The 57,671-nt window shown below is 47.3% G+C and carries 47 protein-coding genes, 10 tRNA genes, 3 rRNA genes and 1 other RNA gene (2 of these 61 running past the window's edge); 4 read left to right on the top strand and 57 right to left on the bottom strand.

What is annotated here, in order from left to right; genetic code table 11:
- Positions 1–290, bottom strand: the beginning of a protein-coding gene (locus MHI48_RS00850) for a lipopolysaccharide assembly protein LapB (protein ID WP_076329606.1). The gene continues 1,444 nt to the left of window position 1, outside the view; only the first 290 of its 1,734 coding nucleotides appear in the window; its start codon is at positions 288–290; the stop codon falls past the left edge of the window.
- A gap of 434 nt (positions 291–724) precedes the next feature.
- Between MHI48_RS00850 and MHI48_RS00845 the strand changes: the two genes are divergently transcribed.
- On the top strand, positions 725–1,177 hold the full coding sequence (locus tag MHI48_RS00845) for a hypothetical protein (protein WP_076329605.1): 453 nt from the start codon (positions 725–727) through the stop codon (positions 1,175–1,177).
- Between the two features lie 146 nt (positions 1,178–1,323).
- On the opposite strand, the gene MHI48_RS00840 is transcribed toward MHI48_RS00845, so the two are convergent.
- From MHI48_RS00840 to rpoE, 49 genes are all read right to left on the bottom strand, one after another.
- Positions 1,324–3,075: a hypothetical protein gene (locus MHI48_RS00840; protein ID WP_405142742.1), complete on the bottom strand. Its 1,752-nt coding sequence runs from the start codon at positions 3,073–3,075 to the stop codon at positions 1,324–1,326.
- A gap of 255 nt (positions 3,076–3,330) precedes the next feature.
- Positions 3,331–4,281 carry a sugar phosphate isomerase/epimerase gene (locus tag MHI48_RS00835; RefSeq protein WP_036674754.1) on the bottom strand — a complete coding sequence of 317 codons (951 nt, stop codon included), beginning with the start codon at positions 4,279–4,281 and terminating at the stop codon, positions 3,331–3,333.
- 49 nt (positions 4,282–4,330) lie between these two features.
- Positions 4,331–5,203 (bottom strand): carbohydrate ABC transporter permease, encoded by an 873-nt coding sequence (locus MHI48_RS00830; protein ID WP_036616194.1) that lies wholly within the window; start codon positions 5,201–5,203, stop codon positions 4,331–4,333.
- Between the two features lie 70 nt (positions 5,204–5,273).
- Entirely contained in the window at positions 5,274–6,173 is a 900-nt protein-coding gene (locus MHI48_RS00825; RefSeq protein ID WP_036616191.1) for a sugar ABC transporter permease, read from the bottom strand.
- A 116-nt stretch (positions 6,174–6,289) separates the two neighbouring features.
- A complete protein-coding gene (locus tag MHI48_RS00820; RefSeq protein ID WP_036674794.1) occupies positions 6,290–7,891 on the bottom strand; it encodes an extracellular solute-binding protein in 1,602 nt (533 codons plus the stop codon).
- Positions 7,892–8,337: 446 nt separating this feature from the next.
- Positions 8,338–10,599, bottom strand: coding sequence for a helix-turn-helix domain-containing protein (locus tag MHI48_RS00815; protein ID WP_047841452.1), 2,262 nt, complete (start codon positions 10,597–10,599; stop codon positions 8,338–8,340).
- 254 nt (positions 10,600–10,853) lie between these two features.
- Positions 10,854–11,801, bottom strand: coding sequence for a ribose-phosphate pyrophosphokinase (locus MHI48_RS00810; RefSeq protein ID WP_036616184.1), 948 nt, complete (start codon positions 11,799–11,801; stop codon positions 10,854–10,856).
- A 264-nt stretch (positions 11,802–12,065) separates the two neighbouring features.
- Positions 12,066–12,890, bottom strand: coding sequence for a histidinol-phosphatase HisJ (gene hisJ, locus MHI48_RS00805; protein ID WP_076329603.1), 825 nt, complete (start codon positions 12,888–12,890; stop codon positions 12,066–12,068).
- A gap of 12 nt (positions 12,891–12,902) precedes the next feature.
- A complete protein-coding gene (gene hisIE / locus MHI48_RS00800; protein ID WP_405142737.1) occupies positions 12,903–13,637 on the bottom strand; it encodes a bifunctional phosphoribosyl-AMP cyclohydrolase/phosphoribosyl-ATP diphosphatase HisIE in 735 nt (244 codons plus the stop codon).
- Positions 13,630–14,391: an imidazole glycerol phosphate synthase subunit HisF gene (gene hisF, locus MHI48_RS00795; protein WP_017691268.1), complete on the bottom strand. Its 762-nt coding sequence runs from the start codon at positions 14,389–14,391 to the stop codon at positions 13,630–13,632. The genes hisIE and hisF overlap by 8 nt, the downstream gene beginning before the upstream one ends.
- 30 nt (positions 14,392–14,421) lie before the next feature.
- Positions 14,422–15,156 (bottom strand): 1-(5-phosphoribosyl)-5-[(5-phosphoribosylamino)methylideneamino]imidazole-4-carboxamide isomerase, encoded by a 735-nt coding sequence (gene hisA, locus MHI48_RS00790; RefSeq protein WP_047841450.1) that lies wholly within the window; start codon positions 15,154–15,156, stop codon positions 14,422–14,424.
- A gap of 62 nt (positions 15,157–15,218) precedes the next feature.
- Positions 15,219–15,845, bottom strand: a complete 627-nt coding sequence (hisH, locus tag MHI48_RS00785; RefSeq protein WP_076329601.1) for an imidazole glycerol phosphate synthase subunit HisH — start codon at positions 15,843–15,845, stop codon at positions 15,219–15,221.
- A 3-nt stretch (positions 15,846–15,848) separates the two neighbouring features.
- On the bottom strand, positions 15,849–16,478 hold the full coding sequence (gene hisB / locus MHI48_RS00780; protein ID WP_076329600.1) for an imidazoleglycerol-phosphate dehydratase HisB: 630 nt from the start codon (positions 16,476–16,478) through the stop codon (positions 15,849–15,851).
- Positions 16,471–17,775, bottom strand: a complete 1,305-nt coding sequence (hisD, locus tag MHI48_RS00775) for a histidinol dehydrogenase (protein ID WP_076329599.1) — start codon at positions 17,773–17,775, stop codon at positions 16,471–16,473. The genes hisB and hisD overlap by 8 nt, the downstream gene beginning before the upstream one ends.
- Positions 17,776–17,908: 133 nt before the next feature.
- Positions 17,909–18,568 carry an ATP phosphoribosyltransferase gene (gene hisG / locus MHI48_RS00770; RefSeq protein ID WP_036674770.1) on the bottom strand — a complete coding sequence of 220 codons (660 nt, stop codon included), beginning with the start codon at positions 18,566–18,568 and terminating at the stop codon, positions 17,909–17,911.
- Between the two features lies 1 nt (position 18,569).
- Positions 18,570–19,769, bottom strand: a complete 1,200-nt coding sequence (locus MHI48_RS00765; protein ID WP_076329598.1) for an ATP phosphoribosyltransferase regulatory subunit — start codon at positions 19,767–19,769, stop codon at positions 18,570–18,572.
- Between the two features lie 389 nt (positions 19,770–20,158).
- Positions 20,159–20,701 carry a DapH/DapD/GlmU-related protein gene (locus tag MHI48_RS00760; protein ID WP_036616162.1) on the bottom strand — a complete coding sequence of 181 codons (543 nt, stop codon included), beginning with the start codon at positions 20,699–20,701 and terminating at the stop codon, positions 20,159–20,161.
- Positions 20,698–21,354, bottom strand: coding sequence for a pyrophosphatase PpaX (gene ppaX, locus MHI48_RS00755; RefSeq protein ID WP_076329597.1), 657 nt, complete (start codon positions 21,352–21,354; stop codon positions 20,698–20,700). The genes MHI48_RS00760 and ppaX overlap by 4 nt, the downstream gene beginning before the upstream one ends.
- Before the next feature lie 6 nt (positions 21,355–21,360).
- Positions 21,361–22,386: a prolipoprotein diacylglyceryl transferase gene (gene lgt / locus MHI48_RS00750; RefSeq protein ID WP_076320055.1), complete on the bottom strand. Its 1,026-nt coding sequence runs from the start codon at positions 22,384–22,386 to the stop codon at positions 21,361–21,363.
- A gap of 121 nt (positions 22,387–22,507) precedes the next feature.
- Positions 22,508–23,446 (bottom strand): HPr(Ser) kinase/phosphatase, encoded by a 939-nt coding sequence (gene hprK / locus MHI48_RS00745; RefSeq protein ID WP_017691278.1) that lies wholly within the window; start codon positions 23,444–23,446, stop codon positions 22,508–22,510.
- Positions 23,447–23,864: 418 nt separating this feature from the next.
- Positions 23,865–24,992 (bottom strand): ABC transporter ATP-binding protein, encoded by a 1,128-nt coding sequence (locus tag MHI48_RS00740; RefSeq protein WP_017691279.1) that lies wholly within the window; start codon positions 24,990–24,992, stop codon positions 23,865–23,867.
- 103 nt (positions 24,993–25,095) lie between these two features.
- Complete coding sequence (locus tag MHI48_RS00735) at positions 25,096–26,313, bottom strand: helix-turn-helix domain-containing protein (protein WP_143781510.1); 1,218 nt, start codon at positions 26,311–26,313, stop codon at positions 25,096–25,098.
- A gap of 120 nt (positions 26,314–26,433) precedes the next feature.
- Positions 26,434–26,506, bottom strand: a tRNA-Lys gene (locus MHI48_RS00730).
- A 7-nt stretch (positions 26,507–26,513) separates the two neighbouring features.
- Positions 26,514–26,599, bottom strand: a tRNA-Tyr gene (locus tag MHI48_RS00725).
- Between the two features lie 12 nt (positions 26,600–26,611).
- Positions 26,612–26,684, bottom strand: a tRNA-Phe gene (locus tag MHI48_RS00720).
- A gap of 21 nt (positions 26,685–26,705) precedes the next feature.
- Positions 26,706–26,783, bottom strand: a tRNA-Asp gene (locus MHI48_RS00715).
- Between the two features lie 9 nt (positions 26,784–26,792).
- Positions 26,793–26,868: transfer RNA gene (locus MHI48_RS00710), tRNA-Thr, on the bottom strand.
- A 5-nt stretch (positions 26,869–26,873) separates the two neighbouring features.
- Positions 26,874–26,949 (bottom strand) — tRNA-Val (locus tag MHI48_RS00705).
- A gap of 9 nt (positions 26,950–26,958) precedes the next feature.
- Positions 26,959–27,035 (bottom strand) — tRNA-Met (locus MHI48_RS00700).
- 43 nt (positions 27,036–27,078) lie between these two features.
- Positions 27,079–27,170, bottom strand: a tRNA-Ser gene (locus MHI48_RS00695).
- Positions 27,171–27,251: 81 nt separating this feature from the next.
- Positions 27,252–30,179, bottom strand: a 23S ribosomal RNA gene (locus MHI48_RS00690).
- Between the two features lie 206 nt (positions 30,180–30,385).
- Positions 30,386–30,461 (bottom strand) — tRNA-Ala (locus MHI48_RS00685).
- 22 nt (positions 30,462–30,483) lie between these two features.
- Positions 30,484–30,560 (bottom strand) — tRNA-Ile (locus MHI48_RS00680).
- Between the two features lie 36 nt (positions 30,561–30,596).
- Positions 30,597–30,713: ribosomal RNA gene (gene rrf, locus MHI48_RS00675) — 5S ribosomal RNA — on the bottom strand.
- Between the two features lie 106 nt (positions 30,714–30,819).
- A 16S ribosomal RNA gene (locus tag MHI48_RS00670) occupies positions 30,820–32,372 on the bottom strand.
- The 16S, 23S and 5S rRNA genes sit together here with 10 tRNA genes alongside, the layout of an rRNA operon.
- Positions 32,373–32,719: 347 nt before the next feature.
- Positions 32,720–32,989, bottom strand: coding sequence for a pro-sigmaK processing inhibitor BofA family protein (locus tag MHI48_RS00665; RefSeq protein ID WP_036607241.1), 270 nt, complete (start codon positions 32,987–32,989; stop codon positions 32,720–32,722).
- 34 nt (positions 32,990–33,023) lie between these two features.
- Positions 33,024–33,299: a DUF2508 family protein gene (locus MHI48_RS00660; RefSeq protein ID WP_353884268.1), complete on the bottom strand. Its 276-nt coding sequence runs from the start codon at positions 33,297–33,299 to the stop codon at positions 33,024–33,026.
- A gap of 185 nt (positions 33,300–33,484) precedes the next feature.
- A complete protein-coding gene (gene recR / locus MHI48_RS00655) occupies positions 33,485–34,084 on the bottom strand; it encodes a recombination mediator RecR (RefSeq protein ID WP_036607246.1) in 600 nt (199 codons plus the stop codon).
- 36 nt (positions 34,085–34,120) lie between these two features.
- Positions 34,121–34,432: a YbaB/EbfC family nucleoid-associated protein gene (locus MHI48_RS00650; protein WP_036607248.1), complete on the bottom strand. Its 312-nt coding sequence runs from the start codon at positions 34,430–34,432 to the stop codon at positions 34,121–34,123.
- Between the two features lie 41 nt (positions 34,433–34,473).
- A complete protein-coding gene (dnaX, locus tag MHI48_RS00645) occupies positions 34,474–36,219 on the bottom strand; it encodes a DNA polymerase III subunit gamma/tau (protein ID WP_405142732.1) in 1,746 nt (581 codons plus the stop codon).
- Between the two features lie 174 nt (positions 36,220–36,393).
- An RNA gene (ffs, locus tag MHI48_RS00640) (signal recognition particle sRNA large type) lies at positions 36,394–36,661 on the bottom strand.
- A 139-nt stretch (positions 36,662–36,800) separates the two neighbouring features.
- Positions 36,801–36,998, bottom strand: a complete 198-nt coding sequence (gene rpmE, locus MHI48_RS00635) for a 50S ribosomal protein L31 (RefSeq protein ID WP_036607255.1) — start codon at positions 36,996–36,998, stop codon at positions 36,801–36,803.
- Between the two features lie 102 nt (positions 36,999–37,100).
- Positions 37,101–38,375 carry a radical SAM protein gene (locus MHI48_RS00630; protein WP_036607256.1) on the bottom strand — a complete coding sequence of 425 codons (1,275 nt, stop codon included), beginning with the start codon at positions 38,373–38,375 and terminating at the stop codon, positions 37,101–37,103.
- Positions 38,376–38,471: 96 nt separating this feature from the next.
- Positions 38,472–39,797 (bottom strand): transcription termination factor Rho, encoded by a 1,326-nt coding sequence (gene rho, locus MHI48_RS00625; protein WP_036607258.1) that lies wholly within the window; start codon positions 39,795–39,797, stop codon positions 38,472–38,474.
- Positions 39,798–40,262: 465 nt separating this feature from the next.
- The gene (locus MHI48_RS00620) at positions 40,263–41,516 is read right to left on the bottom strand and encodes a UDP-N-acetylglucosamine 1-carboxyvinyltransferase (protein ID WP_036607261.1); all 1,254 of its coding nucleotides are present in this window, start codon (positions 41,514–41,516) and stop codon (positions 40,263–40,265) included.
- Positions 41,517–41,663: 147 nt separating this feature from the next.
- Positions 41,664–42,518, bottom strand: coding sequence for a class II fructose-1,6-bisphosphate aldolase (gene fba / locus MHI48_RS00615; protein ID WP_036607263.1), 855 nt, complete (start codon positions 42,516–42,518; stop codon positions 41,664–41,666).
- A gap of 260 nt (positions 42,519–42,778) precedes the next feature.
- Positions 42,779–43,165 carry a response regulator gene (locus tag MHI48_RS00610; protein WP_017691292.1) on the bottom strand — a complete coding sequence of 129 codons (387 nt, stop codon included), beginning with the start codon at positions 43,163–43,165 and terminating at the stop codon, positions 42,779–42,781.
- A 228-nt stretch (positions 43,166–43,393) separates the two neighbouring features.
- Positions 43,394–44,998, bottom strand: a complete 1,605-nt coding sequence (locus tag MHI48_RS00605) for a CTP synthase (protein ID WP_036607266.1) — start codon at positions 44,996–44,998, stop codon at positions 43,394–43,396.
- Positions 44,999–45,449: 451 nt separating this feature from the next.
- Positions 45,450–46,019, bottom strand: a complete 570-nt coding sequence (gene rpoE / locus MHI48_RS00600; protein ID WP_047841137.1) for a DNA-directed RNA polymerase subunit delta — start codon at positions 46,017–46,019, stop codon at positions 45,450–45,452.
- A gap of 461 nt (positions 46,020–46,480) precedes the next feature.
- On the opposite strand from rpoE, the gene MHI48_RS00595 reads away from it, so the two are divergent.
- Entirely contained in the window at positions 46,481–47,635 is a 1,155-nt protein-coding gene (locus MHI48_RS00595; protein ID WP_076329944.1) for a S8 family peptidase, read from the top strand.
- Positions 47,636–47,921: 286 nt separating this feature from the next.
- On the opposite strand, the gene argS is transcribed toward MHI48_RS00595, so the two are convergent.
- The 5 genes from argS to MHI48_RS00570 all read right to left on the bottom strand — a co-directional run bounded on the left by argS (position 47,922) and on the right by MHI48_RS00570 (position 53,446).
- Positions 47,922–49,601, bottom strand: a complete 1,680-nt coding sequence (argS, locus tag MHI48_RS00590; protein WP_076329945.1) for an arginine--tRNA ligase — start codon at positions 49,599–49,601, stop codon at positions 47,922–47,924.
- Positions 49,598–50,023 (bottom strand): DUF1934 domain-containing protein, encoded by a 426-nt coding sequence (locus tag MHI48_RS00585; RefSeq protein ID WP_017691299.1) that lies wholly within the window; start codon positions 50,021–50,023, stop codon positions 49,598–49,600. The genes argS and MHI48_RS00585 overlap by 4 nt, the downstream gene beginning before the upstream one ends.
- Before the next feature lie 265 nt (positions 50,024–50,288).
- A complete protein-coding gene (locus MHI48_RS00580; RefSeq protein WP_036667692.1) occupies positions 50,289–50,555 on the bottom strand; it encodes a DUF6171 family protein in 267 nt (88 codons plus the stop codon).
- Between the two features lie 3 nt (positions 50,556–50,558).
- Complete coding sequence (locus tag MHI48_RS00575; protein ID WP_076329946.1) at positions 50,559–52,040, bottom strand: alpha-N-arabinofuranosidase; 1,482 nt, start codon at positions 52,038–52,040, stop codon at positions 50,559–50,561.
- Between the two features lie 218 nt (positions 52,041–52,258).
- Complete coding sequence (locus tag MHI48_RS00570; RefSeq protein WP_076329947.1) at positions 52,259–53,446, bottom strand: hypothetical protein; 1,188 nt, start codon at positions 53,444–53,446, stop codon at positions 52,259–52,261.
- Between the two features lie 628 nt (positions 53,447–54,074).
- Between MHI48_RS00570 and MHI48_RS00565 the strand changes: the two genes are divergently transcribed.
- A complete protein-coding gene (locus tag MHI48_RS00565) occupies positions 54,075–54,206 on the top strand; it encodes a hypothetical protein (RefSeq protein WP_282615758.1) in 132 nt (43 codons plus the stop codon).
- Between the two features lie 308 nt (positions 54,207–54,514).
- On the opposite strand, the gene speB is transcribed toward MHI48_RS00565, so the two are convergent.
- Positions 54,515–55,384 carry an agmatinase gene (gene speB / locus MHI48_RS00560; RefSeq protein ID WP_036607280.1) on the bottom strand — a complete coding sequence of 290 codons (870 nt, stop codon included), beginning with the start codon at positions 55,382–55,384 and terminating at the stop codon, positions 54,515–54,517.
- A 15-nt stretch (positions 55,385–55,399) separates the two neighbouring features.
- Complete coding sequence (gene speE, locus MHI48_RS00555; protein WP_017691306.1) at positions 55,400–56,227, bottom strand: polyamine aminopropyltransferase; 828 nt, start codon at positions 56,225–56,227, stop codon at positions 55,400–55,402.
- A gap of 413 nt (positions 56,228–56,640) precedes the next feature.
- On the opposite strand from speE, the gene MHI48_RS00550 reads away from it, so the two are divergent.
- Positions 56,641–57,671: the beginning of a transglycosylase domain-containing protein gene (locus tag MHI48_RS00550; RefSeq protein ID WP_076329949.1), read on the top strand. Its footprint extends 1,048 nt past the window's final position; only the first 1,031 of its 2,079 coding nucleotides appear in the window; its start codon is at positions 56,641–56,643; the stop codon falls past the right edge of the window.

The raw sequence follows: 57,671 nt of genomic DNA, 5'->3' as shown, positions 1-57,671 counted from the left end.
ATATAAAAATAACATTCCGTCATCGACGGATCTACCACTTCCAGCACGTTAGCCAGAATGGCATTGGAGGCTTCGTAATCCCCCTTCTCCGATAATATACCCGCCATATTACAATGATTTACCGGATTTTCCGGTTCGTATTCAACAGCTTTGCGAAAATATTTTAATGCCTTGTCGACATGATTACGGTCCAGCGAGCGGACAGCTCTTTCAAAGAAGAAAGAAGCATCCAAGTGAATCGGTATAATATTGGCAAGGTGTCCCTCAGCCCGCACTAGCTTGCCCTTCATCTTCCAAGGCACCTCCTCTTTGCATTTCATTCATACTCTTCAGTATACCACATCTTAAGGCCCACTTCTCAATATGTAGTTTCATGTCGTTTATGAAAAAAATGCAAAAGAAGATGATATTCCATTTTGCGGAAACCTATCACCTTGGAGCGTTGTTTATTCAAAGGAAAACCATGTTTACCTAGAGACTCCTACACTCACTTACCATAGGCTCTCTTTGCAGTATTGCATTAGTCTATTCTTGTCGGTTACGCGGCATCTAACTGGATTCGGTCCGGTTATAATAATACGAGTGTAGTCTATGGTATTATTATCCTTATTGTCCTTTTTAGTGGTTTATCTCCATTAAAAATTAAACAACGTATATTAGCTCTGACGGTCAGCCTCTTTTTCGCGTATGTAATAAAAAATAAATATTTTAAGGGGATGTTATATTGAGGATCTCAAAGATAAAACCACTTATATTCATCTTAATATGCTTGTTTGCTTTGAATGGATGTTCAAAAGATATAGAAAACATAGAAAATAAGTTCACATTAGAGGATGTACTGAGCGCGCTCGAGTCTCAAGAACTGGATTTAGTGTCCTTTGGTATAACCGGGTATCCTTTGAAATTAAATGATGTTGTACCTGAGGTGTACTCCGTTGAAGTGCCCGTAGAAGAAGAACCATATAGCCCTGAATTTATACATTTTTATATTTTCAATTCTGAAAAGGATCGCATCAACGGGACAAAAGACTTCAATAAACACATGGAAAGCGCCCAATTTACAACATTCCCTTTTCTATATGAGAAAGGAAATGTTTTTATTGTTTACTGGAGCAAAACCAAAGATGATCCTCTGTTCACTAAACCAATCGAAACTGCGTTAGAGCAACTGAAATGATCATAGTTCATACATTACTGGACTGAGCTGGACAGTGGGAATATCATTTTAGAACGTTAATTGCAGTCATTCGTCGTTCGTAAAAAAAGAAGACCGAGCATTTGGGCTCGGTCTTCTAACTATTATGGCTTAAATATCTAATAAATCTAGATCTTCGACGCCATCGAAGGAGAAAGTGAAATTTGAAGGGTTTTATCAAACGGCGTCATGAAATTGACCAGCACAACCTTACACTTGTCCGGCAGTTTTGCCTCACGTACCGTTGCCGCCAGATGACCCAGTTCGCCCCCGGTGATCTCCAGCCAGTCTTCTCCGCAGGTATAGCGTAATGTACCGCCTTTCCACAAATAGTGACCCTCACTCGTTTCAATCGCGTCCTCACAGGTCAGCTCACCTTCGCTTCCGAATACAAAGGATAACTGCATCATAATGTCCTCCGGTTCCTGTCCAGATAGATGCATGTTCCATCCGTTTTCCGTTGGCTGTAATTCTGCTCCTACACGGAATGTCTGCTCATGAGTAAGCTGACGACTCTGATGAGGTAACAAATACCATGGACTTATATCTGATGCAGCCGATTCTGGAAGCAGGTTCGCAGGGATTGGGCCGTAATAACCTTTTTTCTGCTCACCAGTTAGTCGATAGCCTTCGGACAGCCTCGTCATTTGCTGCATAGGTACATACCCTGGATTAAAGTAAGAGGCCAGTTGCACAGCCAGCAGGCGCACCTTGCCATGACGAAGCGCGAAGAAAGAAGGAACTTCTGTCATCACAGTCACACTTGTAGCACCATCCCGAATTCGGGCTACCGGAGCACCAAAATCCGTATGCATCCGACTGTGCGAAATACGACCGTGATGCCCTACTGCGTCCATCTGCTCCAGATATTCTCCCCGTACAAAATGTTCATTCAGCATGACCTCATACTGTTCCGGTAATGCATCACGTGTGTCATTGGTCTGTTGAAGCTCCGGCTCAAGCATTAATCGAATGAGCGTATTCACCGAACATACTCCCGGATCTGTCAATGTATCTCCAGCCCAGGCTGCCATACCGGCTAAGAGTGGATCACCGTCCAGCCGAGCCAAAATGGCATAAGGCAGATAATAAGGTGACAGATCATGAACACTGCCCAGATCCTGTCGTCCTGAATAGTCCGTAACAATTTCACCCGTAGGATGGACAAGATACACCATCATGCGGAGATTAAGCCTCACTGGTTCCAGCAGTTCAGGACGATTGAGCAGGCGCGCAGCATGAACTAACATGATGTCGCTAACTGCGCTGTATATCCCATTGCTCCGTTCTGTCCACTCCCCATCAGGTGTAATATCCATGCCTTCATCCATCCACTGCTCTGCGCGCTGCACAGCTTCCTCCAGATCAAATATTTCATGCAGGAAACCAAGCGCCGCGCATAGCACCCAGCGATGATTGGGCGTATGACAACCTCCCGTAAGCATGGTTGGGATTGTCCGTTCCAGAAACAGCCTCATATTGTTCAATACAGGTTGAAGCGGCTCCCATTCTTGCTGCTGAAGAAGCTGATACAACTGTGAATACCCTACAACGACAAATGCAGTATCTGGAGGGGAATGGTAATTGGTCCAGCCAGGCGATATTGAACCGTCTTCATGCTGGAAGCGGAGTACAAATTCCGTAGCTAACAGCAGTCGATTTAACAACGATTCATCCCGGTAATAGATAGAGTCCGGATTGGAGAGCGCAGCTCCCCAGTAACACATATCCGTGGGCGTTCCAGTCGTATGGTTGACCCAGGCAACACCTGTGAAGGGATCAATTGTCCCTCCATAGTAACGGCTTTCCGGGTCAAGCATCTGCCGGGATATGCCTCTTTCTACCGCTCTGTCATTACTGTCCACCAGTTGTTTGTACATGTGCAGTCCCCTCCATACCAATGCATTCTCCCGATGTGCGGAGTATGTTGCTTCAGTGCCTTCAATTCAGACCGGAAGCCTACTCATACCGCCCGTAGGTGAGTTCATTTTTCTCGTCAGTATATATCATATTTCTACATAAGTCGCTAGAAAATCTGTGCTTGTTTTACTACATATTTATGGGTCTCCGTCACTGAGAAAACATTCGTTAAACACATGCTGTGAACATGCAAACTGTTTCCCACATCACCGCGCCTACTCTGTCACTCCAAGCTTCTTCATTAGCAAGTCATGACTCTCATGAATCTCTTCTGCCTTACAGGCAGACTTCAACTCATACACCTTCACCTGTGCCCGGCGAATCATCGGCAGATAGGCATCATAGAAGTTCATATCCTTACTGTGTACATACGGGCACCAGTGATCCGAGAGACCAAGTGTCTCATGGATATGGACCCCTACGATATCATCCATCAGGCCTTGCATTTCTCCCACACTGTCATAAAGGCCCATTCGGTCCATCATGATGGCATGACCTGTATCGTACCAGATACCAACCGGAGCTCCTTTGAGGGCCGTGATGATGGTCTTGGCTTCGGCAAGGGTAGGAATCTGTTGTGGTCGGGATCTCGTCTCGATACCAAAACGAACATCCAGACCTTTAGCTGCCGCCCGATTGCATACCTCATCCAGACTGGCGATAATTTTCTCCACATACCCTGAACTGAGGGCTTCCCGCCGCTCCATCAATTCAGCCCATTTGCTCCGATACTTCGGTGAATCCGGGCCTTCCTCGTTATAGATCTTTCCAAGGTCTTTGCTGATATCCTCAGGAAAAGGTACTTCTCCCGGGTGTACAACAACAGCTTCTCCCCCATAACGTTGGGCATATTCAGCCGACTCTACCAGCAGTTCGATTGCCCGCTTGCGTTTCACTTCATCTTCGAAGCCAAGCAAGATGGAATCCGTACCGTAGTCTGGATCAGGATCATGTGGAAAGGTGTTGTGGACACTAGAAATTCCGATCTCTCCACGCTCAATCATGGGCTCAATCGTCGTGAGCATCTCCTTCGTCACATTATAATTGAGCTCCACCCGACGAAAGCCGAGATCCGCAATCTCCCGAATCATATCTTCCCCTATGGGATGTTTCCTGATGTTCCAACATGTTGAGAATGAGTATTCGCCCTTGTCTATGTGCTGCATCTGTTTTCCTTCTCCTCCCTCTGGCTAAACTTTTTACATCAGCCTTAACTCAACCTTTTACCGCGCCAAGCATCGCACCACTGACAAAATACTTTTGCAGCCACGGATAAACGAGTAGAATCGGAACGGTTGCGAAAATAACGGTTGCGGCCTTGAGACTCTCGGGAGTCAATGGCGTACGGTTAGCACCCTCCATCTGGGTAAGCTCGCTGACCATATTGTTCTGTACCATTTGGAATAACTTCAGTTGAAGCGGGTACAGCTTCGGATCATTAATATACATCAGGGAATCCTGGAACCCATTCCAGCGTCCAACCGCATAGAATAGCGCTAGTGTAGCCAGTACTGGCATGGATAGTGGCAATATAATTTTGAAGAGCGTGTGTACATGGGAACTACCATCAATCTCAGCGGATTCTTCCAGACTTTCAGGAATACCTCTGAAGAAGGAAATCAGGATAATCAGGTTAAACGGACTGACCAGACCCGGCAGAATCAGTGCCCACACGGAATTAAGCAAGTTCAGGTCACGAATGAGCAAGTACTCAGGGATGATCCCTCCACTGAAGAACATCGTAATGATGATGACATACATGAAGAGCTTGCGCCCTTTCAGTTTTTTCTTGGTTAACGGGTATGCAGCTGCCAGTGTGAACACCATGCACAGCACAGTAGTAGCAATGGTCAGAACTGTCGTGTAACCCAGTGAATAGATCATCGACTGATCAGAGAACACCTGAATATACGCATCCCAATTGAATTCTTTCGGGAATATGGTCACTTCGCCAGACGTAATCGCACGGTTAGAACTGAATGAGATCGCGATCGTGTGCAGAAATGGAGCCAGGCAGAATATAACAAACAAGGTGATAAAGGAGATATTAACGATATCAAAAATCCGGTTTGAGGTGCGTTCACTCATATGCGCACAGCTCCTTTACTGATGGTCTATACAAACAAGCCGATTGGCGTCTCTTCCGTTCATCCAAAACCTACAAAATACCTTCACCGGTTGCTTTCTTCGAAATATAGTTAGATCCTAGCACGAATATGAGTCCCACCACTGCTTGGAACAGTCCGACGACAGTTGCCAGCGTGTATTGTCCTGATTCAAGACCAACTCTGTATACAAAGGTACTGAGTACATCGGAATATTCACGCACGGCCGTATTACCAATGATATAAGGCCGATCAAAACCGATGCTGACCATATGTCCAAGATTGAGAATAAGCAAGGTCACGATGGTTGGTTTAATACTTGGCAATGTAATATGCCAGATTCTCTTCAGCCGCGATGCTCCATCGATCTCAGCTGCTTCAAACAATTCCTTGTTGACGCCGGTTAATGCGGCCAGATATAGAATGGTTCCCCATCCTGCACTTTGCCAGACACCTGTGAAGAGATACGTCACAAGCCATGGATTTTTTTCTGTCAAAAATGGTATTGAATTTAAGCCCATGCTTTCCAGTACACCGTTAACCATACCGGATTGATTACCGAACAATTGGTACACAATTCCCCCGATGATTACCCATGAGATAAAGTGAGGAATGTACAATATCGTTTGTGAGATTTTTTTGAACCATTTGAATCGAACTTCATAAAGCATGATCGCCAGAATAATAGGAGCTGGAAATGAAACGACCAGATCAAGAAAATTCAGCATAAAGGTGTTGCGCAATGTCGTGTAGAAGTCCCGCATTCCAAATACTTCGCGAAAAGCATCAAAACCGATCCACTCACTGCCGCTGATTCCCTGAAACAGGTTAAAGTCCTTAAAGGCGATCTGTACACCGTACATCGGTCCATAACGAAAGATTAAAAAGTAGATAATGGGCAGTGAAATCAGAGCGTATAATTGCCAATACCTCTTCAAGTATGTGGTGGTCAAGTCGGTTTCCTCCTATCAACAAGGAAACGGCTGTGCCGCCAGTCCGGCGGCACACGTTCCTTTCTAGTTAAGCAGTAGTATGGGTATCTGTCTTGGAGATTGAAATGTGGAGCTACTTAATTTGCAGGAAGTGCCTGAACTGCTTCTTCAAGTTCTTTTTTCAGTTCAGTACCACCCAGAGACATGAAATCAGCCATTTCTTTTTCATATACCGCATCGAATTCTGCTGGCTTAGCCATCGCTGTTTTTACGATAATGACATTTAATTTGTCTTTGAGAGCTGTGCTGTACTTCATCTCTGCTTCAATCGGTTTGTCGAAAATGATTGGTCCTACCGTATCGGTGTTAGCAATATCAATGGATTGTTTCAGCATCTCCTGATTATTTTGCGGGAAGCCCATAATCCATGCCTTTTCATTCGTCGCTTGATCACCAATGTTTTTACCGTTCGAGATAATGGCTGTATCCCCTGCGTTAAACAGACGATCCTGCGCTTCCTGGGATGCATCCTCTTTCACTACTGGAATGCCGTCTACCAAATCATAGTTCTCGCCTTCCACACCACTGTAGATATCAATCAGATTGTTGTCAGATGCCATCCAGTCGAGATATTTGATCGCTTCGACAGAACGTTTGCTGCTCTTCGGAATCATAATGTACATACCATTTGTTCCGTAGCGTGACTTGATGTGTTTGTTGTCTGCATTTGGATTGGTGTATACATCTACCGGCAACACTTCACTGCCACTCACATTTTTATGCAAATTATCCAGTGTGCCATCTCCGTAGAACATGGCATCCACATCTTCAGACCAGTAACCTACGTTACCGTTTTGAATGTCTTTCCCTAACTGCGTTTTGTCTTCATCCAAACTGAAGTCTTTGCTGATCAGACCTTCGTTGTACAGTTTGTTCAGGAACTGCATCGATTCTTTGAATCCTTCATGCAGTGGCAATTCATATCGTTGACCATAAGTCAGGTCGCCACTAACTGGCTTGATGAATGAGTAGATGAGTGTTTCGAATTGAGCTGGTGCAAGAGCCATACCCATTGGGATGTTTTTGCTTCCGAGTCCACCAGGATCTTTATCCTTGAACGCTTTCAAAGTTGTATATAATTCATCCGTGGTCTTCGGCGCTGGCAATCCCAGCTTATCGAGCCAATCCTGACGAATGTAAGAACTATATCGGCCTGTGATAGCACGTTTACCCGGAACTGCAAACTGTTGTCCTTCCACTTGCCCAAACTTCAAAGTATCTTCACCCAGGAACTTCTTCAGGTTCGGACCGTGCTGATCAATCAACTCTCCAACATCAGTCAAACCACCCTGCTGGGCATACCGATAAAACACGCTTGAGTCATAAACAAAGACAATATCAGGGACATCCGTATTGCTAGCCATCAGGACGTTCAGCTTGGTAACTTCCTCAGAACGCTGAACGGGTACAAACTGTACATCAATATTGTTGGGATCACCGAACTTCTCCTGAATCATTTTAGATAGATAGTTGTTCGTAATTGTGTACGGTGAAGGACTGTTACCACGGTCAAAAATCTCCACCTTTAAGGTAACGCGCTCGCCATTGCCTGATGTTCCGCCTTCAGCTGATTCTTCTGATGCTGATGAGCATCCCGCAAGTAAAGAAACGCCCATTACCATCGTAAGCGCCAAACCCATCCATTTCTTTAGACTCCCTTTGGTTGCTTTGCTTCTCATTTTGTCATCCCCTTTGGCTTTGCGTGAATGTTTAAAGCTTGCCCAGAGTATTTCACATTTTTCCGTCATCCTGCAATAAACCTCTTTCGGAAGCGCTTACAAACGGATTATGGTTTATATGTTAAGCCTATTTTCGCAGACTGATTCTTTTCCCAAAGCTGCGCTGCTCTAGGCTTTGACGGCACTCTTCGCCTCAAGGATCAGAACTGCCTGTCCCAAGTCGGATAAACCATTTTCACACACTGCCTATATTCGTAAACGGGAAAAAAACAGGAATATTAGCTTGTTATCCTGCGAAAACAGTTGCATCCGATTTAGTATAAGAGTATTGTTCAACGAAAACAGGGCGAACCTCTGCAAGCCTCTCTCCTAAGTGGAAAGTGACTGCATGAAATTCACCCTGTGTTATCCTGATGTACAGATCTCAGAATAGGATCACTTTTGCTTTACTCTTCGGGTTCTCGATGTTCACGTTTCAAACGACGATAATCTCCTGGTGTAATACCCGTTACCCGCTTAAATACACGTCCCAACGTAATTCCATTTGCATACCCCACCTTCAGGGCAATATCCTGCAAAGAGTAATCGGTATTGAGCAGAAGCTGCTCCGTCTCCTTCATGCGAAGCTCTGTAACAAAATCAACAAACTTCATGTTGAATTCTGTCTTGAACAAATAACTCGCATGTTTGCCCGTAATCTGGAATCGATCGCTCAGATGTTTCAATGAAAGATCAGGATTCGCAAACTGTTCTTCGATATAATTTTTCATTTCGTTAACCATGGCTTTGTAACTCTTGGTTTCCGTTACCGCTACATACGTTCTGAACAAGTCCGTCAGACCATCAAACAAAAGACTTTTCACATCCGCAAGCGTCTCTGCCTCTTCTACAGCACTCAACCATCTGTTGATGTTTTCTTCGGACAGCTCTTCCTGGAGTCCTTCCGACATCATGGCCACCTCTCGGCTGAGCATCTGTAACATGGCCTGAATCAGAGAACGAATCTCATCATCCGGCAGTTTGTTCTGTTCAAACGCTGTAAAGATCTCCTCCAACTGTTCCCGCCACTGTCCACTCGACATCCGGAACCGCTTAACAAAGTCCGCAATCATCTGCAGATAGGTATAGGTATCCAGCAAAGGATGCTGCGTTTCACCGCAGTCGGCTTGGCCGACATCTCCAGTCATCAACAGTTTACGTTGCATTACCGCTTCTGCGGCCGCATAGGAATCTCGTATTGTACCGATTCCCTGAGCGATAGGTCCAATGCCAAAGCTTAAGGAAATGCGTAGATTTTGTTCTACCCAAGATTTGCATTCCTCAGCTACAACACGAATCTGCCCAGACATATCCAAGTTGTTATCATTCTGTTCTTTGAACACAAAAAGGATTGCAATTCGATCCACACTAATCCATTCCGTCCAGCATTGGACTCCCGTATTACGTGACAGCTCTTGCAAAACGTTCATCAAGGCAAATTTCAGCGTATTTTGTTCACCTCTCGTGTACCTCTCCTGAAATCCCTTCTCATAACGGTTAATCTCTCCAACAACAACGACAAAACGCGACGAGTCATGCACATCATTCAGTGGAGAGAGCTCTTTTAATTGCTCTGCTGCATTTTCCATGTGTTCACCATGCAACAGGGCATTGAACAACTTGCTGCGCTGCATGAGTACATTTTCCCTGCTTTTCTTGTCATAATCCATCATATGATTAATCAGATTCTCAAGCACACCATCAATCATCTTCATCTCATCCGTGCGAGCACCTGAGTGTTCGAACGCCCGAATCTGATGAGACTCAATCCGGTTCATGATGATCTGAATGGGTTTATAGTTACGGCGAGTAATATACACGATATATACAATCGCACAGATGACAGTCACAATAGCAATGATCACCCATACATAAGATATGACCGATACCCAGCCAAATAAGTTGCCGGCCTTAATTCCACTGGATATTGTCCAGCCCAGTCTTTCTAGCGCTAGCCTATTCAGTTCCTGACCATCTATCGAGCCCTCTTGGTCCGAATGTGCATTATACACAACCTTACCGTCCCGATCCGTAATCGTCAGGAATGAGAGCTGACCATTAACCATACTATCTACACTCTGTTCAATGCTGCTCATCTTGATATTAATGACCAATGTGCCCTGAGAGCCAAAAGGCAAAGGCATGTCCTTGTTCACGGTTAATACGCGAATAGGGGTACGTTGAACAGAGTCCGCGTCGAATTCCCGGACCGGCTGCCAGCCTGAACCGATAGACCCGTTACCCATCTGATCAATCCATGCCTTATCCGAGAAACCTTCCACTTCTCTGGAACCACTTACGGTCAGAACATGTTTATTTCGCTTGTCATATAGATAGATGGACTGAATCCATGAGGACGAATTGGATAACTCACGTAAATTCTGCGCAATTGCATACACCGTGTCCGAGCTGGTCAGGTTTGTGTTATTAAAATAGAGTTTGTATGCCTGCTGACTCTGTACCGTTTCCAAGATGGATAGTTCAATATCCCTGATTGTGCGATCCACCGTGTCTATCATATAACTGGAGGAGATTCGGTCTGCTTTTTTAGTTTCCTCTTTAGAGATGTCATTGATGAAAACAAACGCGATGAAAATGAGTATGGTCACCGTAAGAAAAAAAATTGGGAAATACGAGAACAATAACCGATAGTACCAATTACGAGACAATAGACCCCACTCCTCACTCCACGATGCCAATGTTCTCAGCCGTGGTTCTACTGTTCAGCATCCATCTCACCTTAGGGGCTGAATACTATATGATAACGCTATCATAACTGATTTTATGTTATTATAGCACAAGCCTCTGAGCAGCAAAGCAAGAATTGAATTCAAAGAGCCAAAACAAAAAAACCGTGCTGAGCAGACAACAACTCAGACACGGAACAGTTCATCTGGCAGCACACCGTTATATCTTCGATGCTCTAAATACCAGAATCCTTAAACAATGTGGCCATGGAGCCACCATCCACAATAATGCGTACGGCGCGGGCCAGCATTGGCGCAACAGGTAACACTTTGAAGCATTCAGGGTGGTCATCTGGCAGTGCGATCGAGTCCGTAACGACCACCTCTTCAATTGACGGGTGATTCAATTTACTTACTGCCCCATCCGAGAACAATCCGTGTGTTGCACATACATATACATTTTTGGAGCCACGTTCCTTCAACCCTTCCACAACATTCAGAATGGTTGTTCCAGTATCGATCAGATCCTCAATAATAATAGGTGTCCGTCCTTCTACATCACCAATGACATGGGTAATCACCGATTCATTATGGCTTGGACGTTTCTTGATCATAATGGCAAATGGAGAATCCAGACGGTTCGCCAGCTTCTCTGCCATCGATGCTCGTCCCGCATCCGGGGAGACGACAACAGGGTTCTCGATTCCTTTGCTTAACAGATAATCACTAATCAGATCCAGTGATGTCATATGGTCAACCGGAATGTTGAAGAATCCCTGAATGGCCGCTGCGTGCAGGTCGATCGTTACCACTCGATTGGCGCCAGCCGTAGTTAATACATCTGCTACCATCTTGGCCGAGATCGGTTCCCGTGGAGCGGATTTACGCTCTTGACGAGCATAGCCGTAATACGGAACAATGATGTTCACAGTGCGCGCTGAAGCCCTCTTTGCAGCATCAATCATCACAAGCAACTCGACAAACAGCTCATTGATCGGATGAGACAACGACTGTACCAGAAACACATCACAATTACGGATCGTTTCTTCATAATGAACGTATATTTCTCCGCTCTTGAACCTGGACAGCTTGATCTTGCCCAGTTGTACACCCAGCTTGTCACATACCTGTTCTGCCAGCTTAGGGTTCGATGAACCGGAAAAAATACGTAACGAATGCTGCATAATGCCCTCCCGAGGGTTGAAATCCCTATATAATCCCTTATTTAAAAGCGAGTGTTCAAAAAGACCGGTTTTCAGTACCGAGAAGATGGGATAAAGCTAGAAATGGAGTAGCGGAGCGTAGGCAAAACTACGTGAGCAACGGACATTTCGGCTGAATTCCAGCTTCGATGCTGAAGATGCCATTAGGCATCCTTCGTAATCAAAGGCGGACTTTTTGAACTACCTCTAAAAGGTTATTTCCTACCCTCATTATACTCTAATGGCTTATACATTTAAAGGAATGAACGAGCGATGACGGCCTTCAAAAACAGCGACTTCCGTACAGCCCAACTCATGTAAAAGTGCTTCAGCTTCAGGCAAATAATCGCCCAGCTTCATTGGGTCATGTGCATCAGAGCCCATGGTTAATGGAATACCCAAGCGAATGGCTTCCGTCAACATTCTGCGACTAGGGAACATCTCGGCACAAGGCTTCGATAACCCGGAGGCATTCAACTCCATGGCGCAGCCACTCTTGGCAATAGCCTGCAACGCTGCGTTCTCCAGTGAGATACGTTCTTCTGTCTGCTCCGTTGAAGGAACATAGCCAAACCGTTTAATGACATCCGTGTGGCCCATAATATCGTACATTCCCGTGGCGGCTGCCTTGCTTACGGCATCGTAGTACTGACGATATACTTCAAGGATGTCTTTACCCTCCCAGTGATGGGTCTGGCGGAAATCCGTAATGTCCCATTCCCCGAGGAAATGAACAGAACCAATCACATAATCCCATGGATAACGCTCAATGATTGCACGGATCTCTGTTTCCCAGCCTTCAATATAGTCACCTTCCAGACCAACACGTACGTCAATCTGACCACGGTAACGTTCTTTCAGGGAGAAACACTCCTCTACATAACGCGGCAGTTCATCCATAGGCATCGCCATTTCCGGATAATATTGAGCCGGATCGACATGCAACAATGGCATGTGATCGGACAATCCAATTTGGGATAGTCCGATCTCCACACCACGCTGCACGTACTCTTCCAGTTTGCCCACGGCATGTCCACACCGCTCATGGTGTGTATGATAGTCTATACGCACGAAACTCGCCTCCTAATCGCGGCGAGGCCGTTCATGACGGCGGCTCAGCTCTGACATAATGTCGTCCAGCGGCAGCTTGCGTTCTTGTAACAGGACGAGCAGGTGATACATCAGGTCACTGACTTCCAGACGAAGCTCGTCATTATCTTTATTTTTGGCGGCGATGATCGTCTCGGACGCTTCTTCACCGATTTTTTTCAGTATTTTGTCTACACCTTTATCAAACAGATACGTTGTATATGCACCCTCAGGACGCTCACGTTCACGCTCTGCAATAACGGATTCCAGTTCAGCCAATACCTCAAAGCGACTTTCGGAACCGGAACTTGCAGAAGCAGATGCCGCACCCGCTTCATCCGAAGCCTCGTCTGCCGATTTCTCTGGCAAACCAATGATTTCATTATGGAAACAAGTTACCGCCCCTGTATGGCAAGCCGGACCGTTCGGTTTCACCTCAACCAACAAGGTATCGCCGTCACAATCATATTTTAGGGAAGTAATCGTCTGCACGTTGCCAGATGTTGCCCCTTTATGCCACAACTCCTGACGCGAGCGTGACCAGAACCAGGTCTCACCGGATTCCAGCGACAACTTCAGGGATTCGCGATTCATATAAGCCATCATTAAAACTTCACGAGTATCTACATCCTGCACAATGGCAGGAACCAAACCGTCACTCCAACGAATGTGTTCCACAACCTGTTCCAAGGATAACTGTTCCTTGATTTCATCGCTCACTTTAGTCACGGATCTCCACCCCTTGTTCTCTCAAATGTTGTTTTAACGCCGGTACGGCGATTTCTTTGTAATGGAAAATCGTTGCGGCCAGCCCTGCGTCCGCTTTGCCTGTGGTAAATACATCATAGAAATGAGATTCCTTGCCCGCACCGCCCGATGCGATGACTGGAATACGCACAGATTCGGATACCGCTGCCGTCAGCTTCAGATCAAAGCCGTCTTTTGTTCCGTCCGCGTCCATACTTGTGAGAAGAATCTCCCCCGCGCCCAAGCTCTCAGCCTGTTTAACCCATTCCAGCGCCTTGATCCCGGAGGGTTTCCGTCCACCATGGGTATAGACTTCCCACTCACCCCAAGCTTCATTATACTTGGCGTCGATCGCTACGACGATACACTGTGAACCAAAACGACGTGCGCCATCGGCAATCAACTGTGGATTAAGTACTGCGGCTGTATTCACTGCAATCTTGTCGGCACCTGCACGGAGAATCCGCTTCATGTCCTCCACTTTGGAGATGCCACCACCTACCGTAAAGGGAATAGCGATCTCGCCCGCCGTCTGCCGCACGACTTCTTCCATCGTTTCGCGACCTTCTACCGAAGCGGAGATATCGAGAAACACCAATTCGTCCGCGCCCTCGCGGTCATATAGTGCCGCCAGCTCTACCGGATCACCCGCATCGCGGAGATTAACGAAGTTGACGCCTTTGACGACCCGGCCGTCCTTCACGTCCAGACAGGGGATGATTCTTTTTGCCAGCATGCTACCTCTTCCTCTCTACCCGAATATCCTTTACTTGTTTACCGCACGTACTGCTTCAGACAGATCGATACTCCCAGTATACAGCGCTTTACCCACGATCGCTCCACCAACACCATCATCTGCATGACGACTCAGACGAAGCAGATCATCCATCACACTTACACCACCGGAAGCAATAACCGTCCGTCCGCTCGCCTTGGCAAGAGATACAATCGCTTCTACGTTAGGACCCTGCATCATGCCATCACGGGATATATCCGTAAAGATAAACGTTTCTGCGCCATATGCCGCCAGTTCCTTCGCAAGCACCTCTGCCTGTACTTCCGATGTTTCAAGCCATCCGCGGGTTGCCACGTAACCATTACGAGCGTCGATGCCAATTGCCACTTTGTCGCCGTAACGTCCCAGTACTTCCTCTGTAAAAGCACGATCCTCAATCGCTGCTGTTCCAATGATCAGCCGGCTAACACCCAGACCCAGCAAACGTTCTACATCCGCTACCGTACGAAGTCCGCCGCCCACCTGAACAGGTACGTTCACAGCCGAGGCAATCCGCCCGATCAGCTCATCGTTAACAGGGTGCCCTGCTTTCGCACCATCCAGATCCACCAGATGAACGTATGTACCGCCTTGCTTCTCCCAGGATAGAGCCACTTGAACCGGGTCATCGTTATACACGGTCTCCTGATTATAATCTCCCTGCACCAGTCTTACACATTTGCCGTCCCGGATATCAATCGCCGGATATAGGATAAAAGATGACATACAAGGCCTCCTGAATATGAATTAGATTTGTACGCTTTCTATAGTTAAGAAGAGATGATGTTTTACCTTTGTACAGGTGCTCCTGTCAGAGCCAAAAAGTTGCCGAGCAGCTTCATACCGAGCTCTCCACTTTTCTCCGGGTGGAATTGCATGCCGAAGTTGGATCCTCTGCCTACAATGGCTGTCACCGGATGTCCGTAATCCGTTACCGCCAGCAGATCGTCCCTGTTTTCAGTAAGCGCATGATAGGAATGGACAAAATAGACGTGACCTGCCTCAAGCCCCGTGAATAGAGGATTTTCCGCGTTCAGGAATTCCAAACGGTTCCATCCCATATGAGGAACTTTCAGCTCTCCTGGTGCGAATCGCACCACTTTACCTGGCAAAATATCCAGTCCCTCATGCTCCCCATGCTCTTCACTTGAGCTGAATAACAATTGCATGCCCAGACAGATACCGAGCAGTGGTTTGGACCCGGCAGCGGCTTCCTTCACCACCGCATCCAGTCCACTCTCACGCAGATGAACCATTGCATCACCAAAAGCACCTACGCCTGGCAAAATGACACCATCTGCGCCAAGAATCTCTTCCCGGTCACCCGTGACCAGCGCTTCGTAGCCAAGACGTTCGACCGCTTTGCCGACGCTGTGCAGGTTACCCATACCGTAATCGACAATTGCAATCGCCATCGTCTACAGCACTCCCTTCGTGGAAGGCACACCCGTTACACGTGGATCAATCATCGTTGCTTCATCCAGTGCACGTCCCAATGCCTTAAAGATCGCTTCAATCATGTGGTGGGTGTTCTGACCATAGTGCACAATGACATGTAACGTAATTCGAGCTTCCAGCGCCAATTTCCACAGGAATTCATGTACCAGCTCCGTGGAGAAACTGCCTACCTGTTGGGAAGGGTATTCTGCACGGTATTCAAAGTGAGGTCGGTTACTCACATCAATAATGACCTGAGCTAGCGCCTCGTCCATCGGTACAAAAACACTGGCGTAACGCTTAATACCGCGTTTGTCACCCAACGCTTCTCGCAACGTCTGTCCCAGACAGATTCCGATGTCTTCAACAGTGTGATGATCGTCGATATCAATATCCCCACGGGCCTGCACGTTCAGGTCGAATTGTCCGTGCTTCGTAAACAGATCCAGCATATGATTCAGGAAAGGTACATCCGTTTCAATCGTGGATTGTCCTGTTCCATCTACAGTAAAGGCCAATTGAATATTGGTCTCGTTTGTTTTGCGGTCAACATCTGCTTGGCGCACTGCACCTTTGTTTTCAAGTTCCACACCATTATTTTGCTTATCCATTGTTCGATTCCGCCTTTCCTTCCTGTTCTAACCGTACAGCAATTGCACGGGCATGCCCTTCAAGACCCTCATGGCGGGCCAACTCTATAATAGCCGCTCCGTTCTTCAGCAGCGCTTCTTTACTATAATAGATCAGACTCGATTTCTTGATAAAATCATCCACATCCACTGGTGAACTGAATCGCGCAGTTCCATTGGTCGGAATAATGTGATTGGGTCCTGCAAAATAATCCCCTACCGGCTCCGAGCTGTACGGGCCGAGGAAGATCGCGCCGGCATTTTCGATCCGGCCAGCGTAAGCCATAGGCTCCTGCACCATGATCTCCAGATGCTCCGGTGCAAGCCGGTTCACCACGTCGATCCCTTCATCGATGGAATCGACCACAATAATCGCGCCATACTGCTCCACGGAAGCAGCAGCGATGTCACGCCGCGGCAGCACTTCAAGCTGCCGTTGCACTTCGCCCTGCACGGCTTCCGCCAGCGTGGCCGAATTCGTGACGAGAATGGCCGATGCCATCTCGTCATGTTCCGCCTGCGACAACAGGTCGGCGGCGACGTACACCGGATTCGCCGTATCATCGGCGAGCACCACAATCTCACTCGGCCCGGCGATACTGTCGATATCGACCGCCCCGTACACCTCGCGCTTCGCGAGCGCCACGTAAATATTGCCCGGTCCACAGATCTTGTCGACCGGTGCAATACTCTCCGTGCCGTAAGCCAGGGCGGCGATAGCTTGAGCGCCGCCAACCCGGTACATCTCGCTCACGCCTGCTTCCGCAGCAGCAACGAGGATGTACGGGTTAATACCTTCGCCACCGTTCGTTGACGGCGGCGTCACAAGAACAATCTCCGGCACGCCTGCCACTTGTGCCGGAATCACATTCATCAGCACAGACGATGGATACGCTGCTTTGCCGCCAGGTACATAGACGCCGACCCGCTTCAGCGGTCGGATGACCTGGCCCAGCAGGCTGCCGTCCGGCTGCCAATCCATCCACGAGTTGCGTTTCTGTTTCTCGTGAAACGCACGAATGTTGGCGGCGGCTTGCCGAATCGCCGTCACAAAGGATGGCTCCACGGCTGCATAAGCCGCCTGCAGCTCTTCCTGCGGCACGCGCAATTCCGCGGCCGTCAGCTTTGTGCGGTCCAGCTGCTCCGTGTAACGCAGCAGTGCCGTATCACCCTCACGGCGAATGTCGCTGACAATACGCCGTACCGTTTCATTTTGCTCCGGCGTGCCATACTCCACTTCCCGCTTCAGATCAAACTCCCGTGCAGGTACAATTTTCATACGTACAACCTCCTCATCCTCTGTAATACCTGCCTTCTTGTGGCCGATTTGCTTCTTTATTTTGTCTCTTACTCTTAATTTTGCTTCTGCTTCTGCTTTGTATGTTTCTCATCTATGTTTCCGACGTAGTAATTTATCCCCGAAAGCTTCCCGCCGATATCTCATTCGATGCCGGTATGACCTGCTGAAGTGCATCACATAAAGCCTGGATTCGTGCATTTTTCATCCGATAACTTACCCGATTCGCAATAAGACGGCTTGTGATGTCCAGAATGCCTGTCATCTCCACTAATCCGTTCTCGCGCAGTGTCTGACCTGTCTCCACCAGATCGACAATCCGGTCTGCCAGACCAATCAAAGGCGCAAGCTCAATGGAACCATTCAGCTTGATTACCTCGACCTGCTGCCCCTGCTCCCGGAAATACTGTGAAGCAATCCTTGGATACTTCGTTGCAACACGTTGCTGGATGCCTGGCTTCCAGTCTGGAAGTCCGATCACAGACATACGGCACTGGGCGATTCCCAGATTCAATAGTTCGTACACGTCCCGATCTTCCTCCAGCAGCACGTCTTTACCAACAATTCCGATATCAGCAACACCGTACTCCACATACGTTGGAACATCTACTGGCTTCGCCATAATGAATTCCATTCCCGCTTCCGGTACTTCAATGACCAATCTGCGTGTATCGTCCACGTCTTCTGGAATATCCAGCCCCGCTTCACGGAACAATTTGGAGGCTTTTTTATAGATTCGGCCCTTCGGCATGGCCACCTTCAGAATATCCGACATCTCAGCGTCCTCCTTCTTCAGATCCGTAAGTAATAACCTGCTCCGCTTGAACGGTTCTTGCTTCAACCGATACGGCACTTGCCCCAGCCCCACCTTCAGGAAGAAGGAGTGTCACTACATTTTGTCCCATACTGCGTAATCTTGCCGCTTCTGTTAGTGCCTCGGCCCGACGCTTCGGAGTATATTGGATAAGTACCGGTTTTTTCTCTTCAATGGTAATGCCATGAACACCATCAATAATACGGTTCGTTTTCAGTGCAAATCCTGTAGCTGGCAATGAACGACCAAACTGTTGTAACAGATTATCATACCGTCCGCCGCTACATACCGGAGATCCCAGTTCGGCTGCATACCCTTCAAAGGTCATGCCCGTATAATAGGAGAAATCACCGATCATCGTCAGATCAATCAGCACATGCTCGGATACACCGTACGCTTCCAACACTTCGAATACGGCACACAGATGTGCAATCGACTGTGCTGCTTCAGCACTTGAACTTAGCTCTACCGCATGTGTGCATACTTCCTTACCACCACGCAGACGCAGGATCGCTTCAAGCTGTTCTTTCAACTTCGGCTCCAGATTCAATGCTTCAATTGACTGGCGATAGCCGACATAATCACGTCCGAGCAGCCCTTCCTTCAATTGCTCCTGCTCAGCGGTCTGGCCTGGAATCACTTCCTCCAGTAATCCGTTCAGGAATCCCATATGGCCCATCGCTATTTTAAAAGAAGACACACCCGCTGCCTGCAAAGAGGCAATCGCAAGCGCAACAACTTCTGCATCCGCTTCAGGCGAGTCGTCCCCGACCAGTTCCACGCCCGTCTGAAAAAATTCAGCTTCACGTCCAGCTTCCTCTTCAATAGAACGGAATACGTTCGCATGATAGGACAGACGCAGCGGCAACTGCTCATCTTTGAGCATGGATGAAACGACGCGTGCAATCGGAGCCGTTAGATCCGATCTGAGTACCAGTGTGGTTCCCCGGCTGTTTAGCAATTTAAATAATTTACGATCTGATGTAGAGCTTGCCACACCTACCGTATCGTAATATTCAATCGTTGGTGTGATGATCTGACGGTAACCCCAGCGTTCCATACATTCCAGTACATTGCGTTCAATCGTCCGCAGCTTGGATACTACATGTGGTGTATAGTCGCGGAATCCGGTCGGTTTTTCAAAACCTTTTGGTTTGGACATTGGTAATATTCACCCCGAGTCAGTAATTTAAGAGTTGCACTCGTTCTATTTCAACAGGATTTATGTAGTGTAAATCCCCATTCTATCTTATAAACCTGAATCACAGTATTTTCGCATAAGCCTTCAACTATTGGTTTAGTTCAATCTTTATCATGCTTCATTTCTACAAGAATACTTTCACATGGTAAAGTGCTAACAAACTAAAGGATATGGGATATGATAACATGAAATCCGCACTACCGTCAACAATACCAAAGCTTGATTGCCCTTGGATCAACATATCGTTTTATATACACACCGTTACGCTCGCCAATCGGTATTTATATACGAAAAAAGCTGCCATAAGCAGCTTTTTACTTCAACCCATCTTCATTCATTACTTTATTGACTCAATGCACACTACCCTGAGAAGAATCATCCGTGTTAAAGACAGTTTCTTCCGTAGAAGCTGCCGCGCGGGATAAATCACGCAGTGGATTACCTCCAACAAAAGCTCCTGGTGCAACATCCTTATGTACGACTGCTCCAGCAGCTACAACAGCTCCGTCTCCTATAGTTACCCCGGGCAGAATCGTTGTATTGGCACCTATCAGTACATTTTCCCCGATAATCACCTCACCGAGTCTGTACTCCTTAATGAGATACTCATGAGCGAGAATCGTTGTGTTGTAACCGATGACCGAGTTTTCGCCGACCGTTATTTTCTCCGGAAAAAACACATCCACCATCACCATCAGGCCAAAGGCCGTGTGTTTTCCCACCTTCATACCGAGCATTCGGCGGTAAATCCAATTCTTCACCGATAGGATCGGACAGTAACGTGACAACTGGATCCAGATAAAATTACGAACGCCCTTCCACGGACTCACTGTCTTGTAGATATGCCAAAGTGCATTCTGGTCCTCTACCGGATAGCGGGTTACTTTTCTCATGAACGTCCCGTTTCAATACGGATGAGTTTCAACAAGTCTCTCATGTCATGCAACATATGATCGGGTCCATATCCGTTCAGGATTGTTTCCCCTTTAAGAGACCATGCAACCCCCGCCGAGAGCGCGCCCGCATTCTGTGCCGATTGGATATCCACTGGACTGTCACCTATCATCAGCGTTTTGGCAGGGTCTGCACCCAGTTCCGTCATCGCTTTCAGTACCGGTTCAGCGTGTGGCTTCGGATTCGTCACATCGGTCACTGTTACAATCGTCTTCATATACTTCAATAGGTCAAAACGTTCTAGCACCTTTAATGTAGATGGACGAATTTTGGTTGTGACCACACCCATCACAATGCCCGCCTGATGCAGCGCCTCTACTACCTCAATAACATGTGGAAAAGGTCTAACCATCGCTTCATGATGGATATCATTATAAGCACGGTAACCTTTCACGTACTCGGAGACTTCCTCCTGGCCAGAGAAAGTGCGCATTTGCTGCTCCAGTGTGCCACCCATATGTGGAATGATCTGTTCCCGAGTCCATGGAGCTGAATGCTTCCATCCCCCCATGACATGCTGGAATGAGCTGATAATCAACTCATTGGTATCAATAATCGTTCCGTCCAGATCAAACAATACCGTGTCAATCATGTTGCATTACTCCTTTTTATCATCAACTTGCTTGGATTCATCTTTGGCTGGAGGTGTTACCTTATTCTCTTTGCCAGCAACTGTTCCCGTATGCTCCATATCATCTGAGGTAACTTTGGACGATACAATCGGATCACTGTAACGAACATCTGCTTTACCTGTCACTCTTCTCACCACAATGAATACAACAGCAACAATAATGATTCCAATAGCAAGCAGTTGCGAGATTCTCACATTACCGTAAGCAGGATCAAGATATCCTTGTTCAAAGCCCATTGCAGTCATTGGAGACCATAGCCCGTTCACTAGTGAAGCAACCCATTGCGGAGCCTGGAAGCCCAGACTGTCCGTACGCAAAGCTTCAATAAAGAAGCGACCGATGGAGTACCAGATGAAATAAGACATAAACAGTTCACCTGAACGCAGAAACTTCTGACGACGCAGAACCAGCAGCAAGACCAGACCAACGAGACTCCACATCGATTCATACAAAAACGCAGGATGGTGGAATACGCCTTCTACGTTCATTTGATTCACAATAAAGTCCGGCAGATGAAGCTTGTCTCTCAAAAATGATTCTTCCACAGGACCGCCGTAGGCTTCCTGATTCACAAAGTTCCCCCAGCGTCCGATCAACTGTCCAACGAGCAGTCCAGGCGCACAGATATCGGCCATACGCCAGAAGTTATACCCTTTACGACGGAAGAAAATAACTGCACAGATGATTGCACCAATAAGGGCACCATAGATGGCGATACCGCCATTCCATATTTTAAAGACGTCCCAGAAATTATCCTTATAATCTTCCCATTTAAATGCTACGTAGTAGATGCGGGCACCAATGATGGCAGAAGGCACGCCCAGCAAGACCATGTCCATGAACACTTCCTGTGGAATATTGTAGCGTTTGCCCTCCCGGATCACGAGCAGGAGTCCTATAAGTGCCGCAGCACCAAGAATAAGCCCGTACCAGTGAACCTTTAACGCTCCAATAGAGAACGCAATCGGGTTCAACAGTAATAATGTATCCATTCATTCACACTCCTATTTATTCAATCAATCGCACGCATGACGAATGGTTGGCATGACCTGCGCCTTAAGAGAAGCAGTACATGTCAACCATTTGTGTTCATTTCCTTGTATAAAATGTTTCTTAATCCATGTCTTCCATATCTTCCGAGATGGTTGCTGTCAGCTTGTTCGTGAATTGCAGCGCAGCATTCAGACCCATCTGTTTCAGGCGATAGTTCATACCGGCCACTTCAATAATAACCGCCAAGTTCCGTCCCGGACGAACAGGAATCGTAACGAGAGGTACATCCGTATCAATGATACGTGTAGTCTCTTCATCCAGACCCAGACGATCATATTGTTTATCCTGCTGCCATGCTTCCAGACGCACAACCAAAGTAATCCGTTTGTTATTCCGAACCGCACCAGCCCCGAATAATGTCATGACGTTGATAATACCGACACCTCGAATCTCGAGTAAATGGCGGATCAATTCAGGTGCAGTACCGTGCAGCTGAAAATCTGACGTTTGGCGGATCTCTACCGCATCATCGGCAATCAGTCGGTGTCCACGTTTCACCAGTTCAAGCGCTGTTTCACTCTTACCAATACCGCTGCTACCTGTGATCAGCATACCTACGCCATAGACATCACAAAGTACACCGTGAATGGTTGCTGTTGGTGCCAATTTCTTTTCCAGGAATCCCGTGATCCGGCTGGATAGAATCGTTGTAGCCATGTTGCTGCGAAGTACAGCCAGATTCTGTTCTTCACTAATATCAATCAGCTCTTGTGGAACTTCCAGTCCACGCGTGACAACGATACAAGGTGTCTCTTCCGTACAAAGACGTTGCATACGATCGCGCCGCTCTTGCTCAGGTAACATTGCAAAGAAAGCTAATTCCGTTCTTCCAAGCAGCTGTACCCGTTCTTGTGGATGGTATTCAAAATAACCGGCCATTTCCAGACCAGGACGATTCAGGTCATCTACCGTAATGACTCTTTTCAATCCGTGAGATCCAGAAACAACCTCCAACTGAAATTGCTGCACCAGTTCAGATACTTTCACTTTTTTCGCCATTTGTCTCTTCCTTTCAGCATTAGCTGTCCCTCTATGTACATCAGATCGTGTATCAGTTATTTCCATTATTAGCGCATTCACAACATGAGGTACAGAATGCATACCCTTCCAACAGTCAATTCTCTCAAATAAATGAAGACAGACCTTCAAATAATCTTAAATGAATTCCGGGATGAATGCAATCGCAGCCTCCGACAACCATTAGTAAGAAAAGTCTTCTGATCGAAGCACCTTCTAGGATACTACATTCGTAGTTTAAGGGGTGTTTTTCTTACGATTATTAATCCTTCCACTCTGCCGAAACTTATAAATTCATTAATCTTAAAAAAGCCCCTTCCAGCAATAACGGAAGGGGCTCTCATTACAATGTATAATTGCGTTAACTGTCAGGTTCCATCGTCACCGAGGAATCCCAGTATTATTTGTCTTGAAGAAGTACGTTCACTTCAGTCTCTTTGTCAAAGATATGAACTTTGTTCATGTCGATGGCCATTTTAACTGTGGAACCATCACGAGTGTTAGAACGTCCGTCTACACGTGCGATCGTTGTATCATTACCAACACCGCTCAAGTAGAGGAGCATTTCGTGACCCAGGTTCTCTGTAACATCTACGTGTGTAGAGAATACAGAGTTCGGGGATGCTTCCAGGAATACTGGCTCTTCGTGAATGTCTTCTGGACGAACACCCAGAATCACTTCTTTACCAATGTATCCTCTAGATTTCAACACTTGTGCTTTACCTTGCGGGATTTCAACATCCACACCAGGAGCTATGAAATGCATGCTAGTACCTTGCTCAGCGAGTTTACCCGAGATAAAGTTCATTGTCGGGGAACCGATGAAACCAGCTACGAACAGGTTAGCCGGCAGGTTGTACAACTCTTCCGGAGAAGCTGCTTGTTGGATGATACCATCCTTCATAACAACGATCCGATCACCCATCGTCATAGCTTCGATCTGGTCATGCGTTACGTAGATAACAGTTGTTTCCAAACGTTTCGCAAGTTTAGTGATCTCAGCACGCATTTGACCACGCAGTTTGGCATCCAAGTTGGAGAGGGGCTCATCCATCAAGAACACTTGTGGATCACGGACAATCGCACGTCCCAAAGCGACACGTTGACGTTGACCACCGGACAATGCCTTAGGTTTACGCTCAAGCAAATGTTCGATATCCAGGATTTTAGCTGCTTCACGTACACGTTTGTCAATCTCATCTTTTTTAACCTTACGCAATTTCAAACCAAACGCCATGTTTTGATATACGCTCATATGTGGATACAAGGCATAGGATTGGAATACCATCGCGATATCGCGGTCTTTAGGTGCAACATCATTAACGACACGGTCACCGATATAGAGTTTACCTTCAGAAATTTCCTCAAGGCCTGCGATCATACGAAGTGTTGTTGACTTACCACAACCGGACGGACCTACCAGTACCAGAAATTCTTTATCTTTAATGTCCAGGTTAATGTCAACTACAGTTGCTTTATCAGAACCCGGGTATTTTTTGAAAATATGCTCTAAACGTACTCCAGCCATGATTGTTGCCTCCTCAGAGATCATTTTGTAATCGAATACAATTTGTATTTTTATAATACCCTATCTACGTGAGGTTTGACTATTCGCAAACTGCACAAAAATATCAATGCTTTTTCGTCACTTTGTACATTAGTAGTAAAAACTGCACTAGAACGGCACTTTCGAAGTGCCTCACATCATAGCCAATCTCCTGTTTGATCTTGTCCAGGCGGTATACCAACGTATTACGATGAATGAAAAGTCGTTTCGCTGTCTCGCTGACATTACAGTCCAGGCTAAAAAAAGTCTCCAGCGTAGCAAGTGTCTCACTGTCATTGAAGATTACCGTGTCTTTACCAGTTTCCTTTATAAAACGTATACGTTGATCATCTGGAATGCTCGCTACCAACCTCTCCAGGTGAAGATCCCATGGGAGATGAATATGCTGCGTAACATGGAATGCTCTCCCTAAGTGAACACTCTCTCTAAGAAGAGTTGTGACCGATACAAGTTGTTGCGCAGGAATGCATGGCAGAGATGCAGACAGATGGAACACCCCAGCCCACTCACTGGCAACCAATTCATGCAACCCCAGACAAAAAGCGTTCAGTGAATCCTTTTTGGCTTCCGTTGTATCTTCTTCGGCTTCTTCAGTAACAATTTCTTTATCACCCATGAAAATCCACTCTTGCTCCCCCAAAGGAATCAAGACAATTTCCTCGCCAAAGTAACTCTCAAGCAACTTGTTGAGTTCCTTGGACCGTAAACGATGTGCATCCGGTGTATCGCCTTGCAGCAAGAAGAGAATCTTCTCAGCATTTAATCCTGCGGGCACCACAAAGCGATCAGGAACCGCTTCAGATTCCTGCTTGGTTGGTTCTTCGATCTGCTCTTTAAGCCAGAGACCCAATTCAGTCAAATACTGCTCCCTATCATTCTCATATACAACAGGTTGTACCTCATCGGGTAGAGCCGTGTTAGTGCGGATCAAAAGCTCAATCAATTGTCGTGTTTCTACGGTAATTGATTTTGCAGGGCATCCCCAACACACGACAGTTTCTTCTTGCTCATTCATCCGAACCTTAAAAAATATACGCTTTCCCGTATTCAAACTGATTACATCGGATGAAATTGGAGATGCAGATTGATCAGATAACTCCTGACACTCACCTTCATCACCAAAGGTCTCTAAATTTTCATGATTACCAACTAGATTGGCAACAGATTGCATCCATTCTTCTATTGTAATTTCATATTCGTCCAAATTTGTGCCTATAATGACTTCAATTTGCTGTTTTAGATCAGGTATGAGCTTCATATAATGAACGTCACCACTCTGCATGTTTTCTATTAGTTTATCATATCTTGCCCAGCATTAATAAATATCCATATTGAGCTAAAATTACATAACAAAAAAAGAGCAACTAATCAAATTAATGATTAATCACTCTTTTCTTAAAGATGAGTCATGAAGGGCTCGAACCTTCGACACCCTGATTAAAAGTCAGGTGCTCTACCAACTGAGCTAATGACTCATAAAACTGGTGGAGGATGATGGATTCGAACCACCGAACCCGTACGGGAGCAGATTTACAGTCTGATGCGTTTGGCCACTTCGCTAATCCTCCAGGGATTAAAGGTGGCTCGGGACGGAATCGAACCGCCGACACGAGGATTTTCAGTCCTCTGCTCTACCGACTGAGCTACCGAGCCATATTTAATTTTTAGGATTAATGGCGGAACCGACGGGATTCGAACCCGCGATCTCCTGCGTGACAGGCAGGCATGTTAGGCCAACTACACCACGGTTCCAGGCATTAATGGTGCCGGCGAGAGGACTTGAACCCCCAACCTACTGATTACAAGTCAGTTGCTCTACCAGTTGAGCTACACCGGCGTATATGGTGGAGGCTGAGGGGATCGAACCCCCGACCCTCTGCTTGTAAGGCAGATGCTCTCCCAGCTGAGCTAAGCCTCCTGGGTAATATGGTAGCGGCGGAGGGGATCGAACCCCCGACCTTACGGGTATGAACCGTACGCTCTAGCCAGCTGAGCTACACCGCCATATTAATTGTGTCTTGATTGCTTGTCCATCTTTAGGTAAAGATGGCGGAGAGAGAGGGATTCGAACCCTCGCACCGCTTACGCAGTCTAACCCCTTAGCAGAGGGTCCCCTTATAGCCACTTGGGTATCTCTCCAAATAAAAATCATCAACATCATTCAAGGATTGCTCCCTGAAAACTAGATTCGAAACGAAACATGCGATTTAGAACTTGCTATTGGATAAGCCCTCGACCGATTAGTACTGGTCAGCTCCATGCATTGCTGCACTTCCACCCCCAGCCTATCTACCTCGTCGTCTTCAAGGGGTCTTACATACTGGGAAATCTCATCTTGAGGGGGGCTTCACGCTTAGATGCTTTCAGCGTTTATCCCGTCCGTACATAGCTACCCAGCGGTGCTCCTGGCGGAACAACTGGTACACCAGCGGTACGTCCATCCCGGTCCTCTCGTACTAAGGACAGCTCCTCTCAAATTTCCTACGCCCACGACAGATAGGGACCGAACTGTCTCACGACGTTCTGAACCCAGCTCGCGTACCGCTTTAATGGGCGAACAGCCCAACCCTTGGGACCTACTTCAGCCCCAGGATGCGATGAGCCGACATCGAGGTGCCAAACCTCCCCGTCGATGTGGACTCTTGGGGGAGATAAGCCTGTTATCCCCAGGGTAGCTTTTATCCGTTGAGCGATGGCCCTTCCATGCGGTACCACCGGATCACTAAGCCCGACTTTCGTCCCTGCTCGACTTGTAGGTCTCGCAGTCAAGCTCCCTTATGCCTTTGCACTCTTCGAATGATTTCCAACCATTCTGAGGGAACCTTTGGGCGCCTCCGTTACTCTTTAGGAGGCGACCGCCCCAGTCAAACTGCCCACCTGACACTGTCCCCGCACCGGATTACGGTACCAGGTTAGAACCTAGATACGATCAGGGTGGTATCCCAACGTTGCCTCCACGCAAGCTGGCGCTCACGTTTCAAAGGCTCCCACCTATCCTGTACAGATCGTACCCAAATTCAATATCAAGCTGCAGTAAAGCTCCATGGGGTCTTTCCGTCTTGTCGCGGGTAACCTGCATCTTCACAGGTATTAAAATTTCACCGGATCTCTCGTTGAGACAGCGCCCAAGTCGTTACGCCATTCGTGCGGGTCAGAATTTACCTGACAAGGAATTTCGCTACCTTAGGACCGTTATAGTTACGGCCGCCGTTTACTGGGGCTTCGGTTCACAGCTTCGGGATTGCTCCCTAACCACTCCCCTTAACCTTCCAGCACCGGGCAGGCGTCAGCCCGTATACTTCGCCTTACGGCTTCGCACAGACCTGTGTTTTTGCTAAACAGTCGCTTGGGCCTTTTCACTGCGGCCCCCTCGTGCTATTCACACTACCGGGGCACCCCTTCTCCCGAAGTTACGGGGTCATTTTGCCGAGTTCCTTAACGAGAGTTCTTCCGCGCGCCTTAGAATACTCTTCTCGCCTACCTGTGTCGGTTTGCGGTACGGGCACCATCACCTGGCTAGAGGCTTTTCTTGGCAGTGTGAGATCATGACCTTCGCTACTATAATTTTCGCTCCCCATCACAGCTCAGCCTTACAATGTGCGGATTTGCCTACACATCAGCCTTACTGCTTAGACGGACATCCATCAGTCCGCGTCACTACCCTACTGCGTCCCCCCATTGCTCATAACGGCTTACGGTGGTACAGGAATTTCGACCTGTTGTCCTTCGACTACGCCTTTCGGCCTCGCCTTAGGTCCCGACTTACCCTGAGCGGACGAGCCTTCCTCAGGAACCCTTAGGCTTTCGGCGGATCAGATTCTCACTGATCTTTTCGTTACTCATACCGGCATTCTCACTTGTATAATGTCCAGCGCTCCTTACGGTACACCTTCAACCCTTATACAACGCTCCCCTACCCCTGATGCAAAGCATCAAGCCATAGCTTCGGTGGTGTGTTTAGCCCCGTTACATTTTCGGCGCAGAGTCACTCGACCAGTGAGCTATTACGCACTCTTTCAATGATGGCTGCTTCTAAGCCAACATCCTGGTTGTCTGTGCAACTCCACATCCTTTCCCACTTAACACACACTTGGGGACCTTAGCTGATGGTCTGGGCTGTTTCCCTTTTGACAATGGATCTTAGCACTCACTGTCTGACTCCCGGAAGTAAGTCTATGGCATTCGGAGTTTGACTGAGCTTGGTAACCCTTGCGGGCCCCGCACCCAATCAGTGCTCTACCTCCACGACTCTGTTTTCCGAGGCTAGCCCTAAAGCTATTTCGGGGAGAACCAGCTATCTCCGAGTTCGATTGGAATTTCTCCGCTACCCCCACCTCATCCCCGCATTTTTCAACATGCGTGGGTTCGGGCCTCCAGTGCGTGTTACCGCACCTTCACCCTGGACAGGGGTAGATCACCCGGTTTCGGGTCTACGTCCACGTACTAAGTCGCCCTATTCAGACTCGCTTTCGCTGCGGCTCCGGCTCTTCACCTTAACCTTGCACGGGAACGTAACTCGCCGGTTCATTCTACAAAAGGCACGCCATCACCCCTAAAACGGGCTCTGACTTTTTGTAAGCACACGGTTTCAGGTTCTATTTCACTCCCCTTCCGGGGTGCTTTTCACCTTTCCCTCACGGTACTGCTTCACTATCGGTCGCTAGGAAGTATTTAGCCTTGGCAGATGGTCCTGCCGGATTCATACGGGGTTTCACGTGCCCCGCACTACTCGGGATCCGTCTCGGAGGGAACAGACTTTCAACTACAGGGCTTTTACCTTCTTTGGCGGGCCTTTCCAGACCTCTTCGCTTAACCGGTTCCTTTGTAACTCCATGTGAGACGTCCCACAACCCCAAAGAGCAAGCTCTTTGGTTTGGGCTTCTCCGCGTTCGCTCGCCGCTACTGACGGAATCACTATTGTTTTCTCTTCCTCAGGGTACTTAGATGTTTCAGTTCCCCTGGTATGCCTCTACACAACCTATGTATTCAGTTGTGAGTAACTGGAAATTACCCCAGCTGGGTTTCCCCATTCGGACACCCCCGGATCAAAGCTTGCTTACAGCTCCCCGAGGCAGTTTCGTTGTTCGCCACGTCCTTCATCGGCTCCTAGCGCCTAGGCATCCTCCGTGTGCTCTTAGTAGCTTAACCATTTTGTTCCGGTTTCGGTCGCTCGCTTCCCTTGTTTTGCTTGCGCAAAGCCAAAAGTCGCTCTCACCCGATACCCTCACAAAAGCAATTTAACTACCTTTATACACTTGACTTGTTTGCACAAGTTCAGCTTAAAGGAATGTTCTAATTCGCGTTTGTTTCGTTTCGATATCTAGTTTTCAAAGAACAAACTTGTAAAACATTTTTGGTGGAGCCAAGCGGGATCGAACCGCTGACCTCCTGCTTGCAAGGCAGGCGCTCTCCCAGCTGAGCTATGGCCCCATATAAATTTCAAAGGTATAGATGGTGGGCCCTGGTGGACTCGAACCACCGGCCTCACCCTTATCAGAGGTGCGCTCTAACCAACTGAGCTAAGGGCCCACATTACATATACTATTTGAACCCAAAATGGGTTACGCTTGGCGGCGTTCTACTCTCCCAGGACCCTGCGGTCCAAGTACCATCGACGCTGAAGGGCTTAACGGTCGTGTTCGGGATGGGAACGTGTGGAACCCCTTCGCTATCGCCACCAAACGTTTGAGAGTTTAAGCTCTCAAAACTGAGCAACGAGTGAGTAACTAGCCGACCTGGCTAGATTTTGTATTTGAATGTTTCCGTTGCAGGAAACGATTCTCCATAGAAAGGAGGTGATCCAGCCGCACCTTCCGATACGGCTACCTTGTTACGACTTCACCCCAATCATCTATCCCACCTTCGGCGGCTGGCTCCTTGCGGTTACCCCACCGACTTCGGGTGTTATAAACTCTCGTGGTGTGACGGGCGGTGTGTACAAGACCCGGGAACGTATTCACCGCGGCATGCTGATCCGCGATTACTAGCAATTCCGACTTCATGCAGGCGAGTTGCAGCCTGCAATCCGAACTGAGACCGGCTTTGTTGGGATTGGCTCCATCTCGCGATTTCGCAGCCCGTTGTACCGGCCATTGTAGTACGTGTGTAGCCCAGGTCATAAGGGGCATGATGATTTGACGTCATCCCCACCTTCCTCCGGTTTGTCACCGGCAGTCTATCTAGAGTGCCCACCCGAAGTGCTGGCAACTAAATATAAGGGTTGCGCTCGTTGCGGGACTTAACCCAACATCTCACGACACGAGCTGACGACAACCATGCACCACCTGTCTCCTCTGTCCCGAAGGAAAGATACATCTCTGCATCGATCAGAGGGATGTCAAGACCTGGTAAGGTTCTTCGCGTTGCTTCGAATTAAACCACATACTCCACTGCTTGTGCGGGTCCCCGTCAATTCCTTTGAGTTTCAGTCTTGCGACCGTACTCCCCAGGCGGAGTGCTTAATGTGTTAACTTCGGCACCAAGGGTATCGAAACCCCTAACACCTAGCACTCATCGTTTACGGCGTGGACTACCAGGGTATCTAATCCTGTTTGCTCCCCACGCTTTCGCGCCTCAGCGTCAGTTACAGCCCAGAGAGTCGCCTTCGCCACTGGTGTTCCTCCACATATCTACGCATTTCACCGCTACACGTGGAATTCCACTCTCCTCTTCTGCACTCAAGTCACCCAGTTTCCAGTGCGATCCGGGGTTGAGCCCCGGGATTAAACACCAGACTTAAATGACCGCCTGCGCGCGCTTTACGCCCAATAATTCCGGACAACGCTTGCCCCCTACGTATTACCGCGGCTGCTGGCACGTAGTTAGCCGGGGCTTTCTTCTCAGGTACCGTCACCTTGAGAGCAGTTACTCTCCCAAGCGTTCTTCCCTGGCAACAGAGCTTTACGATCCGAAAACCTTCATCACTCACGCGGCATTGCTCCGTCAGGCTTTCGCCCATTGCGGAAGATTCCCTACTGCTGCCTCCCGTAGGAGTCTGGGCCGTGTCTCAGTCCCAGTGTGGCCGATCACCCTCTCAGGTCGGCTACGCATCGTCGCCTTGGTGAGCCGTTACCTCACCAACTAGCTAATGCGCCGCAGGCCCATCCCCAAGTGACAGATTGCTCCGTCTTTCCAGTTTCCTTCAGGCGAAGAAAACAACTATTCGGTATTAGCTACCGTTTCCGGTAGTTGTCCCAAACTTGAGGGCAGGTTGCCTACGTGTTACTCACCCGTCCGCCGCTAACTATCAGAGAAGCAAGCTTCTCTGATAGTCCGCTCGACTTGCATGTATTAGGCATGCCGCCAGCGTTCGTCCTGAGCCAGGATCAAACTCTCCAATAAAGTATTGAAAGAGCGATAAGCTCATTTTGAATCTGACGAGATTAAAAATCTCATTTGCGCTCCAGCCGATTCAAGCCAAGGCTTGTCTCAAACTTTCGCGTTCATTCTGCAAGCAGAATGTTTACTCACTCGTTGTTCAGTTTTCAAAGATCAAACTCGTTTTTTTGTCACCATTTTCTCTCAGCGGCGACTTTTATAATATATCATACTTCGTTCGTTTTGGTCAAGTATTTTTTTGAAATTATTTTTCGAAGTTCGCAATGAACTCCTTCATTTCATCTAAAGCATCTAACCAAGCAAGCAAAGCAACGAGATATAATGTACCATATAAATATCCTGCGAGTCAACTACCCGAACAAAGAAATTTTCAACCCTAATAATAGCCCCACACCTGGCAATCCCAAAACAGTTACAGTCCCTATCGTCGCAGGGTTCAGCGGGATGTAGGTTCCTGTAATCCAGCCGGAATAATTCACGATATATATCCCTACTGCAGCCAGCACCAGATGAATTCCAAATGACGTGAAAAACGATAACCCTATCCGCTTTCTGAATAAAATAACGATAAGCCCCAGTAACGATATAACCAATACACTTCCCAGTATGATACTCTTCATATGTTACACCTCCGTGTTTAATGTAAACGCGACTCTACATACTAACCCCTCGTTGTGATGTAACATCACCATTAGCTCTGGCTCGCTTTGCTCTTCTCAAGTGGATCTGGTACTTCCGCTCAGCTGCCTCCAATACATAAATGGCATAATCAATCTCATCCTGCCCCTGTGCATCTTCAAACTGTCTCATAGCCCGTTCCCATTCCTGCTTAGCCATCTGAATATCTGCATAGATCTGATCCGCCTCAAGTTCCTTCAACATTCTGTTGTGTTTCTCTACCGAGTTCCGTGTATTTCGCCACAAAAACATAAACTCTCCCCCTCCTGATCAGCACAGCATATTCTCATACTTATCAGGGAAAGGACAAACTTAGAACTCGAGCATTCATTTTCTTCACAAAAAAAAGAGAGCCATAAGGCTCTCTTTGCATATCGAAACTTATTTAGCATCCAAAGTTTCCAAGGAAGTCCGCTGCGTAATACAAATTGATCACACTAACGCATCTCCCTGCGCCCTTCCAACGCTTTGGAAAGGGTCACTTCATCCGCATACTCAAGATCGCCACCTACAGGCAATCCATGCGCAATACGAGTCACACTGATCTCAAACGGACGCACCAACCGGGAGATATACATCGCTGTAGCCTCACCCTCAATGTTGGGGTTTGTTGCCAAGATGATCTCTTTTATACGTTCATCACTTAATCGAACCAAGAGTTCCTTCAAACGAATATCGTCTGGGCCAATTCCCTCCATAGGTGAAATCGCGCCCTGTAACACATGATAGTACCCATCGAATTCCTTGGTACGCTCCATGGCCACCAGATCTTTCGAATCCTGAACTACACAGATTACAGAGACATCCCTGGACTTATCCTGACAGATGCGACACGGGTCCGTATCAGTGATATTACAACATACAGAACAGTAATGAAGATTACGCTTCACACTTACGAGCGCTTTGGCAAAATCGATAACGTCATCTTCCTTCATGTTAAGCACATGAAAAGCTAAACGCGCTGCCGTCTTGGGACCCACACCCGGCAACCGGGTGAAGGCATCAATCAGCTTGGCTATTGGTTCGGGATAATACAATCGATTGTGTCTCCTTTGACAGGATCAATTTTTTAATTAAAATAATCCCGGAATATTCATGCCGCCTGTGAACTTACCCATATCCTTGTTGGCAATCTCATCGGCTTTGGCCATTGCATCATTAACAGCTGTCATAACGAGATCTTGCAACATTTCAACATCTTCCGGATCTACCGCTTCAGGTTTGATCGTGATAGCAAGCAATTTCTTGTGTCCGTTAACTTCAGCCGTCACTACACCGCCACCAGAAGTACCTTGGACTGTTTTGTCCGCCAGTTCCTCTTGTGCTTTCAGCATTTGCTCCTGCATTTTCTTCACTTGTTTCATCATTTGATTCATGTTGTTCATAATTGTTCATCTCCTTTGTTATGGTTATCGCGCTATGCGCATTATTCTTTGATCACTACAAGATCCTCACCAAAGAGTTGGATGGCTTCATCAATCCAAGGCTGTTTGTTGCCTGAACCGCCATCTTCATGCTCAGGTTCAAGCTTAAAGTCCTCCTTTGGCGCTTCAGAAGCTCCCTCCATTGCTCCGGTCCAATCTTTGAGCATCATCGTCACCAATCGTGCCGGACGCCCAAGTTGTTCGGACAACACCCGCTCAATGACTTCACGGTTAGCCTGCTTCTCCGTTGTTTCACGGTGAATGTTGTTTTTAAAAGCAACCAACACATTGTCTTCAAGCAATGATACTGGCTCACCATCCACAAACCAGGCATGAACGGTAACCCTCTCTTCCTTCACTCGTTGCAGGATCTGACTCCATTTTTTGCTGATATCTGCGAACTCAGGAGCTCCCTTGCGTGCAACATACTGATCCAACTGTGCAGGAAGCTTCGCAGGCGAATTGCCTCTCGATACAGGCGCTCTTGTTGCCGGACGAGACGGAGCACTCGATGCACCTTCTCCACCAGACAAACCACTTTTCAATGCACGATCCAACTTCTTCTCCAACTCAGCAAGCTGCTGCTTCAAGCGGTTGATCTCTCCCCCATCAGCAGGTGCTGCATGAGCTGAAGCTCCCACCTGAACAGAAGCCTCACCTTGAGCTGGAATACTACACAGTTTAAGCAATGCAACTTCAAATAATGTCTGTGGTTGTACTGCATATTTCATTTCACTCTGGTACCGATTAAGGGTGTCAATCATGTGGAATAGTTGTTCCCTGGTGAATGACTCCGCCATATCACGGAAAGACTCCGGATTAAGTACCCGGTCCGTCAGTTTATCTGCATCAGGTACCATCTTAATCATAAGCAAATCACGGAAATAATACAGTAAATTCTCCATGCACTTGTCTGCACTCTTTCCTTCATGCATGAAACCTTCAATCATCTGCAAAATATGACCAACATCACCTTTGAGCAGCGAGGCAGCCAGTTTGGCAAATTGCTCTGAAGCAATTCCTCCCGTCATGTCCATAACCTGCTGGTACGTTACTCGTCCATCCGTAAATGAAGAGATCTGATCCAGCACACTAAGTGCATCCCTCATTCCACCGTCCGATAACCGGGCAATGTATTGGAGCGCATCCTGGTCAGCTTCCATGCCTTCCTGTTCACAGATCAGTGTAAGTCTTGCTGTCTGCTCTTCCAGGGACACCCGACGAAAATCAAATCGCTGACAGCGCGATATAATGGTAGCCGGAAGGCGGTGCGGTTCCGTTGTTGCCAAAATAAACATCACATGTGGTGGTGGCTCTTCCAATGTTTTGAGCAAAGCATTGAATGCCTCCGTTGTCAGCATGTGCACTTCATCAATAATATAGACTTTCTGCCGGACTTCGGTTGGCGCATATTTAACCTTTTCCCGAAGATCACGAATTTCTTCAACGCCCCGATTGGATGCAGCATCAATCTCTTGCACATCCATCACAGCGCCAGTCGTAATTCTGCGGCAAGCTTCACACTCGTTACAAGGTTCAGGCGCAGGTCCACGTTCGCAGTTCACAGCTTTGGCCAAAATCTTGGCGGCACTTGTCTTTCCCGTTCCTCTGGGCCCGCTAAATAAGTAGGCATGGGAAGTCCGCTGTTCACGAATCGCGTTCTGCAAGGTCTGAATAATATGCTGTTGCCCCACCATATCTTGAAACGACTGGGGACGCCAAGCCCGGTATAACGCGATATGCTCCATGATGCGTTACCTTCCTTCCACTTCGCATTCGAGTCCTTTGTCGTTCCCCTATTATACTATATTCCAGGGTGAATCCAAACTTTATCTGACTCATTCATGCGTGGTTTATTAAGACATATCAAAAAGACCTCTGCATACATACAACTGCAAAGGTCTCTACATTTAAAAGGTAAGCCGTGCACCTGCTATCGATATTTGCGATCCAAGTGGCACCCCTGAACAATAGCTCGGGCTAGGCAACCCTCCGGCACAAGAGTGATCTCACTTATGGCTGCTTCCTTCCGGACCTGACCAGGTTCATGAGTACTCATTGCGGAGGACCCAACCGTCAACACCACGTTTAGGGACCAAACCTCACATCGGCAAAACCTCTAGCAGGAATTCAACCTCGCTATAGCGGATTGCGAGTTACAGGGCACCGCTACCTCCCCATCTAGCACGGTAAGAAATAGTATAACGTAAGGTTATCCAAATTGCAACCAGAGGAACGTGAATGCGACTTTGCTTACATATAAAAACCCCTGCCAGATCAGCAGGGGTGTGTTGGATGCAATTAGCAGACAACTCCAAGAATTGTCCAATTAGATTCCGTATTTCTTTTTGAAACGATCAACACGGCCGCCAGCATCGATAAACTTCTGTTTACCTGTGAAGAACGGGTGGCACGCGGAGCAAATCTCTACACGAAGTCCGTCTTTAACCGAACCTGTCTCAAAAGTATTCCCGCAAGCGCAAGATACTTGACCAATCGTGTAATTAGGATGAATTGCTTCTTTCATTACCTTTCACCTCTTTCCGCCCTGAGCCTCAAGCGGACCCAGAGTAAATGGCACAACCCTGAGATTATAACACGACCTTGCGCCTGTTGCAATCCATTATTGTTAAGAGGTAATCAACCGTTTTGGACGTGCCATTCCAGCGGGTGGAACATGGGTATACGATCCAATCACAACACCAGGCAACTCGTCTTCAAAAATCTCAATCATCTGCTTCATGCCCAAGATATCACCTTGAGCAGGAGGAATTAATTCCAGATAGCTCTCTGGATCAATATTGAGATTACGCATCTGAATCAAGCGTAGATCGGTTCTTCTTGCAAACTCAATCATCGCCTCAATCTCTTCTTCACGATCTGTTACGCCTGGGAAGATCAGATAGTTAATGGACGTGTATACACCCTGCTGCGCTGCGTATTTCATCGACTTCTCAACATTGGCTAAGGTATAACCACGTGGTTTATAGTAAGCGTTATAATGGTCATCCAGTGCACTAATTGTACTTACGCGCATCAGATCCAATCCAGCATCTACAATACCTCTAATGTGATCATTCAGACCGGCATTGGTATTAATGTTGATATACCCCATGTCCGTTACGGAACGCACTTCGCGAATCGCTTCAATAATCAGCTTGGCCTGCGTGGAAGGCTCCCCTTCACAACCTTGTCCAAAACTAATGATGGACTCCGGCGTCTTCAGGTGTTCCAGCATAACCTCCACAATCTCATCCACACGTGGTCGGAAGTTCATACGTGTCTGCGGGGAAACAAAGCCACTATCATCCGGTTGCTCGGAGATACACCCGAAACAGCCCGCATTGCAAGAATAGGATACCGGCACTCCACCTTCCCAACGATTCAGGAACGTGTTTGATGAAGTTAGACATTCATATCCAAGCGCACAGTTGGATAGATGGGTGTAAAGACGGTTCTCGGGGTATTGCTCCGTCAATCGTTTGACCCCGGAACGCACATCGTCACGATCACAGTTGAGTGGATTCCATTTTTCAGGACTATCCGACTTCGAAGCGGTGACATAGAAACCGCCATCTTTCCAGACTACTGCGGAATAGCCGAATAACGGCAATTTATACTCTTTATCCGTCTTCACATAACCAGGGAGACACAAACGAGTGAATCCCTGTGGAAGCAATGCACCTACAGCCTGTGTGTCTGATGGCATTGGCAACATCTCACCGGTGTCCGGGTCCATACCAATGGGCCGGGTACTCGGGAGTCCAACCAACGTTGCACCTTCTGGCAGAGGAATCAACTCATCCTCCATAATCTCCACGATCATATCTCCACTGCGGGCAAGCCCGTACAGGGAAGGATGATCAAATACATTACCTTTTTCATCTGCGTATACTAAATACATGATGTTCTCCTCACATCTAATGGGTTAAACCTAACGACGAGTGTATTGTAAAATTCACAGCAACGCTGTAAAAGTATGTTATTGGTCGAACGACACTTAAGTCGATGTACCTGACGTTGCTGTCTGTCTAGGTGAGCGACGGGTTGTTGTTGTACCCGAATTGCTTGTCGGGCTATTACCAGCCGAATCAAATGCGGCCAAAAACTCTGCATTTGTCTTGCTGTTACGAAGTTTTTTCAGGAATCCTTCAACAAAGTCATGGGAATCATTCATGTTTTTACGAATTGCCCAGATTGTATCCAACTCTTCCTTGCTCAGCAACACTTCTTCACGACGTGTACCCGAACGACGAATGTCGATCGCCGGGAATATGCGGCGCTCTGCCAGACGACGGTCCAGATGGAGCTCCATGTTACCTGTACCCTTAAACTCTTCATAAATGACGTCATCCATACGTGATCCCGTATCAATTAATGCCGTTGCCAGGATCGTCAAGCTTCCGCCTTCCTCCACATTCCGGGCAGAACCGAAGAAACGTTTCGGACGATGGAACGCAGCTGGATCAATACCACCACTAAGTGTACGACCGGATGGTGGAATAACCAGGTTATATGCACGGGCGAGACGCGTAATGCTATCCAGCAGGATAACAACATCTTTTTTGGCCTCAACCAGACGAAGCGCACGCTCAAGCACCAATTCCGCCACCTTGATATGATTCTCAGGCAGTTCATCAAATGTCGAAGCCACAACTTCCCCTTTTACCGAACGCGACATATCCGTTACTTCCTCTGGACGTTCATCAATCAACAGGACAAACAGTTCAATTTCAGGATTGTTAGTTGAGATGCTGTTGGCAATTTCTTTGAGGAGAAGCGTTTTACCCGCTTTGGGAGGTGCTACGATCAATCCGCGCTGTCCCAATCCTACCGGGGCGAGCACATCCATAATTCGTGTGGACAAATGGTTGGGGGATGTTTCGAGAACCAGTTTTTTCTGCGGATACAGTGGGGTTAGTGCCGGGAAGTGAAGTCGCTCTGCAGCCGCCGATGGATTCTCACCATTTACAGCGTTGACTTGCAACAAACCGAAGTATCTCTCGTTTTCCTTAGGCGTTCTACACTTACCTGATACGAGGTCACCTGTTCTTAGGTCAAACTTTCGAATCTGAGAAGCTGAGATGTAGATGTCTTCCGTACTTGGCAAGTAGTTGATCGGCCGAAGAAATCCGTAACCTTCAGGTAAAATCTCGAGTACGCCTTGCATGAACATCAGGCCACTCTGTTCTGCTTGTGCACGCAGTATAGCAAAGATTAATTCTTTCTTTTTTAACGTACCATAGTACGGTATCTGATATTTTTTGGCCAGTTTGTAGAGGTCCGTTAGTTTCATTTCTTCCAAATCGGAAATTTGTAGATCCATATAATAACCACCTATTCAATTAATAAGTCCGTGTGAAATGGATAGTTTCGCTAGATGTTCCGGCTATAGAGAGCGGCGTCTGCCACAATCCCTTCTGTCCATTGTACGGAATGTAACCGTTATAATGCAAATACTTGTCTTTGAGTGTAAGTTTCCGGGTGGGATGGCCAACATTCGGCAAGATCCGCTATTGAGTGAACGATGCATTGAGGCGATCAATCCGGATAGACCGGCTATGGAGCGCAGTTCAAACAAAACCGGGGGTTGGGGATGAGAAATGATGTTCTTACAGCCATATGAAGTTTATTTCAAAAAAAGACCCTCCGGTAAAGGAAACAGAAACATTTCGTCTTATGCCGGAGAGACTGAGAACTCTATTAAAACAGGTTTACCTAATCATCAAAAAGATATGCAGTTCAGTTAAAATAAACATGTGTAGGACTGAATCATGCATAATGCTTCCTATTAATCAGTTTCCCGCCATACATCTGCACCGAGCAGGCGCAGATTAGTCACCAGATGATCATAACCGCGGTCGATATATTCGACCCCCGTTACTTCAGTCACACCTTCACTGACGGTGAGACCTGCAATCACCAGCGCTGCTCCAGCGCGAAGATCGGATGCTTTTACTTTGGCCGCGTTTAATGCACTGCCTTCAATAATCGCTGACCGTCCTTCTACTCGAATCTTTGCACCCATCCGCACTAACTCAGGCACATGCTTGAATCGATTACTGTATACAAAGTCGCTCAGGACGCTCACACCAGTTGCCTGTGTCAAAACACTGGTCATTGGTGACTGTAGATCCGTTGGGAAACCAGGATATACAAGTGCCTTCACGTCCACATGGTTATAGCTTGGTTTACCAATGACACGTATACTTTCATCCAATTCCTCAATGCCAACACCCATTTCTAGCAGCTTTGCCGTTAAAGCTTCCAGATGTTTGGGAATCACATTGTCAATCAGAACATCTCCGCGCGTCGCCGCTGCAGCGATCATATACGTACCTGCTTGGATACGGTCCGGAATAATGGAATGACGGCAGCCTTTAAGCTCCGAGACCCCTTCAATACGGATCGTTTCGGTACCTGCACCCTTGATGCTGGCACCCATGGAATTCAGAAGTGTTGCTACATCTATAATCTCAGGCTCTTTAGCCGCGTTTTCGATAATTGTAGAGCCTTTGGCACGAGTAGCCGCCAGCATGATATTAATGGTTGCGCCGACACTGCTTACATCAAGATAGATTTTTGCTCCGCGCAGCTCTTTGGCATGCAAATGAATGGAGCCATGTTCGTTTGTTACGGTTGCGCCAAGCGCTTCAAACCCTTTGATATGTTGATCAATTGGACGAGGCTCAAAATTACAGCCCCCTGGTAAACCTATGGTCGCTTCTTTGAAACGCCCTAGCAATGCACCCATCATATAATACGAAGCACGAAGCTTCTTCACGGGACCATTCGGCATAGGAATGGATTTGATGTCAGAAGGGTCAATCTTCATCTGACTGCCTTCCCAAGTCACATGTGCTCCGAGTTCCTCCAAAATTTCTGCATAAACCGCCACGTCACTCAAAAGCGGCAGGTTGTCCAACACGACTTCTGACTCGGCAAGCAATGCTGCAGGAATAAGCGCAATGGCGCTGTTCTTGGCGCCGCTTATAGTTACAGTTCCCTGTAACGGACGTCCGCCACTAATCATCAATTTTTCCATAAAGCTTAATGTCCCCCTACGTGTTTTGCAGCCGATGAACGGCAATACGTGCTGTTGGCTTCCGATGTAGAAATAAGGTGTGAAAATGGAAAGACACCGGCTAGGCGGTGTTTTTCCATTTCACAGTATGGAACTGGTAAAGATAAATTACGCTTTGTTGTTAGAACCAAACTCGCGGATTTTACCTTTAACGGTTTCTTTAATTGCTTCACGGCCTGGTACGATGAATGTACGTGGATCGTAAGCGTCTGGTTTAGCTGCAAGCACTTCACGAACCACTCTTGCAAAAGCAATTTGGTTCTCTGTGTTTACGTTGATTTTGGACGTACCCAGAGAAATGGCTTTGTCGATGTCGTGTTTAGGAATACCTGTACCACCGTGCAATACGAGTGGAACTTGTACCGCGTCACGAACTTCTTCCATTTCTTTGAAGCCCAGGTTAGGCTCGCCATGGTAAGGACCGTGTACGGAACCAAGAGCTGGTGCCAATGTATCGATACCTGTTTCTTTAACGATACGGATACACTCGTTCAGGTCAGCGTACATGATACCGCCGATAACGTCGTCTTCTTGTCCGCCTACAGTACCTACTTCAGCTTCTACAGAAACGCCTTTAGCGTGTGCATATTCAACAACTTTTTTAGTCATTTCGATGTTCTCATCGATAGAGTGGTGGGAACCGTCGATCATTACGGATGTGAATCCAGCGTCGATCGCTTCTTTACACTTGTCGAAGCTTGAACCGTGGTCCAGGTGAATTGCAACTGGAACAGTGATTTTCATGTCGTGAATGAGTCCTTCTACCATTTTAACTACAGTGTAGAAGCCACCAATGTGACGTGCTGCGCCTTCGGATACACCCAAGATTACTGGGGATTTCTCTTCTTCAGCAGCACCAAGAATCGCTTGAGTCCACTCAAGGTTATTGATGTTGTATTGACCAACTGCATATTTTCCTTCAAGTGCTTTGTTCAACATGTCTGTCATAGATACTAATGGCATGGTTTCAATCCTCCTAGGGGTTTGGGTTGTGTCTATGGTTTTTAGCCGAAATCACATACGGGCTTATTATACCACATCCCATGTCAAATACTAAACAAGCATTTGCAAAAATGCTGTGCTTTGCAGCACAGTTTTCATAGACACCGCTTTATAACTTCCCCATTTCCAATATTCCCCGGATAAAGGAGTGAAATACCCCATTTTCCCACCAAGTACCTTCTATGTTCTCCACACGCAAAAAAATCCTGTATCAACAGGATTCAGCTGCATTTATTGGCGGTACCGTTGCGAAGTTGCATATTCACAGCCACTCGCATCTCGTCGATATCAAACGGTTTCGTAAAGTGCATGAGCGCTCCGAGATCCGTGGCTTCCTTAATCATGTCCAGTTCACCATAAGCGGTCATCATGATCACCTTGATACCCGGATCAATTTCTTTAATATGCTTCAGGATTTCCAGACCGTCCATCCCAGGAATCTTCATATCGAGCAATACCAGGTCAGGCTTGTCATTATTCACAATCTCCAGAGCAACCTTGCCGTTGGGTGCTTGAAACGTGTTATACCCCTCACTGCTGAACACTTCCATTAACAGGATTCGAATACCATTCTGGTCATCAACAATCAAAACTTTTTTATCTTCCACTCTGTAACCTCCTAGAATTAGGAAAGCATGCACACCTTCGAATCTGGATAACTATCCCATAGTCGTCATGATAAGTATTCTACCTCTTCCATTAAAATCCTGCTACCTTCACAAAATGACAAAAAAGCATTCCCACCTGCTCTTTACGCAAAAAAAGGGATGTTCAGGCAGCCGCTATGGTTGCCAGGAACATCCCTAATATCTATTACGTTAACACAAAAAAATTTATTACTTCTGCGCATTCACCAGAGAAGCTTTTACAAAATCACGGAACAATGGTTGCGGACGGTTCGGACGGGAAGTGAATTCCGGATGGAATTGTACCGCCAGGAACCATGGGTGTCCTGGAAGTTCCACGATCTCAACCAGACGTCCATCCGGGGATGTACCCGAGATAACCAGTCCTGCTTTTTCGATCGTTTCACGGTATTCATTGTTGAACTCATACCGGTGACGGTGTCTCTCATACACCAGCTCGTCATCATAACAAGCCATCGCCAAAGAACCTTCCTGAAGCTTACAAGGATACAGACCCAGACGCATCGTGCCACCCAGATTCTCAATATCTTTTTGCTCAGGCAACAGGTCGATCACAGGGAATTCCGTAGCCGGATTAATCTCGGAACTGTTCGCACCATTCAAACCAACGATGGAACGTGCATACTCAATAACGGAAACCTGCATACCCAGGCAAATACCGAAGAACGGAATTTGTTTCTCACGAGCATAACGGATTGCCGATACTTTACCTTCAATACCACGATCTCCGAATCCACCAGGAACAAGGATACCGCCAATACCATGTAACAGGTCGCCTACATTCTCATCCGTAATATCTTCAGAAGGAACCCAGCGGATTTTCACATCAGCATTGGATGCAAATCCTGCATGAGACAACGACTCAACAACACTCAGGTATGCATCATGCAACGCTACATATTTACCAACAATAGCGATCTCAACTGTATGCTCCAACTTGTTGATCCGGTCAACCAGCCCTTCCCACTCGCTCATATCCGGTGCAGGAGTAGTCAGTTTCAGGTGATTTACCACGATCTCATCCAAGCCTTCTTCACGCAGGTTCAAAGGTACTTGATACAAGGTGTCTGCATCACGACATTCAACCACGGCATTCTCATCAATGTCGCAGAAAAGAGCGATCTTGGCTTTCATGTCTTTAGACAATTCATACTCCGTACGGCATACAATCACATTCGGTTGAATACCGATGCTGCGTAATTCCTTAACACTATGTTGCGTTGGTTTTGTTTTCACTTCACCAGCTGCTTTGATATAAGGAATAAGTGTTACGTGGATGTACATCACATTGTCGCGACCTACATCACTCTTGATTTGACGGATAGCTTCCAGGAAAGGCAAACTCTCAATGTCGCCCACTGTTCCACCAATTTCCGTAATAACCACATCCGAACCCGCTTCACGTCCAGCGCGGAATACACGCTCTTTGATCTCGTTCGTAATGTGTGGAATAACTTGTACCGTTCCGCCCAGATATTCCCCGCGCCGCTCTTTGCTGATGACGGAAGAGTATACTTTACCAGTCGTGACGTTGCTGTTTTTGGAGAGATTGATGTCAATAAAACGTTCATAGTGGCCAAGGTCCAGATCTGTTTCCGCGCCATCATCCGTTACAAAAACCTCACCGTGCTGATAAGGACTCATTGTTCCCGGGTCGATGTTAATATATGGATCAAATTTCTGGATCGTTACCTTAAGCCCTCTGTTTTTCAGCAATCTGCCCAGAGAAGCAGCCGTAATCCCTTTGCCCAGGGAGGACACAACTCCGCCCGTCACGAAAATATACTTTGTCACTGTTATTACCCTCCTAATATAAGTACAGAAATTCAGGCGATATATGGTGTTATCGTAACCTGTTTCCCAGGTAATCATCGTTAAAAAGAGCAATGGCAGAAATTCCCTGCATCTGCGAACTGCTCTTTCTGCGAAGTCGGTTTAAATACACGTTGTTCTACAGCAAAAAATGGTGCAAATATTCCGATGGCCTTCATTCCATTTGGTGTTTTTGATATACAAAAACGGGCCACGAAATGTTGGCCGGGAGCATACGGAAAAAATCATTTTGCAAAATTATGCCTCTAAAAATACAAAAAAAAGTACTCCCGCAGGACGGGGCACCTTCTATAAAAAACATAAATATATTGTCGCTCATTCATAAGCCCATGCAATAGTTTACCCGTTACCCCGTCTGCTGTCAAGGCTGACTATTCCGGGGAAACGGGTAAATTATAGACGTCAAAAATGACTATCGATTATCAGAATCGTCGTCAAATTCATCCTCGTTTTCGGACTCTTCTTCGTCTTCTTCGAGGTCTTCATCTTCCAGATCGTCATCTTCAACCAGCACTTCTTCTTCGCTGTCTTCTTCGTCAAAGATGTCGTCTTCTTCTTCCTCTTCTTCGTCTTCTTCTTCGTCTTTATCCGTGCTGTCGAAGCCTTCATCGCTGCTATAGCTGTCTTCTTCTTCACCGAAGTCTTCATCTTCCAGATCATCGTCTTCATCGTTGATGATACGCGGACGCTTCGCACCCGTCATGGAATCTTCTGTTCCAGCTACCGGATACCAGCGCTTTAAGCCCCACAGACTTGTACCGACGCAAGCAAAACGGCCATCGATATTAATCTCGGTATATAGCTGGGCGATAAACTCGTTGATTTCTTCATCAGTCATTCCGCGCTGCTTCGCTACCTCATTCATTAAGTCACGATAGTAATACGGCGTATTAGCCGCTTTCAGCACCATAAAGGCAAGGTCCACCAAAGGGATCTCTTTTACCTTTTCTTTATCAATTTTCAAATTGAGCGAGGTACTCACTGCAGACACTTCCTCTCACACAAAATTCACTTTTTAACCCCTACGAACTGGACTGTTACGTATAACATATCCATTAACAAACCTAAGTAAAACCTATTTAGCGTTAAAAAGCAAGTTTTTATGTACGGATGTGACGCAAATGCGGAGAGCAGCAACAATATGTCCACATATTAAACGTGAAGTGACATCAAACCCACAGGAATATCCTCTTTGCCAAAGAGACAACTCCATAATAAAAAAGACGGAGTCCCCTCCGCCTTCTGACTGTATACCCTTGGAGGATTACTCCTCACCAGGTTCCCCGCAAGAGCCCTCTAGCTCTCCATCCATCATATGTCCCTGCGCCCGTTTTGACACGAAGAGAATGTGTTTTTGTAAAAAAAGGGCAAGTTCCCCATGCGGCGGGATGAGCGCATTCATAGAATACCTCAGCATGTTCATCCCGAAGGGGGCTGCCCATTATGGACTATACTGGTTTATTGCATCAATTGATTGACGGAATGCGACGCCCTGAACCAGAACAGGGAGGGCGATATTTGATCCGATTTGCCAAACCGCAGCAGTACGAGGCCTGTCTCGTAGAATTGTCCCGAATGCGGAATGAATTCACCGACCTTGGGGCTGTCCGTTCCTCGCGACTGGCTCGTTCCATTATCGCTCCAGTCCACCGCCCGGAGGACCTATACCGCTATGGGGATGAAATTACGATTGAAGAAGACGTTCCCATCTCCCTTCATGCCACTGCACTCCACAGCAAACCAAGCAATGCTCAAGGCATACCCTGGGGAGTGAAGCAGATTCGGGCGCCCAAAGTATGGTCTGTGTCTACCGGACACCGGATTAAAATCGGTGTGATTGATACAGGTGCTGATTATCATCATCCTGATCTTCGTTATTCACTGGCACGCGGAATCAATCTGTTAAACCGCAGCCTGCTTCCTCATGATGATAACGGACACGGCACCCACATTGCAGGCACTATCGCTGCTGCCAACAGTACCGCAGGCATGATTGGTGTAGCTCCACGTTCCCTGATCTATCCGGTGAAAGCATTTGACCACAACGGATCGGCTTATGTATCCGACATTGTACTTGGCATCGACTGGTGTGTACGCAACAAGGTCGATATCATCAATATGAGCTTTGGCATGAAAACACGTAGCAAGGCGCTTCTTGACGTTGTCAACCGTGCGTACCATGCCGGAATCGTTATTGTTGCTTCGTCAGGAAATGACGGCAAACGCCGCAGTATTGATTACCCTGCACGGTATCCCCAGACCATATCTGTTGGGGCAACCGACAAAAACAGACGTATTGCGTCCTTCAGCAATCGTGGCGCATATGTGGATGTCTATGCACCCGGTGATAAAATTGTCTCCTCCTGGGTACAAGGAAAGCATCACGAGATGAGCGGCACATCCATGGCGACGTCCCATGTGAGTGGCGCTATCGCCTTGCTACTCTCCAAACATCCGGGGTTATCCCCTAGTGAAATCAAGACACTCGTCAAACGTGCTACGATCCCGCTGCGCGCCCGCAAGACCACCACCGCAAAAAGCAAGGTGCGTGGTGGTGAGATTGATGCCCTGAAGCTAATACAGGAGGGCGGCGAGTGAGCCAGCTCAGTCATCCGTCAGCAGAACTTGATTGAGGCTTCGTGGCGAAACGCAGTAGCCCGGCCCAGGCAGTACGCACGAGGGAGTATTACGTAGCGGCTGAGACTCTAGGTTACGCCTGCTGTGATGTCAGCGCAGGCTAGTGTGCCTTGGACCAGGCATTTCGTTTTCTTCAGCTAGGGTACACAACAAAAAAAGTCTCCATGTACCACGTTGAAGGCACTCAACATGGACATGGAGACTTTTTGCCTTAGGCAGAGCCGAGGATAGGCCGCGAGCCTGGAATTTACATTTTGTCAGGAGCGGTTACGCCTACCAGACGAAGCGCTGTTGCGATAACGGTACGTACAGCACCGATCAGTGCCAGACGTGCTTGAGTTTGCTGCGTGTCTTCCGTAATGACACGTTCTGCACGATAGTAGCTGTGGAACAGGGATGCCAACTCGTATACATAACGGATGATACGATGAGGCGCATATCCTGTTGCTGCTGCCGAGATTTCCTCAGGCAACTCTCCCATTTTGCGGAGAAGGTCATACTCGTGCTCTGTTGTCAGCTTGGACAGGTCAATCTGTGCCAGTGGCAACAGTTCAATACCTTGTTCTTCAGCCTGACGGTATACGCTACATACACGGGCATGCGCGTATTGTACGTAGAATACCGGATTCTCATTGGATGTCGAAATCGCAAGGTCCATGTCAAAGTCCAGATGGGAGTCCATGCTGCGCATTGTGAAGAAGTAACGGATGGCATCAATGCCGACTTCATCCATCAGATCTTCCATCGTTACAGCTTTACCTGTACGCTTGGACATCTTCACTTTTTCACCGTTCTGGAACAAGCTCACCATCTGTGCAATCAAGACCACCAGTTTCTCAGGGTCATTACCCAGTGCTTGCATCGCGGCTTTCATCCGTGGAATATATCCATGGTGATCGGCACCCCAGATGTTGATCATCGTGTCGTATCCACGAGCATATTTGTCGCGGTGATAAGCAATATCTGGCGTCAGGTAAGTATACGTGCCATCGTTCTTGATCAATACACGTTCTTTGTCATCACCGTACTGCATCGTTTTCAACCAAGTTGCTCCATCTTGCTCATAGATCTCATTGCGGTCACGCAATTCATCAAGCACTCGCAGCACTTCTCCGTTGTCGTACAGGGAAGTTTCGCTGAACCAGATGTCAAAGTTAACACGGAAGCGATTCAAGTCACGTTTGATCTTGTCCAGTTCCTTCTCCAGACCAAAGTCACGGAAATAAGCCGCACGGTCACCCGGATGCATGGACAGCAATTCGTCACCCTTTTCAGCAACAAGCTGCTTGGCGAATCCTTTGATATCTTCACCGTGATAACCGTCTTCAGGCATCTCAGCATCCTGACCCAGCTCTTGCAGATAACGAGCTTCAATGGAACGAGCCAGATTAAACACCTGATTACCTGCATCATTAATGTAGTATTCACGGGTTACATCATATCCTGCGTAGTCAAGGATGTTACATAGCGCATCACCTACAGCCGCTCCACGGGCATGACCCAGATGCAAACTGCCTGTCGGGTTGGCACTGACAAACTCCATTTCGACTTTGCGTCCTTCTCCGATGTTAATTCTTCCGTAATCTTCACCCTGCTCCTGCACAAGCACAAGTACTGGATAAAGGTAACTCTTGTCCAATTTGAAGTTAATGAATCCTGGGCCCGCAATCTCAGCCTTCTCGATTCCGGCTTCAGCCAGATTCAAATTGGCAATGATCTCTTCAGCAATCTGACGCGGATTGCGCTTGGCAATCTTGGTCAGCTGCATGGCAGCATTGGTCGCCAAGTCCCCGTGTGTCTTCTCACGCGGCACTTCCAATGTGATGGCTGGCAATTCGTCCTGCGTAACAATTCCGGCCGTCACAATGGCGTTGCCGATGGCCGTACTTACCCGTTCGTTAATCGTATCTAGTGGATTACGTGTCATGAAATTGGTTCCTCCTGTATATGCAAACTAATCGCGAAATGTCCGGATTCTTCATCAAAGCGGTAAAAGTCGTAGCTCCACGCTGCGCGTGCGCTCAATCCCTGAATGGAAAGTTCCAGCTTCTGTGTATGCGTGGACAGGGCAAACGACATGTATGGTGATCGGTAGAAACCAGGAAGCTTCCGATTCAATTCAAAAGTCTGCTCCGATTCCACCTCACCATGACGTATAATCTTGATGGATTGTCCGCCCAGCTTCAATGTTGTACGGGTTGTACCTCCCTCAGGTCCAACCTGCGGTTCTTCATAACGAACATAAAGAACAGACCCTTTTAACACGGCTTCACCCTGCATTTCCTGCAGCACATCTTCACCTTCATAACGGCTGTGCAGCCGGATGTGTACCGGTCGCATGTTCGACATGAATGTTAACCTCCATTATATTCGAGGCGACGCAAAATCAGGCACGGCTGGTGAGAACAGCCCTTCCCGTATTGTTGTGTCGCTATACGCGCTCATATTCCCGGATAGCTCGCTATCCTACACTCTACTGTATAACTATATCCAGTTCCCTCGCTCAATTCAAATCCAAATTCAGAGTTTTTTCCACATCAAGCCAAAAAAGAAGAGCTGCACCTGTAAAGTGCAACTCCCTTTTGCTTCATTATAATAAGATTCGTTCATCCGATCAGGCCCATTGCGATTCATAAGGAAAAGGACATGTCGACTCACTCAGCTTCGCTCGCACCTGTACGAGACAACCACAATGCCGACAAGTTGTGCCATATTGCAATCCCGGACAAGCAGAGCAGATGGATAGCCGACGTTCATATTCCTCATCCTGTACCGTCGGACGCGAACGTGAGGCAATCTCCACAAGTCTGGCCATTTTGGCATCGCTAATCTTCACATCGTACTGATCATTACAGCCCTTGCAAGGTTCCTGCCTTTTCATGCATTAACCCTCTACAGCGAGCACCCCAACCGATGCTGGTGGAAGGACAAAACGCAGTGTGTTATTCTCCAGTGTGATTCCATCCCACGCCACAGGCTGAACATGATTCGGCTGTTCAAAGGTATTGAATGCACCAAAATCAGTATGGTGCAGAATCTGCCCGTTTACTTTAGCCGCTTGAGCTGCATCCAGCTGACACACAACTTCCAACTCATCGGTATGACTCAGATTACAAGCTGTCACATGAATGACCCCATCCTTGTTGCGGGAAGCTGATAAGCTGAGCTGCGGAATGGTCTCTTCTCCGAAGGTATACCCAGGGCTTTCATAATTCAAATCCAGTCGCTGTGCATCCATATGAACCTGATACATATCAAATACATGATACGTAGGGGTCAGGAGCATTTTGTCCCCTTCCGTGAGCACAAGCGATTGAAGCACATTGACGATCTGCGCAAGATTTGCCATGTGTACCCGTTTATTATGTTGGTTGAAAATATTCAGGTTAACACCTGCAAGCACAGCGTCCCGCATCGTATTCTGTTGATACAGGAACCCTGGATTGGTTCCCGGCTCAACGTTATACCACGTGCCCCATTCATCCACAATAATGCCGACTCTGCCCTCTGGATCATATTTGTCCATAATCTCGGAGTGCTTCACCAGTAATTCATCCATATGGAGCGTCTTTTTCAAGGTAGTGAACCATTCAGCCTCACCAAATCCTGTAGCTGCGCCTTTATCATTCCACTCTCCTGTAGGGATAGTGTAATAATGAAGACTGATTCCATCCATAAAGCGAGCAGCCTCCCGCATCAGGACTTCCATCCATTCATAGTTACCTTCGTTCGGTCCACAAGCGATTTTATAAATCTCGTTTCCGGAATAGTTACGTACATATGTAGCATACCGGCGATATTCATCCGCATAATATTCAGGGCGCATATTGCCGCCGCATCCCCAGTTCTCATTTCCCACGCCAAAATACTTCATTTTCCACGGTTCTTCCCTACCATTACTCTTACGCCAGTTCGCCATCGGGGATTCGCCGTCAAACGTGATGTACTCCACCCATTCCTGCATCTCCTGCACGGTACCGCTACCCAGGTTGCCACTGATGTATGGCTCCGTGTCGAGCAACTCACATAATCTCAAGAATTCATGTGTACCAAAGTGATTGTTCTCTTCCACACCGCCCCAGTGTGTATTGATCATACGAGCACGCTCACTCTTCGGGCCTACACCATCTTTCCAGTGATATTCATCGGCAAAACAACCGCCTGGCCACCGAAGTACTGGAATATTAAGCTTCTGCAAGGCCGTTAATACATCATTTCGAATCCCATCCGTATTCGGAATGGGTGAATCTTCTCCTACCCACAGCCCCTCATAAATACAACGTCCCAAGTGTTCGGAAAAGTGACCATATATATTGCGATTTATTAATCCTTTATCAGAATCCGCCTTTAAAATAACATCAACCATGATTTCAACCTCCATATAATGTGTTGTTATCGCTTACAATAACTCGTTTTAGAGTAGGTTTCAACCGTTTTTATTTCTACACAAACAAGCCTCTTCCTGTGTAATTGATTAGGAAGAGGCTTGTTTGTTATAGAAATTCATACAGAGACTTACCAAATTGATTTTTATACATTTCTAATTTGGATTTGCCCGTTTATTATTTCAGAATAACAGGCTACTTAATCCTGCTCTGAAGGCAACAACATTTTTTGTGTCCACGTCGTTCCACCATCTATAGTCTGATAGATCGCAGGAGAGTTATCACTTGTGACTACGAGCCAACCCGTCTTGGCCGATGAGAACGAGATACGGGAACTGTATCCCGGATCTTTCAGGTCAATATTTTTCCACGTGGAACCTGTATCATAAGAACGTCCAATACCCACTTTGCCAGCTGCGGGTGAACCTGCAGACAGATACGCCGTCTGATTACCAATCAACGCCATGTTGCCGGGATGACCACCCGGGTTGGCTGGTCCGTTTCCTTTGCCCGTACTGTTTGTACCCGGTGCAGGACCTCCCCCTGCTGTGGATTGTGCAAATACTTGGGTCCAGTTCTTGCCTTGATTACCGCTCGCATAGAGGGAGTACGATTGTTGGGACATGCCTGCATCACCATACAAAAGGGCCCATACTTGCTGGCCATGTGCATACAGATCCCCTCCGCTCCATGTGTCTGAGACAACTCGAAGAGAGGTTGTCCAGTTCTTGCCGCCATCACTCGTTTGCTTCAGATGATATCCCGATCCAGGTACAACCACGACGGCATACCCTTGTTTCTCTGTTGCAAAGGCAGCTGCACGCGTGTTGGCAGGTGTATTCATTTTACTCCAGGTTACCCCACCATCCTTCGTCTGATATGCACCATTATAGGTGTAACCATAACCTACATCTTTATTGCGAAAATCAATTCGCTTGAATTGAATGCCCGGCGTATCGAGCCGCGTCCAGTGCGATCCCCCATCATGGGTACGGATCAGATAGGTTGCAGGTGAATCCTTCACTCGCGCCAGCGCATATCCGTTCACATTATTCGGAAAATCAAGCTGAGTGAATTGCCACTGCCCGGTATATATGGACTGCCACGTACATCCTGCATTCGAAGTACCGATCAGGAAGCCTTCACCCCCAGCTCGTCCAGTCGTATCATTAAGAAAATCAATGTCAGTAAATTGCAGGTGTTGCTCTTCCACACCGCTGCCCTTTTTTAATGTAGCAGATAGTCCATGATCTCCCTTTCCACACGCCTGTGAGGATGCAGCGTTAGCACCTGAGAGCGTATGTACCGGACCCATCCCCCAAGCCAGCGTTAACGATAATGCGAGTGCACCAATCCGTTTCCATGTCATTGTACTCTTGGTTGTCATCGTAACACCTCCTTTTATGGTTTTACCCAAATTTGATAGTTCTAACGTAACAATCTGATTAACCCCGATGACAATTTTGCAAGAAAAAAACCACCTTTACCCATGATTGGATCATGTAGGCAAGGGTGGTTCATCACCAAACATTGTGTACTCTAAGTTAAATGGGATACGTCACCACAGCAAGGATAACAAAACTGATACTTAATAAAAGGCATAAACTAAAATATATTTTGTTGTATTTATATTCCCGAATACTAAATGCAGCAAAAAGCATAGCCAGATCAGCCACCATCAACGTAAAGTTGAGAAATATCGTCACTGCTAATACAAAATTGATGACAAACACTATAAAAACTGCAGTCAGCCACTTGGGATACATACTCAATTGAGTCCGAATCACACGCATTCACATCCACCTTTCCCTTCCTCTATTTCCATATTATACACAAATATTAAGATAGAGTCATACGAAGGCACGATATCTGCGTAAGAGGAGAGTCCATACTAATACATGAAATAAATGGTAGAGTCAAGGGAACATACGTGCTATAATTAATGTTATGGACTTTTGAATATCGGTGGATGTTTTCCAGACCACGGCGCAGCTTCCCGAAAGGGGGTGACGTCGATGGTCAAACTTGCGGCGTTGCTTGATGTAATCCGATGGATTGCTGCGATCCTCAGTATTGTACTGAGTGGGCGAAAGCTTTACCGTTGGTTGCGCAAAAAGTTTCGTAGCAAGCGAAAACCCACCTCATAAGGTCGGAAGCCTGACGGTGGGTTTTGCTTGAATAGCATTATTTAGTTCATGCGCGCCGTGGCAATCCACAGCCTTTCGGGTCCTAAGAGTCTTTACCGTTGGCAGCGGTAAAGGCTCTTTTTAGTATATGACCGAACCCGATCACCATATACTTCACGAATGTAATATATCAATTAATATACTACTGAATACTTATGTAGTCAGTATAGCACAGCTCTGTACAAAAGTTAACAATACAAAACGCCCTCCCCTGCGCAAAGTTGAACCCGCGCAGACAGAGAGCGTTATACTTATCGATTATTCTGTGATTATTTCACGAATCCAAGCAGCATTTCACGGATCAGCTTCGCAGCTACAATCTGTGTCTGTTGTGTTGGATCATAGATTGGTGCAACTTCAACCAAGTCACAACCAACTACATTTACATCAGATCCTGCGATCATATGAATGGCTTCCAGCAGTTCCTTGGACGTAATTCCGCCCGCTTCTGCTGTACCTGTTCCTGGCGCTGCTGACGGATCAAGCACATCGATGTCGATGGTCACATACACCGGACGGTTGCCCATCTTCGGAAGAGCTTCCTTCATCGGAGCTGCCACTTCAAATGGATAGAAGTTGATGTTCTCGCGACCGTACTGGAACTCCTCACGGGAACCGGAACGGATACCGAACTGATAGATGTTTTTGCCACCCATCAACTCAGCTGCTTTACGCACTGGTGTGGAGTGTGACAATGGCTCGCCTTCATAGTTTTCACGAAGGTCAGCGTGTGCATCAATATGAATCAGAATAAGATCCGGGTATTTCTTGTACATCTGTTGGATGACTGGCCAAGTAACCAGATGCTCGCCACCGAGACCAACTGGGAATTTGTCGTCAGCGAGCAGACTGCCGATGTATTCATGAATTACTTCAAGGCTGCGTCCCGCGTTACCGAAAGGCAAGAGCAGGTCTCCAGCGTCAAAGTATGTCATGTCTACAATGCTTTTGTCGAGATATGGGCTGTACTCTTCAAGTCCAACCGATGCTTGACGGATATGAGATGGGCCGAAACGGGAACCCGGACGGAAGCTGACGGTGTAGTCCATCGGCATGCCATAGATAACCGCTTTGGAGTTCTCATAATCCTCAGAGCTGCAAATAAATACGTTTCCTGAATAAGCTTGATCCAGTTTCATTAATGATTTCCCCTTTTATTTCGTTAAATCTTCCACGAATTTAGGAAGTACAAATGCTGCTTTGTGCAGACGCGGAGAGTAATACTTGGTATCCATCTCCGGGATTTGAGTCTCATCCACTTCGAGCGGGTCATGTTTCTTGCTACCCATAGTGAATGTCCACAAACCACTTGGATAGGTTGGAATATTACAGCCGTACACATGTACGATCGGGAAGATTTCTTTGACGTCTTTGTTCACCTTCTGGATCAGATCCGCCTTGAACCAAGGGTTGTCCGTTTGGGCAACGAAGATTCCGTCTTCTTTCAATGCTTCGTAGATGCCTTGGTAGAACCCACGCTCAAACAATGGCGCAGCCGGGCCGACAGGCTCCGTAGAGTCTACGATGATCACATCGTATTCATTTTTATGTTCAATAATATGCATGTAGCCGTCGTTTACGAGCACTTCAACATTAGGCTCGTCCAACTTGCCGGCGATTTCAGGCAAATATTTTTTAGAGTATTCAATAACTTTACCGTCGATTTCGACGAGAACTGCTTTTTCTACAGCAGCATGTTTAATGACTTCACGAATGACTCCGCCATCGCCGCCACCGACAACCAGAACTTTTTTCGGATTCGGGTGAGTGTTCAGCGCAGGGTGTGCCGCCATTTCGTGATATACGAATTCGTCTTTTACAGTTGTCATCACCATGCCATCAAGAAGCAACATGTTACCGAATTCTTCGGTCTCTACCATGGCCAAATCTTGAAAATCCGTTTTCTCTGTAACATAGGTCTGCTTAATCTTCGCGGTGATCCCGAATACCGGGGTCTGTTTCTCCGTAAACCACAATTCCATAATCTCTACCTTCTTTCCGTAAAGTTAATGATCAGCCATACCCGACCAAGCGCTGTGCACTATAATCGGTTCGCCCAAGCACGTCCAGCGTTCGGCGCCATATCGCGTTATCATTGCTGGCCTGCGGGAAAGGTCCGCGGTTCACTTCATTATATAGATTAAATTTGACCAGAGCATGCAGAGCGTCTGACTAATCAATGAATCAATGACCATTCGTCTGTTCGTCCTTACGCGCTTTAGTATCTTGTGCCGAATCTTACCTTTTCATTACCCTTTTGCATTATACGCGATTGACGTTTATACTGCAAAACGGTTTTTAAGGCGGAAATGCTACATTTTGTTTGCTTATGCACCCGATTGAATATCCCTGCCAATCAAGTCCCATACTGGAAGAAAAGAGAGGAGCCCGTTCCATGACCAAGCCAAATCAAAAGACCCGCAAACGCGGGTTCCCTGTACGAAAATTCATTAAAAACCTGTCTCTGCTCGCCGTGCTCGCTATACTTGCTACCGCTGCAGGATTGGTCTATCTATACGCAACCAGCCTGCCCCTCGCAGACTCTGATCGGAATTCCAGATTACTGGACAGTCAGGGTGAAGTCATCGCTACCTTCTCCGCAGGTGGCAAAGACTCTGTACCCGTTCAACTAGAGGATATCGCTCCAGATCTGGTCAATGCCACTCTGGCTGTAGAGGACCGCAAATTCTATAATCACTACGGGTTCGACGTGCAAGGGATGGGACGGGCTGTGCTCGTTAACCTCGAACATATGCAGATGTCGCAAGGAGCGAGTACATTGACTCAACAGCTGGCGCGTAACCTATATCTATCTCATGAGAAAACATGGACTCGCAAAGCCAAGGAAGCCATGTACACGGCACAATTGGAGATGAAATACAGCAAGGATGAAATTTTGCAGATGTATCTGAACGAAATCTATTATGGGCATGGTGCGTACGGAATTGAAGCGGCTTCACGAATGTATTTTGGCAAATCAGCCAAACAGCTGGATCTTGCAGAGAGTGCCATACTGGCAGGAATCCCGAAAGGACCTACCTACTATTCACCCTATAACCATATGAAAAATGCCAAAGACCGACAGAAGATTGTGCTGAATGCCATGGCTGATATCGGCAAGATCACCCAGGCCGAAGCGGATAAGGCCTATGAGAAAATGCTTTCGTTCAAACCGGAGAGCGAGCGTAAAACGGTGGAAAGTGCCCCGTATTTCCGTGACTATATCCGGAATCTGGCCATCAAAGAGTTGGGAATCAGTGAAGCGATGCTGGATCATGGGGGATTGAACATCTACACCACCCTGGATCTGCGTGTACAAAAAGCAGCGGAAGACGCCATAGCGAAGGGTATGGATGCCAAAAGTGAGCTGGAGACGGCCCTCGTGTCCATCGACCCTCGTACGGGCTACATCAAAGCCATGGTAGG

The organism is Paenibacillus sp. FSL H7-0942 (assembly GCF_045040715.1).
Classification (GTDB): domain Bacteria; phylum Bacillota; class Bacilli; order Paenibacillales; family Paenibacillaceae; genus Paenibacillus; species Paenibacillus amylolyticus.
Note: the sequence above shows the minus strand (reverse complement) of the source record. Positions and strands in the feature narration are given on the sequence as shown.

What these genes read in the sequence shown, in the direction of transcription:
- MHI48_RS00665 (WP_036607241.1), bottom strand. Translation starts at nt 32,989, where the DNA reads ATGAAGAGTATCATACTGGGAAGTGTATTGGTTATATCGTTACTGGGG.
- hisB (WP_076329600.1), bottom strand. Translation starts at nt 16,478, where the DNA reads ATGGATAAGCAAAATAATGGTGTGGAACTTGAAAACAAAGGTGCAGTG.
- argS (WP_076329945.1), bottom strand. Translation starts at nt 49,601, where the DNA reads ATGACACGTAATCCACTAGATACGATTAACGAACGGGTAAGTACGGCC.
- speE (WP_017691306.1), bottom strand. Translation starts at nt 56,227, where the DNA reads ATGGAATTGTGGTTTACGGAGAAACAGACCCCGGTATTCGGGATCACC.
- MHI48_RS00740 (WP_017691279.1), bottom strand. Translation starts at nt 24,992, where the DNA reads ATGGCTGGAGTACGTTTAGAGCATATTTTCAAAAAATACCCGGGTTCT.
- MHI48_RS00810 (WP_036616184.1), bottom strand. Translation starts at nt 11,801, where the DNA reads ATGCAGCATTCGTTACGTATTTTTTCCGGTTCATCGAACCCTAAGCTG.
- hisG (WP_036674770.1), bottom strand. Translation starts at nt 18,568, where the DNA reads ATGTCGGATATTCTGAAGGTGGCCATGCCGAAGGGCCGAATCTATAAA.
- speB (WP_036607280.1), bottom strand. Translation starts at nt 55,384, where the DNA reads ATGAAACTGGATCAAGCTTATTCAGGAAACGTATTTATTTGCAGCTCT.
- hprK (WP_017691278.1), bottom strand. Translation starts at nt 23,446, where the DNA reads ATGGCGAAAAAAGTGAAAGTATCTGAACTGGTGCAGCAATTTCAGTTG.
- MHI48_RS00735 (WP_143781510.1), bottom strand. Translation starts at nt 26,313, where the DNA reads ATGCAGAGTGGTGACGTTCATTATATGAAGCTCATACCTGATCTAAAA.
- ppaX (WP_076329597.1), bottom strand. Translation starts at nt 21,354, where the DNA reads ATGATTGACACGGTATTGTTTGATCTGGACGGAACGATTATTGATACC.
- hisF (WP_017691268.1), bottom strand. Translation starts at nt 14,391, where the DNA reads ATGCTGGCAAAAAGAATCATCCCCTGTCTGGACGTGAAGGACGGCCGG.
- MHI48_RS00575 (WP_076329946.1), bottom strand. Translation starts at nt 52,040, where the DNA reads ATGGTTGATGTTATTTTAAAGGCGGATTCTGATAAAGGATTAATAAAT.
- hisA (WP_047841450.1), bottom strand. Translation starts at nt 15,156, where the DNA reads ATGTCATCTTTTATCCTATATCCGGCGATTGATATCCGGGACGGCAAA.
- MHI48_RS00570 (WP_076329947.1), bottom strand. Translation starts at nt 53,446, where the DNA reads ATGACAACCAAGAGTACAATGACATGGAAACGGATTGGTGCACTCGCA.
- MHI48_RS00765 (WP_076329598.1), bottom strand. Translation starts at nt 19,769, where the DNA reads ATGTCCAAACCAAAAGGTTTTGAAAAACCGACCGGATTCCGCGACTAT.
- lgt (WP_076320055.1), bottom strand. Translation starts at nt 22,386, where the DNA reads ATGGATACATTATTACTGTTGAACCCGATTGCGTTCTCTATTGGAGCG.
- fba (WP_036607263.1), bottom strand. Translation starts at nt 42,518, where the DNA reads ATGCCATTAGTATCTATGACAGACATGTTGAACAAAGCACTTGAAGGA.
- MHI48_RS00660 (WP_353884268.1), bottom strand. Translation starts at nt 33,299, where the DNA reads ATGTTTTTGTGGCGAAATACACGGAACTCGGTAGAGAAACACAACAGA.
- dnaX (WP_405142732.1), bottom strand. Translation starts at nt 36,219, where the DNA reads ATGGAGCATATCGCGTTATACCGGGCTTGGCGTCCCCAGTCGTTTCAA.
- rho (WP_036607258.1), bottom strand. Translation starts at nt 39,797, where the DNA reads ATGGATCTACAAATTTCCGATTTGGAAGAAATGAAACTAACGGACCTC.
- MHI48_RS00580 (WP_036667692.1), bottom strand. Translation starts at nt 50,555, where the DNA reads ATGAAAAGGCAGGAACCTTGCAAGGGCTGTAATGATCAGTACGATGTG.
- MHI48_RS00620 (WP_036607261.1), bottom strand. Translation starts at nt 41,516, where the DNA reads ATGGAAAAATTGATGATTAGTGGCGGACGTCCGTTACAGGGAACTGTA.
- MHI48_RS00650 (WP_036607248.1), bottom strand. Translation starts at nt 34,432, where the DNA reads ATGAACAACATGAATCAAATGATGAAACAAGTGAAGAAAATGCAGGAG.
- hisD (WP_076329599.1), bottom strand. Translation starts at nt 17,775, where the DNA reads ATGAAAATTGTACCTGCACGGGAGTTTGATCTGAAGCGGGAAGTGGAG.
- MHI48_RS00630 (WP_036607256.1), bottom strand. Translation starts at nt 38,375, where the DNA reads ATGTATTTAGTATACGCAGATGAAAAAGGTAATGTATTTGATCATCCT.
- MHI48_RS00830 (WP_036616194.1), bottom strand. Translation starts at nt 5,203, where the DNA reads ATGAGTGAACGCACCTCAAACCGGATTTTTGATATCGTTAATATCTCC.
- MHI48_RS00820 (WP_036674794.1), bottom strand. Translation starts at nt 7,891, where the DNA reads ATGAGAAGCAAAGCAACCAAAGGGAGTCTAAAGAAATGGATGGGTTTG.
- rpmE (WP_036607255.1), bottom strand. Translation starts at nt 36,998, where the DNA reads ATGAAAGAAGCAATTCATCCTAATTACACGATTGGTCAAGTATCTTGC.
- MHI48_RS00595 (WP_076329944.1), top strand. Translation starts at nt 46,481, where the DNA reads ATGGACTATACTGGTTTATTGCATCAATTGATTGACGGAATGCGACGC.
- MHI48_RS00840 (WP_405142742.1), bottom strand. Translation starts at nt 3,075, where the DNA reads ATGTACAAACAACTGGTGGACAGTAATGACAGAGCGGTAGAAAGAGGC.
- MHI48_RS00835 (WP_036674754.1), bottom strand. Translation starts at nt 4,281, where the DNA reads ATGCAGCACATAGACAAGGGCGAATACTCATTCTCAACATGTTGGAAC.
- MHI48_RS00760 (WP_036616162.1), bottom strand. Translation starts at nt 20,701, where the DNA reads ATGAGAAAAGTAACCCGCTATCCGGTAGAGGACCAGAATGCACTTTGG.
- MHI48_RS00585 (WP_017691299.1), bottom strand. Translation starts at nt 50,023, where the DNA reads ATGTCGAACATGCGACCGGTACACATCCGGCTGCACAGCCGTTATGAA.
- MHI48_RS00565 (WP_282615758.1), top strand. Translation starts at nt 54,075, where the DNA reads ATGGTCAAACTTGCGGCGTTGCTTGATGTAATCCGATGGATTGCTGCG.
- hisH (WP_076329601.1), bottom strand. Translation starts at nt 15,845, where the DNA reads ATGGCGATTGCAATTGTCGATTACGGTATGGGTAACCTGCACAGCGTC.